The following is a 57671-nucleotide window of genomic DNA, read 5'->3' as shown; positions in this document are numbered from 1 at the left end:
TCGCCGATGGTCTCGATCGACCGCTCGCGCACCGGCCGGGTGATCATGCCGGCCTGGCAGAACCGGCAGCCGCGGGTGCAGCCGCGGAAGATCTCGACCGAGTAGCGCTCGTGCACGGTCTCGGCGAGCGGCACCAGCGGCTTGGCCGGGTAAGGCCAGGCGTCGAGGTCCATCAGCGTGTGCTTGCGGACCCGGAAGGGGATGCCGGGCCGGTTGGGCACGACGGCCTCGATCGTGCCGTCGGCGGCGTAGGCGACGTCGTAGAAGCGCGGCACGTAGATGTTGCCGCTGACCGCCAGCCGGCGCAGCAGCTCGTCACGGCCGCCGGGGCGCCCCTCCCCCTTCCAGTCGCGCACGACCTCGGAGATCGCCACCACGACCTCCTCGCCGTCCCCGAGCACGGCCGCGTCGACGAAGTCGGCGATCGGCTCGGGGTTGAACGCCGCGTGGCCGCCGGCCAGCACGATCGGGTCGTCGTCGGTGCGGTCGGCCGCGTGCAGCGGGATGCCCGCGAGGTCGAGCGCGTTGAGCATGTTGGTGTAGCCGAGCTCGGTCGAGAAGCTCAGGCCGAAGACGTCGAACTCCCGGACCGGCCGGTGCGCGTCCACGGTGAACTGCGGGATGCCGTCCTCCCGCATCACCTGCTCCAGGTCGGGCCACACGGCATAGGTGCGCTCGGCGACGATCCAGTCGCGCTCGTTGAGCACCTCGTAGAGGATCTGCACGCCCTGGTTGGGCAGCCCGACCTCGTAGGCGTCGGGGTACATCAGCGCCCAGCGGACCGTGTCGCCCTCGGGCGCGCAGTCCCAGTCCTTCACCGTCGAGTTGAGCTCGCCACCGACGTACTGGATCGGCTTCGACACCGACGGGAGCCGAGGCTCGAGCCGGGAGAAGACCGACTCGGGGGCGCTCGAGGGTGCGGACATGCAGCTACCTCGCAGGATTCGACGCTGGGGAACGATCAAGGGTACGACGCCCCCGGCCGCGAGACCGAACCGTCAGTCGTCGCCCGCCGACAGCTCCTCGAGCGCGCTGCGGGCCACGACCAGCTCCTGCTGCGCGAGGTCGATCAGGTCCTCCAGGCCACCGACGCCGTAGCGGTTGGCGACCTGCTGCACGGCTTCGACGATCTCGGGCTCGTACTCGCGCTCGGTCATGAGCTCATCCAAACACGGGGCTGCGCCATCATGCGTGAGCGTCGGCGTCGGCCATGTCGTCAGGCGGATGGGCACTGATCCGGCCGATCGCGCCCCGTGTCGCGATCGCGGAGACCAGGGCGGCGACCAGGAAGCCCCAGGCCCCGCGGGCCTCGGGTTCGGCGGGCAAGCCGGCCAGCACCGCCCCGGCGCTCGCGGTCGCCAGCGCCCAGCAGGCCGTCAGGTGCCAGTAGCGCTTGAGGGCCACCAGCACGCCGGCCTGGAGCAGGGCGGCCGCCATCAGGACGGCGGCCGCGGCGACGAGCGCGCACATCGACCCCGCCGCGTCGTACTGCTCCCCCATCGCGATCCGGACCGCCCCCGGGCCGAACTCGTAGGCGAGCAGTGCGGCGAGCAGCGCACCGACCGCGCTGCCCAGAGCGACGAGGCTGGTGGCACGGCGTAGTTTGTCGACGCGGCCACGCCGGACCCAGCGGACGACGGTCGGGACGGTCAGCGCCTGCACAGGTGCGAGTAGGACCAGCGGGACGCGGGCGATCGTAACGGCAGCGAAGAGGTTGCCGAGCTCGTCGGCGGCACCGATGGCGACGGCCGCGACGGCCGGGTAGCCCGTCAGGACCAGGGCACTCAGGCCGTTGGCGAGGGCGAGGGCGGCCACCGTGCTGACCACCCGACGCCAGGCGAACCGCGGCCCCCGCCACTCGACCCGTGCGAACGCGTGCCGGGCGACCGGAAGCCAGGCGAAGCTGCCCAGTGTTGTGATCAGTACGGCCCACTCGACCGATGCCTCGACCCCCTGCAACACCACCACGGCCGCGACGACGGCCCGGATCAACGCCTCGCCCAGGATCACCACGACGTAGCGTAGGTAGGAGCTCTCGCCGAGCAGCAGGCCTCGGGTCGCGATCTGGACGGCGAACCCGCTCAGCGCGAGATAGGTGAACAGCACGACCACCGCGGACTCGGCCGTCGCGGTGCGGCCGGCCGGCGTAGCGACGAGCACGCCGAACACCAGGAACGAGCCCGCGGTGACAACGAGCACCATCTGTGCCGCGCCGCGTGGCACCCGACGCCCGTCCATGGTCGCCTCGGCGGACTGGCGGGCGACCTCCTGCTCGACCGAGCCGAGCACGCTGGCGAATGCGAACAGGAGCCCCCACCAGGCGAGAAACTGGGCGTTCTCCGCCGGAGTGAGCCACCTCGCGAGTACGGCGAGCAGCAGGAGACCGAGCGCGCTCGAGGCGAAGAAGGCACCAGCGAGGAGAACGATCTGGTGCCGGCCCGACGCGCGGCCGGCCTCAGTGCTCACGCGGCGTCGCCGCCATCCGCAGCCCGCGCAGGATCCCAGCACCGAAGAGGACGCCGAAGGCCGGGCTCAGCACACCGACCGAGGCGGCCTCACGCTGCGTACCGCCGGACCAGCGGGTGACTCCGCCCGCGGCGACACAACCGGTCGCGCAGAGTCCCGCGACCGTCCTCGGCCGCCGCACGGTCAGCGCCAGCCCGGCGACACCGACGACCACGGCGCCGGCGAGCAGGCCGCGCGCGCGGCCGCGGTCGCCGAGGTAGCCGTCCACGAAGGTCGTGCCGCGGTAGAGGCACTGCCGGGCCCACTGCCGCATCCCTGTCTTCGCAGTGTGGTGGCACATCACCTCGGGCGAGAGGTGGATCGGAGCCCGGGCAGCGACCTCACGCAGCAGACGCGTGTCGTCGGAGGCGAGGGCGGCATCGGCGAAGTGCGAGGAGAAGTCCCGCGACGCGGAGAGCAGTAGCCGCGTCGGTGCGAAGAATGCACCGGTCCCCTTCGGGTAGCGGTCGAAGTCCTCGGCTCCGAACGCGACCTCGCGACGGTCGCGGAAGTAGTCGCGCCACCAGACCTTGGTGATCCCGGTCCAGAACGCGGCATCCGGCGTGGTCACGGCCGGCAGGACGTCGAAGTTCCATACCTCGACCCCGCGCGTCTCGATCGCCTTGCGGATACGCCCGAGCGACTCCGGCTCGATCCGCACCCGGGCATCGAGCAGGAGCACGTGGTCGGTCTCGACCCGCGACAGCCCGTTGGAGCGGGCGGCGTACCGGCCTTTGTTGGGCTGGCGAACCAGCTCGACGTCGTCGGCGCGCCCGATCTCGTCGAGGACCGCGACGCTCTGCGGATCGGTGCTGCCGTCGTCGACGACGATGATCCGGAGCCGCCAGCCGGCCCGCTCGGCGGATGCGCGGACCGCAGCGACGGCTGACTCCACGACGGCGCCCTCGTTGTAGGCTGGCATCACGACGCTCAGAGCGTCGGCTCGCGGATTCCGTTCGGCCACGTCGCCCGGGTCGCGAGATGTCATCTGTCACCTTTGCAGGAACGAGGGCGCGGGAACGTGTCGGACTCTACTGCAGGGGTTCGCAAGCCGATCGAGGAGCCGCATTGGCCATCGTGATCGTCGCGGGCACCACCGCCGAGATCATCAAGCTCTCCCCTGTGATGCGCGCGCTGCGGGACAGCGGCACCCCGTACCAGCTCTGGAACACCGCCCAGCACGTGGACGGCCTGCGGGCAACCCTGGACGATCTGGGGCTGTCGCAGCCCGACGAGCACTTCATCAACCCGCGGACCCAGCGGCCGCTGGTCCGCTCCTCGCAGGTGCCCGGCTGGATGCTGCGGGTGGCGCTGCACGCGCTGCGCCACCGGCGTCGGCTTCGCCGCGCGCTGCACGGTCGCGGACGTCCGCTCCTGATCGTCCACGGCGACACGTTCACAACCGTGCTCGGCGCGCTGGTCGGGCGCTTCCTCGGCGCTCCGGTGGCCCACGTCGAGGCCGGCATGCGGTCGGGTGACATCCGCAACCCGATGCCCGAGGAGATCAACCGCCGGGTGGTGGCCCGCCTGGCTCGGCTGCACTTCGCGCCGACCCAGCGAGAGGTGGACAACCTGCGTCGGGAGCAGGCCAAGGGCCTCATCGTCGATACCGGCGCGAACACCGCGATCGACGCGCTCCGGACGATGCTCGGCGCACAGCAACCGCCGGTAGAGCTGCCCGACGAATTCGGTCTCGTGACGCTGCACCGGTTCGAAATGCTGCGCAACAGCGAGGTGTTCTCCGAGACGCTGCAGGTGCTCAAGGCCTCCAGCCGGCTGCCGCTCGTGATGCCGGCCGGCGACACCGAGCGCCGCCGCATCGAGGAGCTCGGGCTGACAGGGCTGTTCGACGACCGGTTCCGGCTGGTCCCGAAGCAGCCGTACGCCCGCTTCCTGCCGATTCTGGCCCGGTCCAGCTTCGTCGTCACCGACTCCGGCGGCCTGCAACAGGAGTGCGGCATCCTCGGGCGACCCGCGGCGATCCAGCGAGACGCGACGGAGTCCCACCAGGGCCTCGGCGAGAACCTGGTCCTCACCCGCCTCGATCCCGACCGGCTCCGGGGCTTCCTCGACGACTGGGAGAGCTACCGCCGACCCTCACAGCTCGACGAGTTCCACCCGACCGCGGTCGTCATGGACTGCCTCCGCCAGGAGCAGTATGTCGCCGTCAGCCAGATCCACTGACGGCGACGACGCGCTCAGATCAGAGCCGGATCGAGACACCCTCACGGGCAGAGCGCAGGAACGCGTCGACCACGCGCAGCGTCTCGACTCCCTCGGACATCGGGACGATCTTCGAGGTGTCTCCACGCAGTGCGTCGCGGAAGCTCGCGTGCTCGGCGGCGAGCGGCTCGACCTTGTGCAGCGCGAATCGGGTGACGTCGCCCTCTGCGACGCCGCGGAAGGACGCCAATGCGTCCCACTCGGCCTCGATCGTGCCGTTCTCGTAGTAGGTCAGGTCGCCGGTCAGCGTGTCCGCGACCAGCGCGCCCTTCTCCCCCGTCACCACGCAGTGCCGGTCCTTGCGCGGCGACAGCCAGTTGACGAGGTGGTTGACGATCACGCCGTTCTCGAGGCGACCAGAAGCAACCAGCATGTCCTCGTGCTCGCGGCCCGACCGGTACGTGACGTGCGCGGTGACGGACGCGTAGCGCGAACCGGCCAACCAAGGCGTGAGATCGACGTCGTGGGTGGCGAGGTCCTTGACGACGCCTACGTCGTTGATGCGCTCCGGGAAGGGGCCCTGCCGTGAGGTCGTGATCTGGTAGACCTCGCCCAGCACGCCGGAGGCGATCCGCTCGCGCATCGCGATCATCGCGGGGTTGCAGCGCTCGACGTAGCCGACCGCACCGACCAGACCGGCTTCCTCGAACGCCCGGGCGACCTTCTCGCCGGCCTCGACCGAGTGCGCGATGGGCTTCTCGACCATCGCGTGCACGCCTGCGTCGGCCAACGAGAGCGCGACCTCCTCGTGGAGCACCGTCGGCACGGCGACCATCACGGCGTCGACGCCGGTGTCGATGATCGCCTGGATATCGGGCAGCACCGGCAGGTCGCCGGCGACGCCGTACCGGTCACCGCCGGGATCCGCCACGGCCACCAGCCGAAGACCCGGCGTGCTGCGGATGACTCGCGCATGGTGGCGGCCCATCGCGCCGAGGCCGATCAGGCCGATGCGCAGCTCGGGGGTCTCGTCGGTCATCAGGCGCCTGCCTTCGCGAGGGCGTTGACAGCCTCGACGATCCGTTCGAGGTCACCAGCGGAGAGGGCGGGGTGCACCGGCAGAGAGAGCACCTCGCGCGCGGCGACCTCCGTCTGCGGCAAATCGAGCTGGGGGGCGAAGTGCCGAAGCGACTCCAGTCGGTGGTTCGGGATCGGGTAGTAGACGCCCGACCCGACCTGGAACTCCTCACGTAGCCGCCGCACCATCTCGTCGCGACCCTCGGCCACGCGGATCGTGTACTGGTGGAAGACATGCGTCGCGCCGTCGGCGATGGTCGGGACCGTGACACCCTCGAGGTGCTCGGAGAGGTACGCCGCGTTCTGGCGCCGGGTCTCTGTCCAGACGGCCAGCTTCCGCAGCTGGACGCGGCCGATCGCGGCGTGCAGGTCGGTCATCCGATTGTTGAGGCCGATCACCTCGTTGGCGTACTGGCGCTCCATGCCCTGATTGCGCAGCAGCCGCACCTGGCGGGCGACCTCGTCGTCGACGCAGGACACCATGCCGCCCTCGCCGGACGTCATGTTCTTGGTCGGGTAGAGCGAGAACATGCCGAACGCGCCGAACGCACCGACGGGGGTGCCTTGCCAGGTCGCGCCGTGGGCCTGAGCGGCGTCCTCGTACAGCGCCACGTCGTGCCGCTCGGCGACGCCGGCGAGCTCGGTCATGTCGGCCGGGTGGCCGAAGAGGTGCACGGGCATGATGCCCTTGGTGCGCTCGGTGATCGCTGCCTCGACGGCCTGCGGGTCGAGGCAGAAGTACGTCGGCTCGATGTCGACGAACACCGGCGTGGCCCCGGTCAGCGCGACGGAGTTCGCGGTCGCTGCGAACGTGAACGACGGCACGATGACCTCGTCGCCGGGACCGACGCCGGCGGCGAGCAAGCCCAGATGAAGACCGGAGGTGCCGGAGTTGACCGCAACGGTCGTCCGACCGCCGACCAACTGGTCGGCGAACTCATTCTCGAAGGCGGCGACCTCGGGACCGGAGGCGACCTGCCCCGACGCGAGCACCGCGTCGACCGCGGCACGCTCCTCATCGCCGACGATCGGTTTGGCAGGGGGGATGAACTCTCTCGTCATGCCTCGACCTTCTTCAGGGTGTCCTCGACCAGGGTGTAGCGGTTGCCCGAGACCGGGCAGATGAAGGAGCCGTCCGCCTGCTCGAGCAGGCGGCGGCCGTGCTCGCCGACCCAGCCGATCTGGCGGGCCGGGACACCGGCGACCAGGGCGTGGGCCGGGATGTCGCGGGTGACGACGGAGCCGGCCGCGACGATCGCCCAAGCGCCGATCGTGACCGGAGCGACGCAGACGGAGCGAGCGCCGATCGCGGCGCCGGTGCCGATCTCCACGCCGACGGCCACCCAGTCGTCGGCCGACTTCAAGCCGCCCTCGGGGGTGATCGCGCGCGGGTAGGTGTCGTTGGTCAGCACCACCGCCGGACCGATGAAGACGCCCTCGGCCAAGCGGGCCGGCTCGTAGACCAACGCGTAGTTCTGGATCTTGCTCCGGGCACCCACGTGGACGCCGGTACCGATGTAGGCGCCGCGGCCGACGATCACCTGCTCGCCGAGCACCGCACCCTCGCGGACCTGCGCGAGATGCCAGATACTGCTGCCGTCGCCGATCATCGCGTCGTCTGCGACGTCGGCCGAATCGACCTTGCGGTAGCTCATCGCGGCGCCTCCTCGGCGGATCGGTGCTCAGGTTCGTTCTCCACGCCAAGCTTTCGCTCGGCGGGCAGCCACGACTCCCGCACCTCCTCCTCGCCCTCGGCAGCCGCAGGTTCCAGCGGCGGTGCGGCAGCGAGCGCGGCCGAGTCATCCTCCGATGCGACCAGTCGGACCGATTCGTTGTCCTTCGCCGGACGCGAGAGCAGCCACACCGGCGAACTGAGCATCGCGAAGCCAACTCCGCCTAGCGCAATGATGACGAACGGGCTCGGCGCCCAGGGCCACCACCACTCAAGATTGTCGATGAGCAAGGTGCCGTCGGTGCCGGTGACGTAACGACGGATGTTGGCGTAGAGCGCCGCGGAGGTGGCCAGGCTGAGGGCGCCTGAGAAGACTGCGCCCTGGACGCGGGTAAATCGGATCGAAGTCCCGGGGACACGGCCGGCCAGCGCCAACCCGACCAGAACTGGAATCAGCGGCAGGATGTAACGCGGTTGGATCGTCTCGCCGACGATCATGCGAAGGCGGTAGTAGGTCAGAGATGGAAGCGCGATGAGCGGGATGCCAACGGCCAGGCAGGCGAGGACTTTCGACCATCGCCCTTGCGAGAAGCCGCTCAAGAACACGAAGCCGAGAATCATCGCGACGGGGTACGCCGTGAGCGTCGGCACCGCTGTGTCGAGCCATCCGAGTCCGAATGAATAACCGAACGAGCCGCTGATGAGCGCGGGCCATTCGAGGAAGACGTTCGTCAGCACCTCGCTGAGCGGACGATCGGTCTCGGCTGAGGCGCCCGCGATGCTGCCTACCTGGCCAGCGGTCAGCGAAACGAACGCGGCGATCAGGAAGGCAGCGGCTGGAATCGCGGCGAGCCATTTGCGGGTCCACAGCGTGCGCCAGTGCAGAATGCACACGGCCACCCCGGTGACGACGACGTAGACCGCGGCATCGCCGCGAGCACCGATCGCCATCAGCGCACCGACGAGTCCGAGCGCGCCAAGCGCGATCCCGCGGCGCCTCGAGGGCGCGGTGAACAGGCCGTTGAGCGCGAAGCCCCACGCCGTCACGCCGACGATTGCCCAGCTACTCGGGTTGACCGACCCGATGATGAACCAGCCGAGCGGAATGAGTGTCACTGTCACGGCGTACGCAAGCATCCGTCTCGCAGCAGGGGCGCACGCAAGGCCGATCGCGGTCAGGAGCAGCGCCGTAATCAGGACGTTCACCATGCGCATCGTCACGACAGACTTCACGACGCTCGAGCCGACGAAAGTGTGCATGAACGTATAGAAGCCACCCGGATAGTCGCCGGAATTCACTGCGGTAGTGACGGCCCTCTTGCCTCGCAGCGGCTCCTGGCAGACGGCTGATGCCGTCGGGTCGAACGCATAGCACTGCGGACCAGCGACCATCGCAGGCACTTTGTACGACTGAACAGCACCCTCCGCAGGCTCGGGCAGTTTGCGGCACGGCAGGGAGTTGTCGGTCGCACCAATGCACCAGATCGACGAGAGGTGGTAGCTGTCGTCAGGTGAGGAGCCGACGGGGGACGAAAGCGCCCATGCCCCGCCGCACAGAAGTACGCCTAAGGCGACCACGGCCGCAGCGATCCACTCGGTCAGCTTCACGGTGTCCTCATTCATTCGTCACGTGGCGGTGCCGGGAGACCCGTGCGATCATCTGGCGCGCCGCGGTCTCAGGCTCCAACACCAACCGCGGCGGGCGGGAGGATCAGCGTGTACGCGTGCGGTTCGAGGCCATGCACGTCAACGTGGCTGACGACGGCGTGCGAGGCAGCCTGGTACCACTGCCCCGATCCGTACAGACCGAACAGCTTGTCCAGGGTCGCCTGCCAGCGGTCGTAGCGGTCAGCGCTCCACGCCGCCGGGTTGACCTCAAGCATCAGCAGCGGCTTTCGCCGCGAGAGCATCCCCCACGCTCCGTCGAGGAACTCCGGCTCGTGGCCCTCGATGTCGACCTTGACCACGTCCGGGTCGGGCAGCCCCTGGCGGGCCTGGAAGGCGTCAGCCGACGTCGTCTCGACCTCCAGCGCCGCGACACCGGGCTCGACCGGTCCACCGATCTGGTCGCAACCGTGCGCGTCTGCATGCACCGCCATCACGGCGACGCCGTCCTTGTCCGACAACGCGACCTGATTGACGGTCACGTTGCGGACGCCGTTCCGCTCGAGGTTCCCGACGAGGCGGGCATGGCTGTCTGGCACGGGCTCAAAGGCCACCACGTGACCATCGCGCGCAGCATCGGCAAGCAGCACGGCGTAGATGCCGATATTGCCGCCGACGTCCCACACCTGGGCATCCACCGGGACGCGCGGCAGCAGGGCATCGAGCTCCTGCTCCTCGAAGCCGCCGTTGGCGACCGCTGGGTAGAGAGAGAGGTCACGACCGATCTGGAACCTGTGACCGCGGAACACGACGTCCGAGTCCCACTTGTTGCGGTAGCGGAAGCTCACGAACGCGCGGTACGCCGTGACCACAGGGGGGAACTTCTGGAGCCCGACCTGGTGCGCCCAGGCGCGGACAGTGCTCTCAAGTCCCAACTTCTCCACCCTCACGGTCGACGATCCGCAGCATCCTAACCGTGCGCGGTGTCGGAACCTGTCTCGGCCTGCGCCCGAGCGGCGACGCTGGCCGAGGTCGCCCGCAGCTCGACGGGTGGGAGCAGCAGCAGGATCAGGAAGCCGACGACGCCCACCGACCCGGCGATCAGGAAGACCCGGGCCATCGAGTCCGCGAATCCCTGCTTGAAGGGGTGCGCGAGCACGGGGTCCATCCGGTCGATGATCGAGGAGTCGTCCTGGACCCGCGCGAGGACGCCGCCACCCGGCGTCGGGTGCTCGAGCTCGCGGATGACCTGACCGTCGATCGGGTCCGCCAGCACGTCGGGGTCGCGCACCGTCTGCGCCCAGGCGTCGGTCCGGGCGTCCTCCTGGAGCGCGTCGGCGATGTTGGCACCGACGCTCGAGAACAGCACCGAGAGGAAGACCGCGACGCCGATGGTGCCACCGATCTGCCGGAAGAAGGTGGCCGAGCTGGTCGCGACGCCGATCTCGGTCGGCGGCACCGCGCTCTGCACGATGAGCAGCAGCGGCTGCATGCAGTTGCCGAGCCCGAGGCCGAGCACCAGCATCGCCAGGTCGACCAGCAGCAGCGGGGTGTCGGCGGTCGTGAAGGACAGCAGGAAGAGCCCGATCGACATCACCGCCGACCCGAAGATCGGGAACAGCCGGATGTGGCCGGTGCGGGAGATCACCACGCCGGAGCCGATCGACCCGGCCATCATGCCGGCCACCATCGGCAGCATCAGCAGGCCGGACTCGGTGGGCGTCGCGCCGTGCACGATCTGCATGTAGAGCGGCAGCAGCATGATCCCGCCGAACATCGCCACGCCCACGATCACACTCGCGGCGATCGTGACCGCGGCAGCCCGGATCCGGAAGATCCGCAGCGGAATCAGCGCCGAGTCGCCCATCGCGCGCTCGACCAGGAAGAACGCGACCAGCCCGAGGCCGCCCACGACGTACGCCGCCATCGCCCGCGGCGAGTCCCAGCCCCACGCGCGGCCCTGCTCGGCGACGATCAGCAGCGGCACCAGGCCGACGACCAGCGCGGCCGCGCCCCACCAGTCGATGCGGATGCCCGTGCGCTGATCGTGGTGCACGTGCAGCGTGCGGTAGACGACGGCCAGCGCGACGATGCCGATCGGCACATTGACGAGGAAGACCCAGCGCCAGCCGTCGATGCCGAGGATCGTGTCGGCGCCGGCGAAGAAGCCGCCGATCAGCGGCCCGAGCACGCTCGCCGTACCGAACATCGCCATGAAGTAGCCCGTGTAGCGGGCCCGCTCGCGCGGCGACACGATGTCGCCGATGATCGCGAGCACCAGCGTGAAGAGGCCGCCGGCGCCGAGCCCCTGGAACGCCCGGGCCGCCGCCAGTTCGTACATCGTCGACGCGAACGAACACAGCGCCGAGCCGGCGATGAAGACCGTGATCGCGAACATGAAGAGCTTCTTGCGACCGTAGAGGTCGCCCAGCTTGCCGTAGATCGGCGTGGTGATCGTGGCCGTGATCAGGTACGCCGTGGTGACCCATGCCTGGACCGAGAGCCCGTGGAGGTCGTCGGCGATGGTGCGGATCGACGTGCTCACGATGGTCTGGTCGAGGGCGCCCAGGAACATGCCGAGCATCAGGCCGGAGAGGATGGTGAGCACCTGGCGGTGGGTGTACTCGCCGGAGTGGCCCTCGACCGTGGGCGCGCTCGGCCGCGCGTTCTCGCTCATCGGTAGTCAGACTAGTGTCGTGCGTCGGACGTTGTTGCCCGGTTGGCGTGCTCACGGTGCGTGCGCTGCCAGGCGCCGGAGCGCAGCCGTACCCGCTCGTCTCGCAAGCGACGGCCACGCCGCAGCGCGTGTGCCATGGGTGCGCGAAGCGCACCAGAGCTTCTGACGCACGGCACCAGTGCCGAGTTCGGGGCCGATCAGGACACTTCGCCGGAGTCCTCGAAACGGGGCGAGAGCGCGTAGCGCAGCAGCACGACCTCGCCGATCCGGCGCACGTCGACCAGCGTGGCCGGGTGTCCCGGGCGGGCCGGGAACCGGCCGTCGTCGACGAGCCGGCGGGCTCGCGAGTCGCCGACGAAGAACGGCGCGACGACCAGCTGGAGCTCGTCGGCCAGGTCGTCGGCGAGGAACTGGGTGTGGATGGTGCCGCCGCCCTCGACCATGAGCCGGCCGACGCCGCGGTCCGCGAGGTCCTCACTGAGGGCGCGCATCGACACCCGCTCCCCTCCGTCGACGACGGTCGCGACCGCTCCGAGCCGCGACCGGGCCGCGGTGATGCTGGCGGCCGGGCAGTAGACGAGCTTCTCCGACTCCCCCGTGGCGAAGAAGCGCGCCGCCGGGTCGAGGTCGCTGCGACAGGTGACGGTGACCTTGACCGGCGAGGGCTTCAGCCCGCGGGCGACCCGCTCCTCGCGGCGCTCGGCACGCCGCACCAGCAGCCTGGGGTTGTCCTTGCGCACCGTGGTGGCCCCGACCAGGATCGCGTCGCAGCCCGCCCGCACCTCGTCGACCCGGTCGAGGTCGGCCTCATTGGAGAGGATCAGCCGCTCGCCCTCGGCGCTGTCGAGGTAGCCGTCGATCGACATCGAGCAGCTGAGCAGGGTGTAGGGGCGCTCAGCCACGGGCCGCTCCCCGCGCCAGGCGCCCGGTCAGCAGCACCGCGCCGGGCAACGTCGCGACCAGGGCGAGCACGCCGTACAGCACGGCCACGGTCGCGCCCTGGGCCGCGCCGAGCCCGGCCGCGGCGAAGGCCCAGGCGGCGATGCCCTCGCGCGGGCCCCAACCCGCGACGTTGAGCGGGATCGCGGCCGCGACCATCACCAGCAGGGCGAGCGGGAGCAGCTCCGACAGCGGCGCCGCGGTGCCGGCCGCGCGCGCCGCGACGAGGAACACCACCACGTGTCCGGCCGCCGCGACGAGCGAGGTAGCGACCACCGCGGGCCAGCGCACCAGCGCGGCCACGACCACGGCGGCGAGCAGCACCGAGGCCCAGGGCGCCGGCCCGACGAGCAGCACCGCGCCCGCGGCCGCCACCTGGACGGCCTGGCCGGCGCCACGGTCGGCGACCACCGGGAGCGCGCCGTGTCGCACCGCCCGGTGCACGTCACCCACCACGCCGCCGGGCAGCGTGGCGTTGAGGAACTGCGAGCGGTAGTACGCCGCCACCGCCTCCCGCAGCGGCACCTCGACGCCGAGCCCGTGCGCCAGGGCGCGCCAGCGGCACGCGCAGGCCACCGTCGTCACGGCGGTGATCGCGAGCGCGGCCAGCAGCGGCGCCGGCCCGGCGGCGCGGACCGCGTCCGCGAACGGCTGGGGACCGACCCGCCACCCCACGACCGCGAGGATCGTGGCGCCGCCGAGGACCTCGAGCCACCTCATCGGAGCGCCTCCAGCGCCGCGCCGACGAGCCCGACGGTGCGGTCCCAGCCGGTGAGCGTCGTCCGCCGCCGGCGGGCCGCCACCCGCAGGGAGGACCGGTGCCGCTCGTCGGTCAGCCAGCGGCGCAGGGCCGCCGCGAGCGCGTCCGCGTCACCGGGCGGCAGCAGCACCCCGCCGTCGCCGAGCGCCTCCCGCACCCCGCCGACGTCGCTCGCGACCACCGGCAGCCCGCGGGCGAGCGCCTCGGTGACGACCATCCCGTAGGTCTCGGCCCGCGAGGCGAGCACGAGCAGGTCGGCCGCGGCGTACGTCGCGTCGAGGTCGGCGCGGTCCAGCGGACCGGTGAGCCGGACGGTGTCTCCCAGCCCGGCCGCGAACTCGGGCTCGATCACGGTGGACCCGACCCCGCGGCAGGTCCAGGCGAGGTCGCCGAGGCGACCGAGCGCGGCCGCGAGCACGTCGTACCCCTTCGCCGGCGTGACCGCCCCCACGGTCAGCAGGGCGGAGCCGGCGACCGAGCCGGGAGCCAGCGGCGCCGGATCGACGCCCGGCTCCGCGACGACGACCCGGTCGAGGTCGTACCGAGCCACCAGCTGGTCGCGGGTCCACCGGCTGGTGGTGATCACCCCGGCGGCGGCCGCGAGCAGGGCGCGTTCCCACGGCTCCCACCGCGGCAGGTGCACGAGCACGACCAGCCGCAGGCGGGTCGCCTCGGCGAGCAGGCCGGGCCCGGAGAGCAGCCCGTCGACGACGGTCAGGGCACCGTCCGGGACGGTGGCCGTGGTGGTGTGTTCGGCGGCGCCGAGCCCGTCGATCACCCGGCGGTCGTAGACGTTGCCGCCGCTGGGCCACGTCGGGTCGTCGACGTTCGCGGGTCGCACCACGTGGACGCTCACAGCTGCCTCTCGTAGCTCGCCCACGCGACGTGCGACTCGTGCAGCGTGACGAGGAGGCGCCGGACCCCGGTGCCGAGCTCGTCGATCCGCGCGGCCAGCCGGTGGGCGATCACGCGGGCGAGCACCTCGGTCGTCGTCGTGGTGCCGGCCAGGTCGGGATCGTCGTCGAGGTTGCGGTAGGTCAGCCCGCCGAGCACCTCGTGCACCAGGGCGGCGGCCCGTCCGATGTCGACGAGGATGCCGTCGCGGGTCAGCTCGGGGCCCGAGAAGGCCACGTCGACGACGTACGTCGCGCCGTGCAGACGCTGCGCCGGGCCGAACACCTCGCGGGGGAGGCTGTGCGCGATCATCATGTGGTCGCGGACGGTCACCGTGAACACTCAGGCCCCCTCGTCGTACCGGATCGTGTGGCAGAGGGCGGGCAGCCGGCCGGCGGCCAGCGCGCGCATCACCTCCGGCAGCTCGGCGAACGGCGAGTCGCCGGTCAGCAGGGTGTCGAAGGCGGGGTCCGCGAGCAGCCGCAGGGCGAGCGTGAGCCGGTCCGCATGGGTGTGCCGGGCCCGCCGCGACGCCGCCACGGCGCCGACCTGGCTGGCCCGGATGCCCAGCCGGGCGGCATGGAAGGCGCCGCCGAGCGACAGCTGGACGGGCCGGTCGCCGTACCAGCTGAGGTCGAGCACGGTGCCCTCGGGCGCGAGCAGCTCGAGCGAGCGCTGGAGGCCGGCGGCCGTGGCGCTCGTGTGCACGACGGCGTCGCGGTCGCCGCTCGCCCGTTCCGGGGTCGCGAAGCCGACGCCGAGCCTGCTCGCGACCTCCGCGCGGTCGCGGTCGACGTCGACCAGGGTCACCTCGACCTCGGGCAGGCGCGCCAGCAGCCGCGCCACGCTGCACCCGACCATGCCCGCGCCGACCACCGCGATCCGGTCGCCGACCAGCGGCCCGAGGTCCCACAGGGCGTTCAGCGCGGTCTCGACGGTGCCGGCGAGCACCGCCCTGCGGGCCGGGACGTCGGCGGGGACCACGCTCACCGCCGCGGCCGGGACGACGTACGCCGACTGGTGCGGGTGCAGGCAGAAGACCGTGCGCCCCAGCAGGTCGGCGTCGCCCTCGGTCACGACGCCGACCGCGAGGTAGCCGTACTTCACCGGCCCCGGGAACCGCCCCGCCTGGAACGGCGCCCGCATCGCGTCGTGCTGGCCGGCCGGGACGGCGCCGCGATGCACGAGCAGCTCGGTGCCGCGACTGATGCCCGAGTGCAGCGAGCGCACCAGCACCTCACCGGGCCGGGGTTCGGGCAGCGGCTCCTCGCGCAGCTGACCCCGGCCCGGCTCGCACAGCCAGTAGGCCGTGGCGACCCGGGTCCCGGCCGGGACCCGCGGGGGCACCTGCGCGTGGCTGGTCACACCCCTGACACGCAGGTGCTCCGTGGGTGGTTCAGTCGCCGGTGCGGCGGCGGCGAGCCACCCGCGGTCAGCCCGCTCAGCCGGTCAGCTCGAACGCCGGCCGACCGTCGGCCGTCCGCACCTCGACCGCCGCGATCTCGGCGCGGTCGAGCGAGGTCGCGCCGGTGACCCGCATCGTCCTGCCCGGCAGCGCCCGCCAGGTCGCGACCTGCTGCACCTCGCCCGCGGTGGAGCGGACGACGAGCGCGTAGCTGCCGGCCCCGGCGTGGTCGTAGCCCGGCTCCGCGGCCCGGTCGCTCCCCCAGCGGCACTCCAGGTCGAGGCGGGTGCCCCACGCGACCGGGGTCAGCGCCACGGTGGCCGTGTCGTTGCCCTCGGCGAGGGGCGTCATCTCCTGAGCGGGTGCGGTGCTGACCGCGGACGACGGGACCGCCTGCGGCCCGGCGCCGTCGTGGTCGAGCGCGCCGACGGCCACCACCGAGGCCCCGGCGATCGCGGCGACGGCGGCCGCCGCGGCGAGACCGACCAGGCGCCGGCGACGCCGCTCGCCCCGGCGCACCTCGTCGAGGAGCGCCGGCAGCAGCGTGGCGGGCAGCGGCTCGGGTGCCGGCGCCGACTCGAGCACGTCGAGCGGCACCCGCGAGAGCAGCCCGGGCAGGCCGGCCAGCCGGCCGACCGACCGCGCGCACTCCGGGCAGGTCGCCAGGTGGCGCTCGAAGGCCAGCCGGTCGGCCGGCGGCAGCGCCCCGAGCACGTAGGCGCCGTCGTCGTGCGCGAACTCGCAGCCGGTGGCCGGTCGGGTGTTCATGCCACCACCCCCATCTCCTCGAGGGCGAGCCTCAGGGCGCGCAGCGCGTAGTGGGTGCGGGACTTCACGGTCCCGGCCGGCACCCCCAGCCGCTCGGCGGCCTCGGCGACCGGCAGCCCGCGGTAGTAGCACTCGAGCAGCACCGCGCGATGCTCGGCCGACAGCCGGGTCAGCGCCTCGGCGACCACCCACGACAGCAGCACCTGGTCGGTGCGGTCCGCCTCACCGGCGCCGTCCGGTACGTCGGCGACGCTCACCTCGCTCTGCGAGCGCTTGGTCCGCCAGTCGTCGATCACGATGTTCCGTGCCACCTTGAACAGCCATGCCCGGACCGACCCCTGCGACTCGTCGAGGCTCGCGAGGTTGCGCCACGCGCGCAGCAGGGTCTCCTGGACCACGTCCTCCGCCCGGGACCGGTCGTTGCCGGTCAGGCGCAGACAGTAGCCCCACAACGCGGCAGCGTGCTCGTCGTGCAGCTGCTGCATCAGGACGACCGGGCTATCGGCCATCACCACCTCCCACACCTCACACGAGCCGTGGCGGGGTCCGGTTCAGTGCCCGTCCATTGTCGGGCCACTTCTCATCCAGGGCCGCTCAGGACGCGGCCGACTTCTCCTCGAGAGCGTCGGTGAGCAGCGTGATCAGCGCCTCGAGCTGGACGTCGACCGAGGTCGCGACCGTCTCGCCGGCGCCGTCGAGGGCCCGGGCGGCCAGGCCGGCCTTGCTGTCGATCAGCTCGGCGATCCGGGTGTCGATGGTCTGCGCGGCGATGATCCGCCAGGCCGTCACCGGCATCGACTGGCCGATGCGGTGCACCCGGTCGATGGCCTGGGTCTGCTCGGCGTCGGTCCAGGAGAGCTCGGCGAGCACGAGGTTCGAGGCGACCTGGAGGTTGATGCCGACGCCGGCCGCGGTGAGCGAGCAGACGATGACCTCGACCTCGGGGTCGGTGACGAAGTCGCTGATGTTCTTCTCGCGGGCCTTGGTCGTCTGGTCGCCGCGGATCGTGGCGTAGCGGATCCCTCGCCGGGCGAAGGTCTCCTCGGCGGTGTCCATGACGTCGATGTGCTTGGCGAAGAAGACGACCTTGCCGACGTTGCGGGCCAGCTGGGCGGCGTAGTCGGCCGCCAGGCCGGCCTTCGCCTTGCCGATGTGGCGCATCATCGTGAAGACGTTCTCGCCGGTCGAGCTGTCGGTGTCCTCGCGCTCCCAGGTCGCGACCTGACGCACCAGCCCGTGGTCGATCCCGTCGACGACGCTGCCGGACTTGCGGGTCGCGAGCGCCATCTCGTAGCGCTCGACGAGCCGGCGGGCGAGCTCGCGCTCGGCGTCGCGGATCGAGCGGCCGACCTCGTCGTCGAGCTCGACCGGGAGGTCGGCGACCCGGCGGGCCGGGATGTCGGCGGCGACGTCGACCTTGCGGCGCCGGACGATGCCCATGTCGACGACACAGCGGCGGGCGGCCGGGTAGAAGGCGTGGTCGGCGGGCGTCAGGCCGGTGTCCTCGAGGGCGGCCATCAGCTCGGCGAGCGGCTTCTTCTCGTCGATCCAGCCGAGGAACTGCCAGATCGCCCGGAAGTCCTCGATGTCGTTGATCAGCGGCGTGCCGGTGAGCGCCATCAGCAGCGGCCGCGCGATGCGCTCGCGGATCCGGTCCGAGAGCTGCAGCACGTGCTGCGAGCGCTGGGAGGTCTTGTTCTTGATGAAGTGCGCCTCGTCGACCACCATCCCACGGAAGCCGTGGCTGGCCATCCACCCGACGTGGCGGTCGAGCACCTCGTAGTTGACGATCACGATGTCGGCGAAGCCGTCGATCTCCTCGCCGTCCCCGTGGATGACGGTCGCGGTGCGGTGCGGCGTCCAGATGCCGGCCTCGCGGGCCCAGTTCATCTTGACGACGTTGGGGACGACGACCAGCAGCGGGAACGCGTCGGCTGCCTGGGCGGCCAGCAGCGACTGGGCCGTCTTGCCGAGGCCCGGCTCGTCGGCGAGCAGGAAGGTGCGGTGACCCTGGCGGGCGGCCTCGACGAGCTCGGCCTGGTGGCGCATCAGCACGTGCCCACCGGGCGCCTGGAGCGACGCCGGCTCGGGCAGCTCCATGCAGGAGGTGGCGCCGGCGGCCGCCGACTCGAACGAGCGGAAGAGCGGGCCGAGGAGCTCCCAGGTCGCGAGCCGGTGGGTCAGCGGCCTGCGGTGCTCGACGGCGGTGAAGTCGGGCACCTGGAACGGGTTGGCGAGCTGCCGGGAGAGCACCGACTGGGGCACCACCCGGCGCTCGGCTCCGGGGTCGACCTCGGGCTCGGGCTCCGGCTCGGGCTCCTCCTCGACCTCGAGCCCGGCGGCGGCGATCATCTCCTTGCGCAGCGCCTTGGCGGAGTCGGAGACGGTCGCGTCCTCGGCGAGCAGCGCGAAGAGCGACGGCTCCTGGGCGGCGGTCTTGGCGAGGATCGTGGCGATGCCGTCGAGCCGCTTGAGCTGCTCGTTGCGCTGGGCGTCGGTCATCGCCGCGTCGGCCTTCACCCGGGCCCGCTCCTCGCGCGCCAGTAGCGCGACGACCTGGAACTTGCTGCGGACGCCGGGGACGTTCGAGCGCCGCGCGACGGCGTTCTCGACCTCGCGTACGGCGCGGGCGAGGATCGGGATGATCCCGTCGTTGTCGAGCGGGCGCCGCCGCCCGTTGCGCTGACCGGTGCGCTGCGACGACCGGTTGGACGTACGGCGGCTCGCCGTCTGCTGCTGGCCCTGTCGAGCCAAGGACCCCTCCTCCGAGTGGCGGTCGCGTCGACGCGAGCGGGCGGCGGATGCACCCCCTCGACGCCCCGGACCCGGGACGAACACACGTCGTCGGACCTGGCCGAGAGGCCATTCCCCTGACGCGATGGCGGCCCGCGTGACCCGGCACGCGACCGACGAGAACGCGGCCCGCCCGGGCCGACGTCGTGTCTACTGTAGCGCGCGAACCCCCCGGCGCGTGAGTCAGACCGTGAAGTCGACTCCCTGGGCCAGCGGCAGCTCCCCGGAGAAGTTGATCGTGTTCGTCGCCCGCCGCATGTAGGCCCGCCATGCGTCCGAGCCGGACTCGCGGCCGCCACCGGTCTGCTTCTCGCCGCCGAAGGCACCGCCGATCTCGGCACCGGAGGTGCCGATGTTGACGTTCGCGATCCCGCAGTCGGACCCCTCGGCGGAGAGGAACAGCTCGGCCTCGGCGAGGTCGGAGGTGAACACGCTCGACGACAGCCCCTGCGGCACGGCGTTGTTGAGCTCGATCGCCGCCTCGAAGTCGTCGTAGGGCAGCACGTAGAGCAGCGGTGCGAAGGTCTCCCGGGCGACCACCGCGGTCTGCCGGTCCGTCCGCACGATCGCCGGGCGGACGTAGAAGGCCTCGGGCGCCAGCTCCTCGTGAACGCGGCCGCCACCGGCCACGAGCACGCCGCCGTCGCCGACCGCCGCCGCAACGGCACCCGTCATCGCGTCGTACGCCGCCCCGCCGATCAGCGGCCCGACCAGCGTGCCGGCGGCCAGCGGGTTGCCGACCGGGAGCCGGTCGTACGCCGCGGCGAGGCGATCGGTCAGCTCATCGACGACGCTCGTGTGTGCGATGACCCGGCGCATGGTCGTGCAGCGCTGACCGGCGGTGCCGGCGGCGGCGAAGACGATGCCCCGCACCGCGAGGTCGAGGTCGGCGCTGCCGGTGACCACGGCCGCGTTGTTGCCGCCGAGCTCGAGCAGCGAGCGGCCGAAGCGCTCGGCGACCCGGGGCCCGACCGCCCGGCCCATCCGGGTGGAGCCGGTCGCGCTCAGCAGCGCGACGCCGTCGTGGTCGACCAGGGCCCGGCCGACCTCGGGGCCGCCGAGGATCACCTGGGAGAGCGCCTCTGGCGCACCGTGCTCGGCGATCGCCTGCGCGAGGACGGCGTGGCACGCGAGCGAGGTCAGCGGGGTCAGCTCCGAGGGCTTCCACACGACCGGGTCGCCGCAGACGAGCGCGATCGCGGTGTTCCACGACCAGACCGCCGCCGGGAAGTTGAAGGCCGAGATCACGCCGACGACGCCGAGCGGGTGCCACGTCTCCATCAGGCGGTGGCCGGGACGCTCCGAGGGCATCGTGCGGCCGTAGAGCTGGCGCGACAGACCGACCGCGAAGTCGCAGATGTCGATCATCTCCTGGATCTCGCCGCGCGCCTCCGACGTGATCTTCCCGGCCTCGATGCTGACCAGCGTCGCGAGGTCGTCCCGGTGTTCCGTGAGGAGCTCGGCCCAGCGCTTCACCAGCGCGCCGCGCTGCGGTGCCGGCACCCGCTGCCACGCCCGGAATGCCTCCCCCGCCCGCGTGACCGCCTCGTCGACGTACGCCGGGTCGCGCCACGTCAGCGAGGCGACCGGCAGGCCGTTGACCGGCGAGGAGGCGGTGACGTCGCCGGTCAGCGACCCGACGTCGACGCCGCAGCGGCGCGCGGTGTCGAGGGCCAGCTCGGACAGCTCGGACCGGGACGGGATCGTGCTCATGGCACTGTCCTACCGGATCATCGGCCGCCGGAACACCGCACTCAGGCCGATCTCGGGGCGTACATGATGACGGCGACGCCGACCAGGCACACGATCGCGCCGGCGATGTCGTAGCGGTCCGGGCGGAAGCCGTCCATGACGACGCCCCAGATCAGCGACCCGGCCACGAAGACGCCGCCATAGGCGGCGAGGATCCGGCCGAAGTGGGCGTCGGGCTGCAGCGTGGCCACGAACCCGTACAGGCCGAGGGCGATCACACCTGCGCCGACCCAGACCCAGCCGCGGTGCTCGCGCACCCCCTGCCAGACCAGCCAGGCGCCGCCGATCTCGGCCACGGCGGCCAGCGCGAACAGGACCAGGGACCGTGCGACCGTCATGCGCCAGAGTGTCCCGTACCACCCCTCCGGAACCCCTCCGGCACCCGTCCGGACGGTCGGGCGGAAGCGGCCTGCAACACGTTCTGACACAGATTTGTCATTTTCCGTCACAATGGTGAGATGCGCGACGATCTTCTCGAACTCAGCCGCACCATCGACCTGGCCACCTTGGGCGGCCGGCTCCGCTCCGCACGCCTGCGGGCGGGCCTCACCCAGGCCCAGGTCGCGGGCGACGCGGTGTCCATCGGCTACGTCTCCCGGATCGAGAGCGGCCAGCGCCGCCCCGACCCCGAGCTCCTGGAGGCCCTGGCCGGCTCGCTCGGCGTCACCGTCGACGAGATACTCGTCGGCGTCTCCCCCGACCGAGTCACCGAGCTGCGGGTCGAGCTCGACCACGCCCAGCTCGCGCTGGCCACCGGATCGGGCGGCCAGGCCCTCGAGATCGTCGACCGCATCCTCGCGGATCCCGCCGTCGAGGAGCTCCCCGACGTCAAGCGCGAGGCGTCGTACCTACGCGCGAGCACGCTCGAGCTCACCGGGGACGTCCCAGCGGCGATCATCGCGCTCGAGGACCTCGCGGAGACGAGCCCCCACGACCTCACCTGGCTCGCGGGCCTGACCGCGCTGTGTCGCTGCTACCGCGAGTCCGGCGAACTCGGCCGGGCCATCGAGGTCGGCAACGAGGCGTCGCGGTTCATCGAGGAGCACGGCATGACCGGGCTCGACGAGGCCGTGCGCCTCACGCTCTCCCTGGCGGCGGCGTACGTCGAGCAGGGCGACGTCGGCTACGCGTCGCGGATGTGCCAGCGGGTCATCGACCGCGCCGAGGAGGCCAGCTCTCCGGTGGCCAAGGCGTCGGCGTACTGGAACCTCTCGATCATCGAGACGATGCGCGGCAACACCCACCTCGCCCTGCCGATGACCCGGCGGGCGCTCGCCGTGCTCGAGGCGAGCGGCGACGCACGCAACGTCGCCCGGCTGCGCACCGAGCTGGGCATCCAGCAGCTGCTCGTGGACCCGCCGGAGCCCATCGAGGCACTCGACCACCTGACCAGCGCCGCCCACGACCTGGAGATCGCCGGCGCCCTCCCGGGAGACCTGGCCGACAACCATCTCGCCCAGGCGCGCGCCCAGTGGCTGCTCGGGAACGTCCACTCCGCCCGCATGCAGGCAGCAGAGACCGCCACGACAGCCCGCACCACCACGCCGATCGTGGCCGCGGACTCCTACGCCCTGCTCGGCCAGATCGCCATCGCCGATGGCGATCCCGCGGTCGCTCGAGACCACTTCCAGGAGGCCGTGCTGCTGCTCACCGGTCTCGGTGCCGACCGGTCCGCGGCCCAGCTCTGGTTCGAGCTGGCGGGTCTCCTCGAGAGCGTCGGAGATGCCACAGCGGCACTCGACGCCTACCGACGTGCCGCAGCGGCCACCGGTCTGGTGGCACCCGTCACACGCCGTCCGCAGCCACAGGTCACGAGCCGACTCGCGGCCGAGACCTCAGGCTGACAACGTCAGGCTGACGACCTCAGCAGGAGGTCAGCAGCACCAGCGGTGAGCCGACACCTGCGTGGACGAGTCGGCCGAGGCGGCCTGCACGGCACCTCCGAACCCGACCAGCGACAGGACAGCGACGACACCGACGAGCAGCTTGCGCGTGCGAACCATGATCTTTTTCTCCCTCTCCAAGGCGTCCCGGGCGGAACGCGATGTGACAAGTATTTGTCATATCTTGGCAAGGAGTGTGGCAGAATGGCCATACACCACGCACCGAGACCTCCCATCGGCCCCGGCCCCCCAACCCCGGCCGGTCGGTTATCTCGGGGGTGCGTGGCGGTAAGTGCGACGACCCCGCCGGCGACACCCCCTGGGCCGGCGGGGTCGAACGCTGTCTGGACCAGCTGGGCCGGATCCGTGGCTCGAACGGGTCCGCCGCGGCGTGCGCGGCCGCCGGATCAGCGCCAGAACAGCGCCAGATCAGCGCCAGCCGAGCTCCGGCGCGACGTGGCGGAGGACGCTCTCGATCACGTGGCCGTTGTAGTCCACACCGAGCTGGTTGGGCACGGTGAGCAGCAGCGTGTCGGCGGCGGCGATCGCCTCGTCCTCGGCGAGCGCCTCGACGAGGCGGTCCGGCTCGTCGGCGTACGACTTGCCGAAGCGCGCGAGCCCGCCCTCGAGGTGGCCGACCTGGTCCTGACTGCGCGACTCGTGACCGAAGTACATCCGGTCGGTGTCGCTGACGATCGGGAAGATGCTCCGGCTGACCGAGACCCGCGGCTCGCGGTCGTGTCCCGCGGCCCGCCAGGCGTCACGGAACCGCTGGATCTGCTCGGCCTGGAGCTGGTGGAAGGGCACGCCGGTGTCCTCGGTGAGCAGCGTCGAGCTCATCAGGTTCAGGCCCTGCTCGGCGGTCCACTCGGCGGTCGCCCGGGAGCCGGCACCCCACCAGATCCGGTCACGCAGCCCGGGCGAGTGCGGCTCGACGCGCAGCAGGCCGGGCGGGTTCGGGAACATCGGCCGCGGGTTGGGCTGGGCGAACCCGGCACCCTCGAGCACCTCGAGGAAGACACGGGCGTGCTCGCGCGCCATGTCGGCGTGGTCGGTTCCCTCCGCCGGCGCGTACCCGAAGTAGCGGAAGCCGTCGACCACCTGCTCCGGTGACCCCCGGCTGATGCCGAGCTGGAGCCGGCCGCCGGCGATCAGGTCGGCGGAGCCGGCGTCCTCGGCCATGTACAGCGGGTTCTCGTAGCGCATGTCGATCACGCCGGTGCCGATCTCGATCCGGCCGGTGCGGGCGCCGACGGCGGCCAGCAGCGGGAACGGCGAGGCCAGCTGGCGCGCGAAGTGGTGGACCCGGAAGTACGCCCCGTCGGCGCCGAGCTCCTCGGCGGCGACGGCCAGGTCGATGGACTGGAGCAGGGCGTCCGAGGCCGACCGCGTCTGCGACTGCGGCGAGGGCGTCCAGTGCCCGAAGGACAGAAACCCGATCTTCTTCATGCCGTCTCAAACGGAACCTGGATCATCGGTCTTCCCCGGGTCACGGGGCGTTCCACCGGTGCAGCACCGGGTGCTCGCGCTCGTAGCCCAGGATCGACAGGGTCGCGGTGTCGAGCTGGAGGTACTGGCCGGTTCCGACGGGGCGGCCCAGCCAGCGCGCCGCAAGCGCGCGCAGGGCGTGGCCGTGCCCGAAGACCAGGCTCCGGCCGTCGACCACCCGGACCCGCGCGACCACCCGGTCGAGCCGCGCCCGCACCTGCTCGGCGCTCTCGCCGCCGGGCACCGGGTGGGTCCAGATCGTCCAGCCCGGGTCGTGCTCGCGGATCTCCTCGGTGGTGGTGCCCTCGTAGTCGCCGTACGCCCATTCGGCCAGGTCGTCGTCGACCTCGGCCTCCGCGAATCCCGCGAGCTCCGCCGTACGCCGGGCGCGCAGCCGGGGGCTGGTCAGCACCTGGGCGAAGTCCACCTCGGCGAGGCGGGGAGCCAGCTCTCGCGCCACCTCCTCGCCCTCCGGGAGCAGCGGGACGTCGGTCGTCGACGTGTGCCGCCCCGCGGCGCTCCACTCGGTCCGCCCGTGCCGCACCATCCACAGCTCGTTCACCTCGCCATTGACTCGCCATCGAGGCGTGCCTGTCCAGACCGGAGCGGCGCGGCGAGCGACAGGCCCCCGCACGAGGTGCGGGGGCCTGTCGTGGGGTGCCGCTCAGTCGATCGACGAGGGATGGTGTGCGAGGGGGGTCACGTCGATCCTCATGAAGGGGAAGAGCGGCAGGTTCCACAGCAGGTCGTGGAGCGCGTCGTTGTCCGCCACGTCGAAGACGCTCAGGTTGGAGTACTGCCCGGCGATCCGCCACAGGTGGCGCCAGGCGCCGGAGCGCTGCAGGTCCTGGCTGTAGGCCAGCTCCCGGGCGAGCAGCTCCTCCCGCCCGGGCAGGTCGGCCGGCAGGTCGACGTCCATGCGGACGGCGTACAACGGCATCAGTCGTGGGCGGGGTCGTGGGCGGGGTCGAGGACGAAGTCGTAGGTGACCTCGTTGCCCTGGCCGTCGGCGCGCGGCGTCGGGGCCAGCATCAGCTCGGGCTTCACGGCGTCGGCGATGTCGGTCTCGACGTACTCGCCGCCCTCGAAGTAGAGCTGCGACGTGACGGTCTGGTGGCCGTCGGCGGAGACCTTGAGGTGGATGTGGGCGGGCCGCCAGGCGTGCCAGCCCGCCGCGTCGATGAGCCGGCCGCAGGAGCCGTCCGTCGGGATCTGGTACGGCGCGGGCTGCTTCGTGCCGATCGCGAAGCAGCCCTCCTCGTCGGTCACGACCCGGCCCCGGAAGAGCCACTCGGGCAGGCTGGGGGCGAACTGCGAGTAGAAGCCGTAGTCGTCCGCGTGCCAGATGTCGACGACGGCACCGCCGAGCGGCGCACCGTCGACCGAACGGACCTGGCCCTGGAAGACGAGGTCGGTGCCCGGCTCGTCGTCGCGCATCGGCAGGGTCGCGACCGCGGGCAGCTCCGGCGACTCCGGCACGTAGTACGGGCCCTCGATGGTGCCCTTGCTGCCCTGGCGGTCGGCGTTCGCGACCTCCTCGACGACGTGCTCGAGCCACACGTCGAGGAACAGCGGCCACTCGCCGTCGAGGCCGACCTGGATCAGCCAGCTCTTCAGGTGGTCGTACTCCGTGTAGGTCACCTGCTTCTCGCGGATCACGTCGTGCAGCGCGCGGATCGCCGCCGTGGCGACCTCGTCGACGCGCTCCTTGCTGATCGCGGGGCCGGCGGCGGCCGCCTTGGAGCGGAAGACCGCGGTGGCGTTGGCGCCCGAGGCGGCGGCGGTGGCGTCCTGCTCGGTGAGCTCCGGGTGGTCGAGCTGCTGGGTCATGGTCGTGCTCCGTTCCTTGCTGGGCTGGTGGTGATCGCGGTCCTGGCGGTAGCGCGCGAGCTTGTCGTCGTCGATCTCGATCCCGAGACCGGGTCCCTGTCGCACGCGCAGCTCGCCGTCCTCGATCACGAGCGGCTCGGCGAGCAGGTCGTCGGTCATGTCGAGGAAGTTCGAGAGCTCGGCCGGGCGCCGGGCGGTGAGCGGGTACGCCGCGCCGAAGGCGGCCGCGCAGAGCGAGCCCACCTGGCTGTCGATCTGGTTGCCGATCACGACCTCGACGCCGAGGCCCTCGCACAGTCCGACGAGGCGCTGACTGGTGGTGAAGCCGGTGCGCGACGTCTTGATGCTGATGCCGGTCGCCGCACCCGACAGCAGCTCGCGCGTCACCTCTCCGGGGCGCGCGACGCTCTCGTCGGCGAACATCGGGACGGTCGCCTGCTGCACGAGCCACCGGCGGCCGAGCACGTCGTCGGCCGGGCACAGCTCCTCGGCGAAGGAGAGGCCGAGGTCGGCCATCTCCTCCAGGGCCCGGGCGGCCTCGCTGGCGGTCCAGCCCCGGTTGCCGTCGACGTACAGCTCGACGTCGGGGCCGAGCGCCTCGCGCAGCGCCCGGCAGGCGTCGACGTCGAGGCGGTAGGGCCGGCGGCCCACCTTGACCTTGAACGTCGTCACGCCGTGCTCGTCGCGCATCCGCTCGGCCTCGGCGACCATCTCGGCGGCCGGGGCGAAGCCGACCATGTGCGAGACCCGCAACCGGTCGGTCCAGCCGCCGAGCAGCTCGGTGACCGACGCGCCGAGGGTCTGGCCGATCGCGTCCCAGATCGCCATGTCGACGGCGGCCTTGGCGACCGGGTTGCCGACGGTGCGGTTGAGCCGGGCCAGCACGACCTCGCGGTCGAGGATGCTGGTCCCGACGATCGCCGGACCGAAGGCGTCGGCCACGATCGAGCGCACCGAGGTCTGGGTCTCGCCGTAGGTGAACGGCCGGGGCGGCGCGTCGGCGGTGCCGACGACGCCGTCGTCGGTGTGCACCCGCACCAGGACATGCTCGGCGGTCAGGACCTCGCCGCTCGCGAACCGCAGGGGCTTGCGGTACGGGATCGCGTAGGGGATCGCCTCGACCCGGCTGATCTTCATGCGACGAGCGTCACACGCCGACCAGGTCAAGTGAAGGACACAGTTCGTCTCGACTGAGACCTCAGGCGTCTTGATCGAGCGCGGCGCGCACCGCGTCGACGACGCGCGCGACCACCGGCGACGGATCGCCACGGCGGGTCGCGAGCGCCAGCGCCACCGTCGGCGCCCGCCCCGCCAGCGGACGGTACGTCGCGCCGGTGATCCGCAGGTGCCGCACCGATGCGGGCACGAGCGCCACGCCCAGCCCGGCGGCGACGAAGGACACGAGGGTCGAGGTCTCGGCGACCTCGGTCGGGCGCGGGGCGAAGCCAGCACCGCGGCACGCGGCCGCGACCGCGTCGTGCACGACCGACCGGTGCTGGGACGGATAGCCCACGAACGGCTCGTCGCGCAGGTCCGAGATCGCGACGGCCTGGGCCGCCGCGAGCGGGTGGCTCTCGGGCAGCACGGCGACCAGCGGCTCGTCGCGCAGGTGCCGCACCTCGACGTCGGCGTCGCCGACCGGCGGGCGCAGCAGCCCCACGTCCAGCGAGCCGTCGAGGAGGCCGGCGACCTGGCCTGGGGTCAGCAGCTCACCGCGCAGGTCGAGCCGCACCCCGGGGAGCTCAGCGCGCAGCGCCCGGCTCAGCGTCGGCAGCAGCTCGTACGTCGCGGAGCCGGTGAACCCGATCGTCACCCGGCCGATCTCGCCGGCGGCCACCCGCACCGCCTCGTCGGCGGCGTCGTCGACGCCGGCGAGGATCTCCCGGGCCCGCTGCAGATAGCGCTCCCCCGCCGGGGTGAGCTCGACGCGGCGGGTCGACCGGGTCAGCAGCTGGACGCCGAGCTCGGACTCGAGCTGCTTGATCTGCTGCGAGAGCGGCGGCTGGGCGATGTGCAGCCGTTCGGCCGCGCGTCCGAAGTGGCACTCCTCCGCGACGGCGACGTAGTAGCGCAGGTGGCGGAGCTCCATGCCGGGACGCTACCGGGTGGTGGTGCCGCTAGCCGCGCAGCGTGTGCGACGGCGGCACGCCGTACCGCTCGCGGTAGGCGGCGGCGAAGCGGCCGAGGTGGTTGAAGCCCCAGCGGTACGCCACGTCCGCGACCGTGCCGGGGTGGCCGGCCAGCAGGTCGGCGTGCACGCGCTCGAGCCGGATCTCCTGCAGCGCGACGGTCGGAGTCGTACCGCGGTACTCCCGGAAGCCCTGCTGGAGACGGCGGATCCCGACGCCGGCGATCGTGGCGAGCTCGGAGGCGGTCCACGGCCGGGCGGGGTCGGCCTCGATCGCGTCCAGCACGCGCGAGACGATGCGCGGCTGCAGCGACCCGCACTCCGACGAGTCGGGGTAGCACGCGAGCACCAGGGCGGCGGTGAGCGTCGCGCCCAGCCGTCGGGCGACCTGGTCGTCACCGCTCAGCGCGGGGTTGTGCAGCACCTCGCTGCCGATCGACGACAACAGGCTCAGCCAGGTGCTCCCGGACGCGGTGCGCAGGTCGAGCTGGCGCGGCATCGCGCGCGTCGACCCGCCGACCAGGGTCGCGACCTCCTGGCCGAGGTAGTCCTTGTCGACCCGCATGCCGACGATCGCGCAGTCGGCCGACCAGCGCGTCATCCGGGTGCGGACATCGGGCGGGCAGATCGTCGCCTGGCCGTCCACCGACAGCACGTGCCGCTCCCCGATCCGCGCCTCGAGCACCCCGCTGCGCGGCACGTTGACCGCCCACGCGCCGGGGTGATCGGACTCGACCGAGACGTCGGAGCCCCAGCCGATCCGGGCCAGCCGGACCGGCCCGAGGGCCACCGAGCGGAGCACCGGCTGCGGCTGGTCGGGGGCGCGCCGGACGACGAGCTCGTGCGGGAAGTAGGCGTCGGCGACGGCGCCCGAGAACGAGTCCCAGTCCGGGTCCACGGTCATGACCATGGGCGCACCTCCAAGGTGTTCGCGGCACACGGTAGCCCTGGGAGCGAGATCCGTCACACCCCCGGATCGTGATCCGGATAGGTGCTTCGCGAAGCGGATCGACCCGCCACCGAGGCGCGCCTAGCGTCCCCGGGCCATGGACACGAGAACGCTCCGGGACACCTTCGGCCGGTTCGCCACGGGCGTCACGGTCATCACCTGCGAGACCGCCGACGGCACGCCGCACGGCGCCACCGTCACGGCGTTCACGCCGATCTCGCTCGACCCGCCGCTGGTGCAGGTCGCCCTCACCCGGGCCTCGAAGGCCTGCGGCCTGCTCGACGGCGCGGCGTACGCCGTCAACGTGCTGGCGGCCGACCAGGTCGACGTCGCGATGCGGTTCGCCGGACGTCCGGGCACCGACCCGGTGCGCTGGCGAGACGGCCCGACCGCCCCGCTGCTCTGTGGGACGGCCGCGACCGTCTCGTGCCGGCCGTGGCGCACCGACGACGGCGGCGACCACCTGCTGTTCCTCGGCGAGGTCGTCGAGGTCGAGGTCCACGACCGCAGGCCGCTGCTCTTCCACGGCAGCGCCTTCCACCACCTGGGTGGCCGCAGCGCGGACGCCACCTGGCTGCACTGCGCCGACGACCCGCACAGCGGGTGGTTCGACGCCGCCACCCGCTTCACCCCGATCCCGTCCGCCAGCCACTTCTGACACCGATACCGACACCGAGGAGCACCGCCATGACCACGCTGACCGAGCGCCCCAGCGACATCCCGGCCGACGACGCGCCGCCGACCGCCAACCCGGCCGCCGACGCCCCCGCCAACAAGCGGACCAACTTCGCCTCCCGCCCGATGACGGGCGACGAGTACATCGAGAGCCTCCGCGACGGCCGCGAGATCTACCTGCACGGCGAGCGGGTGCCGGACGTCACCACCCACCCGGCGTTCCGCAACCCGGTGCGGATGACCGCGCGCCTCTACGACGCCCTGCACACCGGTCCGCACGTCGACGAGCTCACGGTGCCGACCGACACCGGCAACGGCGGCGTCACCATGCCGTTCTTCAAGACCCCGACGTCGTCGGCCGACCTGCTCAAGGAGCGCGACGCGATCGCCCGCTGGGCCAGGATGACGTGGGGCTGGATGGGCCGCTCCCCCGACTACAAGGCCAGCTTCCTCGGCACCCTGCACGCCAACAAGGAGCTCTACGCGCCGTTCGAGGCGAACGCCGAGCGCTGGTACCGCGAGTCGCAGGAGAAGGTCCTCTACTGGAACCACGCGATCATCAACCCGCCGGTCGACCGCCAGCTGCCGCCCGACGAGGTCGGCGACGTCTACATGAAGGTCGAGAAGGAGACCGACGCCGGGCTGATCGTCTCGGGCGCCAAGGTCGTGGCGACCGGCTCGGCGATCACCAACTACAACTTCATCGCCCACTACGGCCTGCCGATCCGCAAGAAGCAGTTCGCGCTGATCTGCACCGTGCCCATGGACGCGCCGGGCATCAAGCTGATCTGCCGCACGTCGTACACGGAGCAGGCCGCGCGCAACGGCTCGCCGTTCGACTACCCGCTGTCGAGCCGGATGGACGAGAACGACACGATCTTCGTCTTCGACAAGGTGCTGGTGCCCTGGGAGAACGTCTTCATGTACGGCGACGTCGACCGGATCAACGCGTTCTTCCCGCAGTCGGGCTTCCTGCCGCGCTTCACCTTCCAGGGCTGCACGCGGCTCGCGGTGAAGCTCGACTTCCTCGCCGGCCTGCTGCTCAAGGCGCTCGACTCGACCGGGTCGGGCGGCTTCCGCGGCGTGCAGACCCGCGTCGGCGAGGTGATCGGGTGGCGCAACCTCTTCTGGTCGCTCACCGAGTCGATGGCCCGCGACCCCGAGCCGTGGGTGGGCGACGCCGTGATCCCGAAGCTCGAGTACGGCCTGACCTACCGGATGTTCATGATCCACGGCTACCCGCGCGTCAAGGAGATCATCGAGCAGGACGTGGCCTCCGGCCTGATCTACCTGCCGTCGGGCGCCGCCGACTTCAAGAGCCCGGAGGTGCGGCCCTACCTCGACCGGTACGTCCGCGGCTCCGACGGCATCACCGCGGTCGAGCGGGTCAAGGTGATGAAGGCGCTCTGGGACTCGATCGGCTCCGAGTTCGGCGGCCGCCACGAGCTCTACGAGCGCAACTACTCCGGCAACCACGAGAACGTGAAGGCCGAGCTGCTCTTCGCCGCCCAGGCCCGCGGTGGCGTCGACGCGATGAAGGGCTTCGCCGACGACTTCCTCGCCGAGTACGACCTCGACGGCTGGACCGTGCCGGACCTCTTCTGACCGATACCTCGCGATACCCAGTGACGGTGTGGTCGTTCCGAGACCCCGGGAACCACCACATCGTCACTGGCTATCCCCCACCCCCACCCCTTCCCGACCACGACAACGACCCCACCCCCCACGACCCACCACCAGACACCTCGCGATACCCAGTGACGAATTGGCTGTTCCCAGACGCCGGGAACGACCATTCCGTCACTGGCTATCCCCCAGGTCGGGCCTGCCGGGCCGCCTGGGCGATCGTCTCCTCGACGATCTGGTTGACCCGGGAGCCGGTCGGCCAGCCGGCGTAATGGCACAGCAGGATCACGATCTCGCGCAACTGCTGCTCGTCGAGCTCGCCGGCTGCGTACGCCGCGGGGATCTGGATGGTCAGCACGTCGTGCTGGTGGCTGCCGGCCAGCAGTCCGATCAGCAGCAGCCGGCGGTCGCGGTCGGTCAGGCCGGGCCGGTTCCAGATGTCGGCGAAGAGGTGGTCGGCGGTGTAGGCGAAGAAGTCGCCGGTGCCGTCGGTCATCTCGAAGCCGTAGACCTGCTCCATCCGCTCCAGGCCCCGGCGACGCGTCTCCGGGAGGTCGTCGAACTTACCCAAGGCCAAGCCCCTTCCTCAGTCGCTCGAGAGACAGCCTCGCGAGCGGTACGTCGACGTCGAGCCCCTCGGCGAGCTCGACCGCGAGCCCGAGATCCTTCTCCCCCAGCGCGGCGACGTGCTCGAACACGCCGCGCCAGAAGTCGCCCTCCACGATCGGCGCGGTCGTGTCGCGGTGCATGATCGCGCCCGGGCCACCGGTGATCGCGTCGGTGTGGCGGACCACCCTGCCCAGCTCGACGAGGTCGAGCCCGCAGGCCTCGGCGAGCCGCTGCGCCTCGGTCGCGGCCGTGAACGCCACGAAGTGCATCAGGTTGCGGGCCAGCTTCATCCGCGTGCCGGCACCGAGCGGACCCGCGTGCACGACGTACGACGACATCGCGTCGAGCGCCGGGCGGGCCAGGACGAACGCCTCGTCGGAGCCACCGACCATGACCGCGAGCGTGCCCTCGGCCGCGCCCATCGGGCCACCGCTGACGGGTGCGTCGAGCACGGTCGACCCGCCGGCCTCCAGCTCGGCGGGCGTGCCCGGCGCGACGGTCGAGTGGACCACCAGCACGGCGCCGTCGCCGACGTCGGCGGCCACCGTCCGGACCTGGTCGTCGTCGCGCACCATCACGCAGACGACGTCGGAGCTGTCGGCGAGCGCGCCGACGGAGGCCGCCGACCTCGCACCGGCCGCCACCAGCTCCGCGACCGGCTCCGGCACCACGTCGTACACGGTCAGCTCGATGCCCTCGGCGGCCGCGAGCCGCAGTGCCATCGGCCTCCCGATGTTGCCGAGGCCCACGAAGCCCACCCGTGTCGTCATGGCCGGAAGGTCTGTCCGCCGTCGACGGCCAGGATCTGGCCGGTCACCCACGCCGACTCGTCGGAGAGCAGGAAGAGGCAGGCGCCGACCAGGTCCTCGGGCTGGCCCATCCGCTTGAGGGCGAGGTTCTTCACCAGCTCCTGGGCCGCGTCGCCGGCCTGCGTGCGGGTGGCGGCCGTGTCGGTCGGGCCGGGGGCGACCGCGTTCACACGGATCCTCATGCCGCCGAGCTCGTGCGCGAGCTGCTGGGTCAGTCCGTTGATGCCGACCTTGGCTAGGCCGTAGAAGCCGGAGTAGAGGTACGCCGCGGTGCTGGACTGGTTGACGATCGACCCGCCCCCGCGCCTCTGCATCTCGGGGTAGACCGCGCGGGTCATCACCAGCGCGCCGTCCATGTTCACCGACATGAACCTGCGGTAGTAGTCCCAGTCGACGCTGATCAGCAGGTCGAAGGCCATCTCGCCGTAGATCGCGGCGTTGTTGACCAGCCCGTCGATGCCGCCGTAGGCCGCCACCGTCGCCTCGACCAGCGCGGCGGCCGACTCGTGGGACGACACGTCGGTGCGCACGAACAGCCCGCCGATGTCGGCGGCGACCTTCTCGCCCGCCTGGGTGTTGAGGTCGGCGACCACGACCGAAGCGCCCTCGGCCGCCAGCGCTCGCGCGTACGCCTCGCCGATGCCCTGCGCCGCCCCGGTGACGACGACGACCTTGCCCTCGAACCTGCTCACTTGCTGTCTCCTCTTGGCTCACTGGGTTTCGAGACGGTTGCTAGCGCAACCTCCTCAACCACCGTCGCGGTGGTTGAGGAAGGCGCGCTGGCGCCTGTCTCGAAACACCGCTACGTCCCTCATGCGGGCTCAGCGATCGTCTTGGTCTCGAGGTACTCCTCGAAGCCCGCGACCCCCATCTCCCGGCCGATGCCGGACTGCTTGTAGCCGCCGAACGGCGCATCGGGGCTGAACCACACCCCGCCGTTGACGGCGATCGTGCCGGTGCGGATCCGGGCGGCCACCGCGCGGGCCCGCTCCAGCGAGCCGGACTCCACCGAGCCCGAGAGGCCGTACGCCGAGTCGTTGGCGATCCGCACCGCGTCGTCGTCGCCGTCGTGCGCGATCACCACGAGCACCGGGCCGAAGATCTCCTCCTGCGCCAGCCGGCTGGAGTTGTCGAGGCCGGCGATGACCGTGGGCTCGACCCAGAAGCCCGCCTGGTCGATGACGCGGCCGCCGGTGGCGAACCTGCCGCCCTCCTCCACAGCCAGCCGCAGGTAGGCCTCGACCCGGTCGCGCTGCGCCCGGGAGATCAGCGGCCCGCAGATCGCGCCGGGGTCGGCGGGGTCCTTGGCGCCGATCGTCTCCATGGTCGCGGCCGCGACCCGCACGGCCTCGTCGTACCTCTCCCGCGGTACGACGAGCCGCGTGGTGATCGCGCAGCCCTGGCCCGCGTGGATGCAGGCGGTGAACGCCGTCGCCCCAGCGGCGGAGGCGAGGTCGGCGTCGTCGAGCACGATCGCTGCGGACTTGCCGCCGAGCTCGAGGAAGACCCTCTTCAGCGTCGGAGCGGCCGCCGCCATGATCGACCGGCCGGTCGCGGTCGAGCCCGTGAAGGAGACCATGTCGACGCGCGGATCGGTGGCCAGCAACCCCGCGACCTCGTTGGACCGCGGGGTGACCACGTTGAAGACGCCCGGGGGGAGGTCGGTGTGCTCGGCGACCAGCCGGCCCAGCTCGCAGGCCAGCCACGGCGTGTCCGGCGCGGGCTTGAGCACCACTGTGCAGCCCGCCGCGAGCGCCGGGCCGACCTTGGCGAGGTTGATCTGGGTCGGCACGTTCCACGGCGTGATCGCGGCGACGACGCCGACCGGCTCACGACGCACGGTCCGGCGCGACGGGATCCCCATCGGCGCCGCGACCCCGAGGTCGGTCTCGAACTCGTAGGACTCCACCAGGTCGGTGACCCACCCCAGTCCGTCGACCGGCACGTCGAACCCGGCCGCCCCCATCATGAAGCCGGGCATGCCGACCTCGGCCGTCGTCAGCGCCCGGAACGCATCCGCGTGGTCGAGCAGCGCCCGGTGCAGCTGACGCAGGCAGCGCACCCGCAGCTCCACGTCCGTCGACCAGCCGCTCTCGTCGAAGGCCCGGCGCGCGGCAGCGATCGCCCCCTCGACGTCCGCTGCCGTGGCGTCCGGGGCGCGACCGATCTCCGCGCCCGTGGCCGGGTTGAGGATCGGGTACGTCGTGCCGTCGCCGGCCCCGACCAGCTCGCCGTCAACGAGCTGCTGGGCCGTGGGCGGCAGCGCCGTCATCGAGCGGCCTGCTGGGTGATGAAGTCCCCACGCTCCACCGGCGGCGGCCACACCGTCGACGGCAGGTCACGCAGCCGGTAGTGCCCCGGCTGGCTCCTGCCGTCCACGGCCATCCGGTCCAGCAGGCCCTGCGGCGCCTTGCCGGAGGACGCGATCGCGAGGAACGTGTGGGCGGTGGAGCCGAGGTCGAACCAGTCGCGCTGCCACGCGAACTTGAGCGCCCCGTCGTCCTGCCGCTCCACACCGAACCAGGACCCGCCGATGCCGAGGATCTCGTACTCCTCACCGGTCTCGTCGTCGGTGATCCCGGACTTCTGCTTCCAGAAGCCCGCGATCATCCGGCTCCTCTCGTCGATCATCGTCGCCTGGTAGTCGTAGTGCCAGCCGTCGAGCCCGGCCATCTCCTGGCCGATCGCCAGCTCGCGGATCTCCTCGCGTCCGATCGCCATGAAGTGCTCGTCGGGCGTGTACATCCAGCCGTACGTCGCGTCCTCGGCGTACCAGTCGGCCATGATCTTCCAGTCGCCGATCCGCTCGGCCTCCCGGTTGATCGCCAGCCAGGACTCCCAGAACTCCTCGATCTCTGCTCGCGTCAGCGGCATGGTCACTCCTCCTCGATGGCCAACGCCATGGCCGGGCAGTACTTCACGGCCGACCGCACGTCGGACCGCAGGGACTCGTCCGGGTGCTCCTGGAGCACCGTCACGCGATCGGCCTCCGCGTCGAAGCCGAACACCTGGGGGGCCTCGCCCTGACACACCTGATGCGCCTGGCACAGGTCGAGGTCGGCGACCACCCGGAAGCTCATCGCCCTTGCTCCGTGGGGGTTTTGAGGCTCGTCGCTGGCGCTCCTCGTACCTCAACCGCCGTTGCGGTGGTTGAGGTGCGAAGGCGCGCTGGCGCCTGAGCCTCGAAACCACCCCCCGCCACCGACATCACCGCTGCCTCCGGCGGTACCGCACCCGGCAGGGTTGCTCGAGCTGGATCACCATCTTCGACACGTCGTCGCGGTAGGACTCCGGCGGCTGGGCCATCTCGAACTCGTAGTCGCGCAGGATCACCGAGAAGATCGCCTTCATCTGCATCATCGCGAACGCGTTGCCGACGCACCGGTGCTTGCCGGCGCCGAACGGGATCCAGGTCCAGCGGTTCTGCAGGTCCTCCTGGCGCGGGTCGACGTAGCGGCCCGGGTCGAAGGTCTCCGGGTCGGGGAAGTCCGTGCCGATCCGGTTCGAGACCCGCGGCGACGCCGCGACCACCGTGCCCGGCGGGATCCGGTGCCCGGCCAGCTCGATCTCCTCCCGGACGACCCGCATCAGGATGACCAGCGGCGGATGCAGGCGCAGTGTCTCCTTGAGCGCCGCCTCGAGCTGCGGGATCGAGCGCAGCGCCTGGAAGGAGACCTCCGAGCCGTCGGCGTACAGGTCGTCCAGCTCCGTGACGACGGCGGCCATGGTCTCGGGGTTGCGCATCAGCTCGATGAGCGCCCAGGACGCCGTACCGGACGAGGTGTGGTGGCCGGCGAACATCATCGAGATGAAGATGCCGGTGATGTGGTCGGCGCTCATGTCGATCGAGATCAGCACGTCGAGCAGGTCGCGCTCCTCCCTTGGCACCGTGCCCCGCGCCTTCCGCCGGTCGATGATCCCCCGCACCAGCTCGACGAGCTGCTCCCGCGCGGCGTCGCGGCGCCGGAACGACTCGATGTCGAGGTAGGGGTCGACGTACGCGAGCGCGTCGGTGCCGCGCTCCAGCTCGTGGTAGTGGTGGGCGAACGACGAGTCGAGCTCCTCGCGGAAGGGCCTGCCGATCAGGCAGGCCGACGTCGTGTAGATCGTCAGCTCCGCGAACCAGTCGAGCAGGTCGATCTCGCCCGCGTCGCCCCAGTCGGCGACCATCCGGCGGATCTCGGCCTCGATGGTCGAGGCGTGCCCACGCATCATGTCGCCGCGCAGCGCCTGGTTCTTGAGCATCTGCTGGCGCTCCTCCGGCGAGGCGTCGAAGACCACGCCCTTGCCGAAGATCGGCGTCATGAAGGGGTACGCCGCGGCCTGGTCGAGCGTCGAGTCGGGCGCCCGGAAGAACTGCTCGTTGGCCTCGGCGCCCGAGACCAGCACGACGTCCTTGTCGGCGAGCCGGAAGCGGCCGATGTCGCCGCACTCGGCGCGCACCCGCTCGAACAGGCCGATCGGGTCGACCCGCATCTCGGCCAGGTGGCCCCAGTTCCGCCCGGGGTCGTCCGGCACGACGTACGAGACCTCCGGGATGGACATAAGACTGGACACCTGTCCAATCTAGAACACGTTCTCTCGGACGACAAGAGCCGGATCAGCCTCCGAACCGCTCGGCGGCCACACCGTGGCGCAGGCCGCGGTCGCTGACGGTGATCGCTTGCTGCCCGGTCAGCGTGAGGATCGTGCGCACGATGCACGCACCCGCGAGGATCACTTCGGCCCGGGCGGGCTGGAGCCCGGCGATCGTGCGGCGCTCGTCGGCGGCACGCCGCCGGTACTCCTCGATCTGCCGGTCCACCTCGGCGACGTCGACGACGGTGCCGTGCACCACGTCGGGGTCGTACGTCGTCAGGCCGTGGCTGACCGCGGCGAGGTTGGTCGAGGTGCCGCCGATCGCGATCACGGCGTCCGGCCGCGACCGCCCGGCGACCCGACCCAGCTCGGCCGAGATCGCCTCGAGGGCCGCGTCGACGGTCTCCCGAGGCACGGCGCCCGCCAACCCGAACCGCTCGGTCAGGCGCACCGCACCGACGTCGAGGCTGAACTGCTCCGCGATCCGATCGCGACTGCCGAAGGTGAACTGGCTGCTGCCGCCGCCCGAGTCGAAGACCAGCAGGCCGTCGCCGCCGGAGGTCAGGGAGGAGACCGCCGCCCGGTAGGCGAGCCGGGCCTCCTCAGGACCCGAGATCACCTCGACCGCCACCCCGCAGCGGTCGAGGACGGCGCCGAGGAAGTCGTCCCGGTTGGGCGCCTGCCGCAGCCCCGCCGTCCCGACGGCCACGATCTCGACCGGGCCCCGGCCGCGGATGTCGTCGAGCAGACCCGCGATCGCGGCGACGGTGCGATCCATCGACGCGGGGGTCAGCCCGCCGGACTCCGCCAGACCCTCCCCGAGCCGGGTCACCACGGCAGTGTCGAGCTCGGTCCGGCCCGCCCGGTCGCCGACGACCAGCTTGACCGAGTTGGTGCCGACGTCGAGGACGGCGTACCGCGTCGGGCGCCAGCCGAGCAGCGCCTTGAGCCCGTCGGCGACGCAGGTGTTGCGACGCCCCGCGAGGCCGAGCCTGCGGACGGTCGCGGACACGAGCTCGGGGTCCGGCGACTCCGCCGCGACGGTCCAGGTGGACGAGCCCTCGGCGCTGATCTCGGTGTACTCGACCAGGCAGCCCTCCAGCACCGAGCGGTGCCGCACCTTGTGCACGTCGACGAGCCGGAGCTCGTCGTGGGCGCCGATCACGTCGAGCAGCAGCTCGGAGCGGGTGTGCCGGGGTCGCCCGGTCACCGGCTCCGGCAGGCCGAGGGCCTCGAACGCCGCGGCCACGTACGCCTCGTCGACGGGGAAGGCCGCCTTCATGGTCGGCGTCCACAGCTGGAGCCCGGCCCCGTCGACCCGGCGCAGCACCTTGACGTCGAGCAGGTCGTCGCGCACCTTGACCGAGGCGTTCGTCCACATCGAGAGCACGTAGGTCTCGTCGCTGACCGCCGGGGCCACGGTCCGCAGCGACGCGAGCGCCTCGTCGGCGAGGTCGCCGAAGGCGCGCCACTCCCACCGCGGTACGACGGCGGGCGGGTCGGTCCGGCTCGGGAGATCGGTCGTCATCAGGTCGGCTCCTCGCGATGGTGGGCCGGCGGCTCGGCGGTCGTCAGTGCGACCACGGCCCGGTGGACGTTGCCGTGCACGCGGTCGGCGCCGAGCCGGCCGATCACGCCGTCGCGCTCCAGCAGCCGGCGCACCGCCGGCCGGACCGCGGCGAAGCGCAGGTCGACGCCGGCCTCGTCGGCCATCCGGATGACCTCCGAGAGCGTCGCCGCGCCCTGGGAGTCGGCGAAGTTGACGCCCGCGAAGTGCAGCACGACGCCGTGCACGTCGGGATCGATCAGCACGGCGCGGACCCGGTCCTCGAGCGTGTCGGCGGTCGCGAAGAAGACGCCGCCGTCCATCCGCAGCACCACGACGCCGGGAATCGTCTCGTCGTCCGGGTGCTCGTCGAGGTCGCGGAAGACCTGGGTGCCGGCCTCGCGGCCGAGCGTCGAGAGTCGCGGATGGGTGGCGACGTAGACCAGCCACAGCAGCGAGAGCGCGATCCCGATCGCCACCCCGGCGAGGACCCCGAACACCAGCGTCGCGAGGATCGCCGCCACCGCGACCCAGAAGTCGACCCGCGAGACCCGGCGCAGGCGGCGCATCTCGCCGACGTCCATCATCCCCATCACGACGGCCTCGATGATCAGGGCCGCCAGCACCGGCTTGGGCAACGACGAGAAGAGCGGCGCCAGCACGATCAGCGCGAGCACCACCGTGAGCCCCGAGGTCAGGCTCGCCAGGTTGCTCCGCGCGCCGGTGCGGTCGTTGAGCGAGCTCGCGGAGAGGCTGGTCGAGACCGGCATCCCCTTCAGCAGCCCGGCGCCGATGTTCGCCGCGGCTGGGCGACCGACTCCTGGTCGATGTCGACCTGGTAGCGGTGCTTGGCCGCGAACGACCGCGCGTCGCCCGCGGTCTGGGAGAACCCGATCATCACCAGCGCGAACGCCGCGAGCAGCACCGTGCTCGCGTGGTCGACCAGCAGGCCGAGGTCCGGTACGTCGAAGGACGGCAGCCCCCGTGGGATCTCGCCGACCAGCGCGACGCCGTGGTCGCCCAGATCGAGCAGGGCGGACGCGACCAGTCCGCCCACCAGCAGCACCAGCGAGCCCGGCAGCCGCGGGGCGAACCGGCGGACGCCGAAGACCACCACCAGCGCGACCGTGCCCACGAGCACCGTGTCGAGGTGGGCGTCGTCGAGGCCCGACAGCCACGACCACAACTCCTGGAAGGAGCTGTCGCCCTCGGCGTCGGTGCCGGTCAGTTTGGGCAGCTCGCCGACGACCACGTCGATCGCCGCGCCGAAGAGGAAGCCGGTCACCACCGCGCGCGAGAGGAACTGCGAGAGCCAGCCCATCCGGAAGACGGCCAGCGCCAGGAAGATCAGGCCGCTGACCAGGGTGATCCCGGCGACCAGAGTGGCCACGTCCGCGGTGTCGGTGATCCCGGTGACGAGCACGGCGCCGCCCGCGACGGCCGCGAGTCCGGAGCTCGGGCCCATCGAGATCTGCCGGCAGGTGCCGAACACGGCGTACAGGAGGGCGCCGACGGCCGCGGCGTACAGCCCGTGCTCGAGGGGTACGCCGGCGATCCCGGCGTACCCGAGGTTCTTGGGGATGATCAGCGCGGCGACCACAACGCCGGCCAGCAGGTCCCCGCGGAGCCAGGCGCGCCGGTAGTCCCGCAGCTGACCGACGATCGGCAGCAGTCGCGGTGCTGGCGTCCGGGCGGAGCCGGCGGTGTCTGGGTCCACGCACGCTCCCTTCGCGGATCACCGTCCGTCGAGCGTCGCGCCTGGACAGGTGGCCCCGCACCACCCCTCAGCGGGTGACATCACCCCGATCGTCGAGCGGCGCCTCGGGGTTCACCTCGATCAGGCTGAGGTGCACGCCGCGGGGCGCGCTGACCACCGTGGTGATCGCGTCGGCGAGTGCGGCGGGCTTGAGGAAGTGCGGATGCCGGGCCAACCCGAAGCGGACCCACTGGTTGAGCACGAACGCCGCCTCTGCGTCGTCCCAGTCGGTGCCCATCTCGCTCCAGGTGGGACCGGGACGCACGATCGAGGCGCGCACGCCGGTGCCCTCGAGCTCCATCTGCATCGCGTGCGCGAGGCCCTCCAGGCCCCACTTGCCGGCGGCGTACGACGACATGAACGGGCGGGCCCGCGCCGCGACGTCGGAGGAGACGAAGACCAGGTCGCCGCGGCGCCGCTCGACCATGCCGGGCACGAAGGCCCGCACCAGTCGGTGCGCCCCGACGACGTTGAGGTCGAGCTCGCGGGCGAAGCGGTCGGTGTCGACCTCGTGGATGGTGCCTGGTGCGACCGCGCCGGCGTTGGAGATCACGACCTCGACGTCGCCGAGATCGGCGCTCACCCGCGCGGCGAACGCCTCGACCGAGGAGTCGTCGGTGAGGTCGAGCGCGTGCGCGACCGCCTCGCCGCCAGCCGCGCGGATCTGGGCGGCGACCTCCTCGCACCGATCGGTACGCCGCGCACCGAGCGCGACCGGGAACCCGGACGCCGCCAGCGCCAGCGCCGTCGCCGCGCCGATGCCCGACGAGGCGCCGGTGACGACCGCGGGCCGGCGGGTCGGCTGCGCGTACTTGCTCATGCCGCCTCCGGGCCGCGCCGCCGGGTGGCGGTGAGCAGGCAACCGATCGCCCCACCGGAACGGTTGCTCACACACCGCCGCACGCCGACACCGGGGCGCGGTGAGCAGGCAACCGATCGCCCGGCCAGAACGGTTGCTGACACACCGCCGCACGCCGACACCGCGCTCATCGCGCCTCCATCCACGGCCGGCTCCCGGCGGCGGTGGGCAATCCACCCAACGCGGGACCAGGTACGTGGAGCACCCACCGCCCGATCGCCCGACCGCCCCACCAAAACGGTTGCTCACACACCGCCGCACGACACCCACCGGGGCGCGGTGAGCTGGCAACCGATCGCCCGGCCAGAACGGTTGCTGACACACCGCCGCACGCCGGCACCGCGCTCATGCCGCCTCCACCGACGGCCGGCTCCCGGCGGCGGTGGACAATCCACCCAGCGCGGGACCAGGAACGTGGAGCACCCACCGCCCGATCGCCCGACCGGAACGGTTGCTCACACACCGCCGCACGGCACCGCCACCGGGGCGCGGTGAGCAGGCAACCGATCGCCCGGCCAGAACGGTTGCTGACACACCGCCGCGCGCCGACACCGCCGCACGCCGACACCGCGCTCATCGCGCCTCCATCCGCACCGGCACCGACGCGAAGCCGCGCACGTTGACCGAGTGCACCCGCACGCAGTCGTCGTGGGCGACCTCGACCGCGCGGACCCGGCGTACCAGCGCGGCCAGGGCGATCCGGGCCTCGAGGCGGGCCAGGTTGGCGCCGAGGCAGAAGTGCCGGCCCCCGCCAAAACTCAGCAACTGCGCCAGTTCGTCCCGCTCGCGGAAGACGTCGAACCGGTCCGGATCGTCGAAGACCCGGTCGTCGCGGTTGGCCGAGCCGAGCACCAGCACCGCCTTCGAGCCCGCCGGCGCGACCCGGCTGTGCAGCTCGACGTCGGCGAGCAGGTGCCGCGCGAGCATCTGGCTGGAGGTGTCGTAGCGCAGCGTCTCCTCGATCCACGGCACCACGAGGTCGCCCCGGTCGTCGGGGTCGGCGAAGACCTTCTCGAGCTGCGCGGGGTGCCGGGTCAGGTGGAAGAGCGCGTGCCCGAGCAGCTTGGTGGTGGTCTCGTTGCCCGCGACGACCATCAGGAAGAGGAAGGCGATGATCTCGTCCTCGCCGAGCCGGTCGCCGTCCATCTCCGCCGAGAGCAGGGCGCTGGTCAGGTCGGACGTCGGCCGCCTCTTGCGCTGCGCGACCATCTCGGCGTAGTAGCCGACCAGCACCAGCGACGCCTCCATGCCGGCGGGCGGGACGTCGCGCATGCCCGGCTCGCGGTGCACGACGAGGTCGGCGAGCCGGCGCACCTCCGCCCGGTCGGACTCGGGCACACCCATCATCTCGGAGATGACATCCATCGGGAGCAGGCCCGCGAAGTCGTGGATCCAGTCGAAGCCCTGCCCGTCCCGGGCCCGCTCCAGGCACCGGTCCAGGTAGTGGTCGGTCAGTCGCTGGATCTGCGGGGCCAGCTCGGTCACCCGTCGCGGCGTGAATCCCTTGGAGACCAGCGACCGCAGCCGCTGCTGGCGGGGCGGGTCCATGCCGAGGAAGGACATCACTCGATGAGCGTCGGGGCCCCACGCGCTCCGGTCGATGGAGACCCCCATCGCGTTGGAGTAGACGCCCTCGGTGCGCAGCGCGTGCTGGATGTCGGCGTGCCGGGTGAGGAACCAGACGTCGAGCTCCTCGTTGTGGTGCAGCGGGTCCTCGTCGCGGCACCGACGGTACGTCGGGTAGGGGTCCTCCTGGAACGCGTAGTCGTACGGGTCGAAGACGATGGCGTCCGTCGTCATGCTCACGCATTGCCCCTCATGATCACGGCGACGACCGCGTCGAGCCGCTCGCCCATCTCGGTGTAGGTCATCAGCCCCATCCCGCCCTGCAGCAGCGCCCCCGAGAACGCCAGCGCCACCGTCTCGACCACGACCGGGTCGGCGTCCGCGCCGAGGGCCGTGCGGAAGCGCGCGACGAGCTCGCCGCCGATCCGCAGCCGCAGCCGCTCCACGTCGGGGTCGCTGCCGAGCAGCGCGGAGGTCACCGCCGCGGCCAGCTCCGGCTCCTCGGCGAGCCGCCGCGTCAGGTGGCGGGTCACCGACTGCAGGCGCTCGATGACGTCCGCGCCGGTCGGCTCGTGGGCGTCCTCGGCGAGGAACCGCCAGAAGAGCTCAGCGAACAGGTGGTTCTTCGAGGCCAGGTAGGTGTACGCCGTCGCCGGCGAGACGCCCGCGCGGTGGGCGACGGTGCGCACGGTCAGCGCCTCGTGGCCGACCGCGCCGAGCTCTTCGTGCCCGGCGGCCAGCAGCCGCTCGACGGTCTCGGCCTGGCGGCGGTTGAGCCCCTGGCGCGGCGAAGCGGACAACTGACTGGACATGTGTCCAATCTAGGGCCGACCGCCGCGGCGCCGCAAGGGCCGGGCCCCCGACGGCGGCCCGGGAGTCCCTCAGGCCCGTTGCCCGGTGCCCGGCGGGCTCGGCGCGTCGATGCCGAAGCGGACGCCGATCATCCGGATGACGAAGCAGACGACGGCCCCGGTGATCGCAGCCGGCAGGTCGGCGACCCCGAGCTGGTCGCCGGCGACCAGGACGAACGCGCCCACCAGCGCCGGGATCGCGTACAGGCCGCTGCTCAGCACCGCCGGGATCTCGCGGATCAGCACGTCGCGCAGGGTGCCGCCGCCGACGGCGGTGATCGCCCCCAGGATCACCGCCTGGGCGGAGCCGACCCCGAGGTCCAGCCCCTTGAGCGCGCCGCTGACCGCGAACAGGCTCAGGCCGGCGGCGTCCAGCACCAGGATCGGCTTGGCCAGCCGGTCGAGGTGGCGGCCGGCCACGAAGGCCACCAGGCCGCCGATCGCGGCCACCGCGAGGTAGCGCCAGTCGCTGAACGTCGCCGGTGGCAGCGCCCCGAGCATCACGTCGCGGATCATCCCGCCGCCCAGCGCGGTGAACATGCCGAGCGTGATCACCCCGACGATGTCGAGCCGGGCGACCCGGATCGCCGTCAGCGCGCCGTTCAGTGCGAAGGCGAACGTGCCGGTGAGGTCCAGGACCAGGAACATCGGCGAGGTGGTGTCCACCGGACCTGTCTATCGTGCGCACCGCCCCGCCACCCAGACGGCGCGAGCGCGCTCAGTCCACGGCCTCGACGTCGAAGGCCGGGTCGTAGCCGACCGTCCCCTGCGGGATCTCGCGGGCCGCCAGTCGCAGCACCTGGAAGTACTCGGCGGGCACCCCTGGGAGCACGAGCCGCGGATCGGGACGGAAGCCGAACCGGCCGTAGTAGCCGGGGTCCCCGAGGACCACGCACCCCATCGCGGTGTCGATCGCCGCCAGCGCCTGGGTGACCAGCGCGGTGCCGATACCGGTCCCCTGGTGGTCGGGACGCACCGAGACCGGCCCGAGTCCGTACCACCCCTGCGCGCCCGGCGTACGGCGCCCGTCGACCGGGATGATGGTGACCGGGGAGATCGCCACGTGGCCGACCACGGAGCCCTCCAGCTCCGCGACCTCCGACACGGCCAGGGCTCCCCGACCCCGCAGCGCGTCGACGATCAGCTGCTCGGTGCCGCTGGAGTGCTCGGCGCCGGCGAAGGCGTCGCGGGTCACGGCGAAGATCGCCGCCTCGTCACCGGGTCGCTCGGGACGGACGAGAAGGGGCATGGCGACGACGCTACCGACCGCCGGATCGCAGCGTCGTCGCCCCCACGGGATCACCGGCTACCGAGCGTCATCGGATCCGGAACCGCAGGGCGCGCTGGGCCGCGGCCGTGCTCGGGTCGCCGGCGTAGGCCACCGTCAGCCGCTGCCCGCCCGGCTTCAGCCTCCGCAGCGTGATCCGTGCGGTTCCGTCGGAGCGCACGGCGGCTCGCGCCAGGGTCTTGCCCTTGCGACGCACCGTGACACGGCCCGTCGGAGCGAGGCCGGAGGCGCTGACCCGCACCGTGACGGTGGCCGTGCGGGTGGCGTCGCGCGGGGTGCGCACCTTGGTGCGGAGCACGGCCCGCGCCTTGGCGACGGCCGTCGTCGGCTCGGTCGTGCCGTGCCACGGCAGCCGGTCGGGCGCGGTGACGCTCGCTCGCAGCGAGACGCGTCGACCGACCTCGCCGCGCCCCAGCAGCAGCGTGGGTCCGGTGCCGGTGGCGATCGGCGCACCGTCGGCGAGCCACTGGTAGCTCGCCGTGACACCGGCCGGAAGTGGCGGCAGCTGGGCCGTCAGTCGCTGGCCGGCCACCGCGGTGCCCGAGATCGTGGGGGTGCCGACGACGGCGGGGTCGTTCGCACCGCCCGGGTTCGGCCCGGCGTCCGGAGCGGCCGCGACCGGACCGACCGGTGCGCTGGTGGTGCGCCACGGCACGTGGCCGAGCCGGTCCACGGTCACCTCGACCGTGATCGAGGTGCCCTGTTGGGCAGCGGTCAGGAGATGGCTCGTGCCGGTGGCTTCCGAGATCGGAGCGCCGTCGGCGTACCACTGCAACGCGGTCTGGACGCCGGAGGGAACGCCCGACAGGACGGCGGTGAGCTGCTGGCCGACCGCCGGGTGTCCGTCCACCGTGGCCACGACCTGGAGGTCCTGGGTCGCGGGCCGGATCGGCTCGCTGGGCTCGGTGTGCGGCCAGATCGAGACGTAGCCGGGACGCCACAGCTCCGCCTGCAGCACGACCCGCTTGCCCACGTCCTCGGGCCGGACCTCGTAGCTGCTCTCGTCGCCGACCTTCGTGCCGTCGACCCGCCAGGTCCAGAAGACGGCCGTGGGGGCGGGGGTGGCCTCGATCGAGCCGGCCAGGGTGCCGCCCACGACGAGGTCGCCGGAGATGACCGGGCCGGACGTGCTGAACGACGCCTGCCCGACGAGTATCCGGCTCGACTCGCTGACCAGGTCGTCGTAGCCCGGCCGCGAAGCGGTGACCCGCACCGAGATCCGCTTGTTGGAGTCCGTGGGCCTGACGGCGTAGGTGGCCTCGGTCGCGCCCGGCACGTCGACGCCGTCCATCAGCCACTGGTAGGAGTACGACGACGCCGCCGGCGTCGTGCGCGGCGGGACGGCGGTCACGGTCTCCCCGACCCGGAAGCCGCCGAGCATGGACGACTTGACGCCGAGCACGAACGTGCCGCGTACGACCTCGTAGGCGACGGTCTTGGTCGTCGTGTTCCCGGCCCGGTCGACGGCCATCGCCTGGGCGGTGTGGGTGCCGAGCGTCGAGGTGTCGAGGGCGCTGCCGCTCGGAGTCGTGTCACTGCACGACGCGATCCCCGAGAGCGCGTCCGCGCAGTCGTACGACAGCGCCACGGTCGAGTGCTGGATCACGCGGGCACCGTCGGCCGGAGCGGTGACGCCGACCGTCGGGTAGTCGCGGTCGATGCCGAACCAGACCGTGCTCCGGGCGGTGTTCTCCGACCGGTCGGTCGCGGTCACGACGACCTCGGTGACCCCGCCGTTCGTGAGGGCGATCGTCCCGCCGCTGCGACCCAGCAGCCCCCCGGAGTCATGGGCGCCGGTGAGTTGGTACTCCACGCTGTCGACCGAGCCGCCGCCGACGTCGGCGACCGCGACCGTGACCGGCGTACTGCCGGGGAACCACCGGTCCCCGGCCGGAGTGAAGGTGATGGTGGGTGGTTCGATGTCGATCGCGTGGGCCGGCGCCATGCCGAGCAGCAGGGCGAGCGTGGCCAGGCCGCTGGCCCGGGCAAGGAAGGTTCGTGACACGGTCTTCTCCTGGAGACGAGCAGAGGTGCTCAGCGCACGCGCAGCGCGGCCGAGGTGACGGAGCGGTTGCTGTAGCCGGCTCGGATCGCGGTCACCCGGACCGAGATCCGGCGGCCGCGGTCGGCCGCTGTGAGCCGATAGCGGGGCTTGGTCGCCCGCTTGATCGCCGCGCCGTTGCGCAGCCACTGGATCCGGGTCCGCTGCGGGCTGGGCGCGAACCGCGCCGGGCGGAGGGTGAGCGTCCTGCCGACGCGAGCCGAGCCCTGCACCGCCGCCTTCGCCAACACCTCGAAGCGGTCCTGCTCGGCGCCGGGGGCGCCGCCGCCACCCGGGCCGGGTGCGGGCTTGGAGCCGGGCCTGGGCGCCGGAGGCGGAGCCGGCAGGGCCGGCGGCGCCAGCGGGGCCGCGGACCAGTCCGGGTTGGTCCCGCCGGGGACGAGGAGCCGGATGGACGTGGCCGCGTCGCAGCTGTCGAAGGACGTCACCACCCACAGGTCGCCGAGCTCCTCGTAGGCCACGGACCGGCCGTCGGGACCCAGGCTCGGCGAGTCGAACACCGGTCCGGGCGTGGTGGTGTCGTCCGAGGCGAGGAAGCAGGCCGGCGTCGTCGGCGGCGCCGGGATGCTCGTCCGCGGATCGCCGGTCACGCTGCCGATGCCGACGAAGTCGTCACCGACGAGATACGTCACCCGGCTCAGGTCCGCCGACACCTCGGGGTGGTTGATCCCGTGCCACTGCAGCGGATAGCCGTCCTCGTCGCTGATCACCTGGTCCTGGTAGAACCAGGTGGTGGCCTCGTCGTGGCCCAGGTCCTGCAGGTCGGCGATGCCGCTGGAGGAGAGCACGACGCGCGTGGGGGACAGCCACGCCGGCTCGCGGCCCGAGACGATGCCGTACGTCGTCGTGGGGCTGAGGCCGGTCGCGTCGGTGAACGACGTGAGCTCCTCGATGCGGATCCGGCCGCTGTAGTCCTTCGACCGCAGCTGGCTGTAGGCGATCCGGGAGCCGTCGGGTGAGATCACCGGCTCGTGGATCGGGGTGATCAGCAGCGTGCCGGGCGAGGGCAGGAAGAGGCTGGGCGGGGCCAGCACGCCCAGGACGACGCCGTTCTGCAGCATTCGGATGATCTGACCGCCCCGGGCCACGGCGATGACGCCGGTGTCCGACATCGTCGGGTCCTCGTAGGGCGAGTCGGCCGTCCCGTCGCTGGTCACCTGGTGCAGGCCGGTGCCGTCGGGGCGGATCAGCCAGACGTTGGCGTTGCGGATGAAGACGATGCTGCCGTCCAGCGCGGCCGACTGGATGGTGCGCTGGGTCGCGCGCTGGGTCGCGCGCTGGGTGGCGCCCTGCGTCACGCGCCGGCCCGGCGCGGCCGGGGACCCGGGGTGCAGCGTGTGCCGGGCCTTCTGGGCCTTCTGGGCTTTCTGGGTGTGCTGGAGATCGTCGGCCTGCTGCGGGCTCTCCGCGGCCGTGGCCACCCCCGGGAGGGTGGTCACCGGGAGGGCGAACAACGGCAGGGCGAGGGCGGCCAGGAGGGCCGCGACCCGGGAGGGTCGGGCGGGCATAGTGAGGCTCCGGAGGTCGGGAACACGGGCCTCAGCAGCGTGGCCCGTCCGGTGCCCCCGCCGCATCGCTCGCGGGGACGACCCCGGTCGCCCGCAAGGACGATCGTGGGTCGTCCCGGGGAGGGTCAGGCGCCGGGGCGCACCAGCCCGGTCTCGTAGGCCAGCACCACCGCCTGCACCCGGTCCCGCAGGTTGAGCTTGGCGAGGATGCGTGCCACGTGGGTCTTCACCGTGGTCTCGGCGAGGTAGAGCTCGGCGCCGATCTCCGCGTTCGACAGGCCACGAGCGATCGCCCGCAGCACCTCGACCTCGCGCTCGGTGAGGCTGGAGAGGACACCCGAGGCGGTGGGCGTGGGTGGCTGACGCACGAACGTCTCGACCAGGCGTCGTACGACGGAGCGCGCGAACAGCATCTCCCCGGCGTGCACCGCCCGGATGCCGGCGGAGAGCTCGGCGGGCGGCGTGGTCTTGAGCAGGAACCCGCTCGCGCCGGCGCGCAGCGCCTCGAAGACGTACTCGTCGAGATCGAACGTGGTGAGCATCAGGGCGCGCGCCTCGGGACGCGCCTGCGCCAGCGCCCGGATCCCCTGCAGGCCGTCGCTCCCGGGCATCTCGATGTCGAGCAGCACCACGTCGGCGGCCCGCTCTCGGGCCAGCCCGACCGCCTGCTGCCCGTCGGTGGCCTCTCCCACGACCGTGATGTCCGGCTCACAGGCGAGCAGGGCGCTGAGTCCGCCGCGGACCAGGTCCTGGTCGTCGGCGATCACCACCTTGATCACGGTCGAGTCACCTCTCTTGTCTGGCCCGCCTGGCCGGTCCGGTCGGACGCCGGCGGCGGCGCGGTCATCATCGGGGTCGCCTCGATGGGCCCCGACACCGGGGGTACCGGCGACGTGGGCAGCACGGCGGAGACCCGGAAGCCCCGGCCCTCGGGCCCCGCGCTCAGCTGGCCGCCCTGGAGCCGGACCCGCTCAACGAGGCCGTCGAGTCCGAAGCCGGTGCCGCTCGGCGCCGCGGCGTGGTGCCGACCGCCCCCGTCCTGCACGAGGACGCTGACCCGGTCCGGCTCCTCGACCAGCCGGACCCGCACCCGGGCCCCCGGGGCGTAGCGGGCGGCGTTGGCCAGGGCCTCCTGCACGATGCGGTGCACCGTGAACGCGATCTCGGGATCCTCGGGGAGGTCGCCCTCGAGGTCGATCTCCAGCCCGGTGGTGCCCAGCCGGTCGACGAGCCCCTGAAGGTCCTCGGAGTCGGACCGGTGGAGGTCGTCGCGCAGCATCTCGGCGAGCTCGCCGAGATCCTTCATCGCCTGATCTCCCGCCATCAGGGCGTTGTCGACCGCCCGGTGGGCGGCGACCGGGTCACGCCCGGCGAGTGCCCGCGCGGCACGCGCCTGCAGCACCATCGCCCCGACCGCATGGCTGGTGATGTCGTGCAGCTCGCGGGCGATCCGGAGCCGTTCGGCCGCCATCGCGTCGTCGACACTCGACCGCAGCCGGGCCTGCGCGCGGCTGATCCGGCTGTCGGCCTCGCTCTCCGCGTGCTGGGTCCGGCGCCGGGTCCACACCGCGACCGCCGCGACCGCGGCGACCACGACCGGGACCAGGCTCAGCGTGGGCGAGCGCCAGGTCCCGACGGCGGAGAGGACCACCACCACCCCGGCGGGGAGGATCACGAGTGCCCGCGGACCGAGCCCAGAAAGCTCGGTCGCGGCGCCGGCGGCCGCCCAGGCCAGCATCGCGATGGTGGTCATCTCGACGACCCCGTGGGGAACCGGCACGTCGATCGCCAACGCCACGGCCATCGGCACCGCGCAGACCATGGCCGCGAGCGCGGGCGCGGTGCGCCACAGGGCGAGCCCGAGGGGCACCCCGGCGGCCAGCCCGGTGGCGGCGGGCTCGAGTGAGTGACCGACGGCCTCGGCCAGGCCCACCGCCGCGAGAGCCACCGCCAGGAGCGCGTCCGTCCGCCAGGCGCCTCGACGCTCGACGTCCGCGGGCAGGGGACCATCCGACGTCACGAAGCGCAGCAGCGCCTCGTCCAGGACCGGCTCCCGCGCGACGACCGGTGCCCGCAGCAGGCCCAGGATGCGGCGCAGATCGGCGATGGCGGCCTCGCCGCGACTGCCGACGCGGTCGAGCAGATGGGGGTCGAGCAACTGCGCGGCCGCTTCGGCGTCGGCGCGCATCGAGGCGACCGCCTGCTCGACGATGTCGAGGGAGCCCGACAGGATCCGGCCGCGCTCGCGATCCACGACCTCAGCGGCGGTGACCTCGTGGTCACGCAGCTCCAGGTCGCGGGCCACCGCCCGCCGGGCCTGGACCACGGCGGCGCCCTCCCCCACGACCTGACCGACCAGCCAGGTCCCGGTGAACAGCAGGACTCCGACGAGCGCCCGCGACACCCCGAACCCACTGGCCGCGATGACCGCGACGTACCCGACGAGGACGCACCCGCCCCAGGCGGGAGGCAGCCGGCGGCCGACGAAGAACAGGCAGCAGATCGCCGGCAGCAGCCCGGCCGCGTTCTCCACGGGGGCACCCAGCGCCAGGCCGGCCGCCTGGGTCATCGCCACGACGAGGGCACCGGCCACCACGTGCCGGACCAGCAGCCAGCCGCCCACGCCGAACCCGACGGGCAGGACGGCCAGCGCGGGGCTCAGCTGGGGCCACAGGAACGCGGTCGACCAGAGGGCGAACACTCCCGCGAGCACCGGGCCGGAAGGTCGCAGCGGCCACGGCATCACCCGATGGTACGGGCGGCCGAACGCCGTCGGTCGCGATCGCCGAAGACGCCCGCCGGCCACGGGTCAGCTCGGCCTGATGGTGAGCCGGGCCCGGGCGGTGTCGCCCTCGACGCCCGCGCTCCCGGCGTAGCGCACCACGTAGACGGTGCGGCCCGTGCTCTGCCGACGCAGCACCAGGCGGAGGTCGCCCGAGCGGTCCAGGCGACCCTGACCAACGGTCCGGCCGCCGCGGGTGACGACGACCCGACCGGAGGCGGTCGTCCCGGCAGCGGTCACGCTGATGTCGAGACGCGCCGTGCGGCCGGGCAGCGACCGGGCCCGCACCCGCAGCCGGCTCGAGGCCTTCTGCACGGCGGTCGTGGCAGCGCTGGTCTCGGCCCAGGGCTGGTACTCCGGCGCGGTCCCGGTGATCGTGACGGACAGGCGGCGGCCCACGTCGGTCGGCATGATCCGGTACGACGCAGCGGTCGCGCCCGGGATCGCGGCACCGTCGGCGAGCCACTGGTAGCCGAAGGTGGCGGCGGGCGTCAGCCGCGGCAGGTCGACCCGGAGCAGCTGCCCGACCTGCGGCTCGCCGGCGACGGCCACGGCACCGCTCACGGCGAACCGGGGCGGCACCACCTCGTAACTGATCGCCCGGGTCTGCTCGCGACCCACCCGGTCGCGCGCGGTCAGGATCGCGGCATGCCTGCCGAGCGTGGTGGTGTCCAGCACGCGCGGGCCCGCGCATCCGTTGATCCCGCTGTGGTCGTCGGTGCAGGAGAAGTGGATCGGCACCTCGCTGCCGCGCTCCACCTGGATCCCGTCCTGGGGCGAGGAGACGCTGATGATCGGCGGGGTGCGGTCGATGCCGACCTGGAGGACCCCGTCGGCCCGCTGGTCGGCGTCGTCGAACGCCGTGACGTACATCGTGGTGTGGCCCTCGGCGCTGATCTCCACCGGGCCGCCGTCGATCGGCAGCGTGCCGGCCCGCTCCGAGGCACCGGTGAGCAGGTACTCCACCGACCTCACCCCCGTGCCACCGGGATCGGAGACGTCGACCTGCACCGTGACGGTGTCGGTGTGCCACACGTCGTACGCCGCCGTCGGCACTCCGAACCCGATGATCGGCGGGTCCAGGTCGGCGTCGATCGCCGACGCAGCCGGTGCCAGCGGCGCGAGCAGGGCCACGGCGAGGGTCGGCGTGAGCAGGAACGAGCGGGAAGGCATGGTGACTCCAGGAGCGAGAGGACAGAAGACGTCTGCGACCCTCCCCCGAACCCGCCGACCGGATCGTCAGCACCAAGGAGGATCCACGTCGTCCTGGAGGACGACCCGCGTCGCGCGGGCCACGTCGCGGGCCCGCAGGGAGCCACGACGGATGACGGGCGCGGGACCCGACGTGTGGCATGGTGGGTCGCCACACGTCCGGGGTCAGGCCAGGAGTAGGTGTTCGGCATGTCGAGGTGGCTGACCCGGGTCAGCGTGCTGGGAGATCTCCAGGTCACCGTCGACGGGGCCGACCACACCCCGGCCGGGGCGATCCCGCGTCGCGTCGTCGCCGCGCTCGCCAGCACGCCGGGCCGGGCGGTGCCCCTCGACCGGCTGATCCACCTGGCCTGGGCCGGCCGACCGCCGTCGAGCGCCCGCAACAGCCTGCAGTCCCACGTGTCGCGGCTGCGCGGCCGACTCGGCGCCGACCGGATCGTCGGGGACCACCTCGGCTACCGGCTCGACGTCGGCGAGGACGGGCTCGACGTCGCCGAGTTCGAGCGCCTGCTGGACCGGGCCGCCGCCCAGGCCGGCCGGCCGGAGCAGGCCGCCCAGCACCTCGCCGCCGCACTCGCGCTGTGGCGCGCCACGCCGTACGCCGAGCTCGGCGACGACCCGGACGTCGCACTCCGCGTCGCCGAGCTGGAGCACCGGCGCCGCCTGGCCCGGCTCGACCTCGCCGAGGCCCGGCTGCTGGCCGGCCAGCACGCCGCGGCGAGCACCGACCTGGCACAGTTCCTGGTCGAGCAGCCACTCGACCACCGCGCGGCGGCCCTCCAGGCGAGGGCCCTCTACCTCGCCGGGCAGCAGGCCGAGGCGCTCGCCGTGCTCGCCGATCACCGCCGCGCGACCCGCGACGAGCTCGGGCTGGACCCGCCGGCCGAGCTCGACGAGCTGGAGCAGAGCCTGCTGCGCCGCGAGCTGCCCACGGCCTCGGTGTCGGCGCCCGGCCCCCGCCCGGCCGCACCCTCGGCCTTCGTCGGGCGGGCGGCCGAGCTGGCCGCCGCCGACGAGCTGCTTGCGGCGGCGGACGGAGGCGCCGGCGGCCTGCTGCTGGTCTCCGGGGAGCCCGGCATCGGCAAGACCCGCCTGGCCACCGAGATCACCGCGCACGCCACCGGGTTCGCCATCGCATGGGGACGCTGCTACGACGACGGGCAGGTCCGAGCGCTGGCCCCATGGCGCGAGGCCGTCGGCGACTGGCTCGCCGTTGCCTCCGCGGCGGACGCCGCCCGGCTCGGTCCGCAGTGGCCACGGGCCGCGGCGACGCTCGGCATCGCCCCGACCGCCGGCGAGCCGAGCCCCGACGACCTCGGCCTCGCCGCACTCGCCGAGGTGCTGCACCGGATGGCGGCGGTCCGGCCGCTGCTCGTCGTGCTCGACGACCTGCACTGGGGCGATCCGGCGTCGGCACGGCTGGTGGAGCTGGTCTCCCGCGACATCGCCGCGTCGCCGCTGGTGGTCCTGGCCCTGTTCCGCGACGGCGAGCTGGCCGGCGCCCACCCGTTCCGCGGGGTGGTCGGCCGGGTCCGCCGGCGGGACAGCACCCGCGCCCTCGGGCTGCGTGAGCTCGACGCCGACGCGGTGACCTCCTACGTCGAGACCCGCACCGGTGCGACGCCACCCGACTGGCTGGTGGCCCGGCTGATGGAGCGCACCGGAGGCAACCCGTTCTATCTCCGCGAGACCGTGGATCTCCTGACCGAGCGGGACCGGCTCGATCCCAGCGATCCCTGGCCGGTGCCCGAGGGCGCCTTCGCGCTGACCGAGCAGCGGTTGGCGGGGCTGGCGCCCCCGACCGCAGACCTGCTCCGCACCGCGGCCCTCGACGGGACCGTGCTGGACGTGCCGCTGCTCGCCGCCGCCCACGACACCACGCCGCTCGAGGTGCTCCGGCTCCTCGACGACGCGGTCCCGCGCCGACTGCTCGACGCGGATCCCGAGCACCCGGGCCGGCTGTGGTTCGCCCACGACCTGGTCCGCGAGGCGATCGTCGACTCGCTCACCCCGGCGACGCGGGCCGATCGGCACGGCCGCCTCGGAGCGGTGCTCGCCGAGCGGGCCGACCAGCGCGACGAGGCATCGCTCGGGCGCGCCGTACGCCACCTCCTGCCCGCCTCGATCGCGGCACCCGACCTGGCTGCGACGGCCGTGCGGCTGTCGGCGGCGGCGTCCCGGCTGGCGCTCGCCCGCGGCGACGTCGACGAGGCGCTGCGCCACCAACGGGCGGCCCTGCAGCCGGCCGGTTCGGCCTCGCTGCCGCCGGCCGAGCTGCTCGGCCTGCGGCTCGATCTCGCCGAGCTCACCCATCGCGCGGGCCGCCTCGACGAGGTCGACTACCGCCGGCTCGCCGACGCCGCCCACGGCGTGGCGCCGGAGGTGGAGGCGCGCGCGGCGCTCGGCCACGAGCACTGGAGCGTCGACGCCCGTCGGCCGCGCACGGGCGCCGACGACACCTCCGTCGTACTGCTGCGGCGAGCGCTGACGCACGACCATCCTCCGGACCTGCGGGCAGCGCTGCTCGGCGCCCTCGCCCAGGCGCTCGCCTTCGCCGGCGCACTGGACCAGGCCCGCCTGGTCGCCGGCCGGGCGGAGGCGGCGGCCGACGCCGCGTCGGACCGGGTGCGGGCGGAGACCCTCACCACGGTGGCGACGGTGCTCGACCGGCCCGCCGACCTGGCCACCCGGGTCCGGCTGCTGGAGACCGCAACCGCGCTGACCGAGCAGGGGGACGGCGAGTTCGTCGGCGCGGACCTGGTGGCTCGGCGGCGCCTGGTGCCCGACCTGATCCGGCTCGGCCGGCTCGCCGACGCCGACCTGGCCATCGACGACCTGCTGGTGCGCGCGGAGGCCGCCGGCAGCGAGATCGACCGCTGGCACGTCCCGCTGTGGCGGGCGGTGCTCAGCCTGGGTCGCGGCCGGCTCGCCGAGGCCGAGCTGCTGGTCGAGCGGTTCCGGGTCGTCGCGACGCACCACGGGTACGCCGACACCGACCGGGTGCACGGCGTGCTGTCCGCTCTGCTGCACCTCGAGCAGGGCGCACCACAGGCCGCCCGCGAGGTCGTCGAGCTGCGGGCCGCCGACGACCGGTTCGAGCCGTGGGACTGGACCCGGCTGCTCACCGACTGGGCGGCCGGTCACCGCGACCTGGCCGCGGCGCGCCTGGTCGATCTCTCCGCACGCCGGTTCCGCCCGTCCCCGCTGTTCGCCGGCATCGAGGTCTTCCTCGGCTGCCTGGTGGCCGCGCCGGTCGCCGACCTCGGGGAGGCGACGCACGCCGCGGAGCTGACCCGGATCATCGCCCCGGCCCGCGGGCAGAACGTCGTGCTCGGTGCGGGCGCGGCCCTGCTCGGCAGCGCCAGCCACCATCTCGGCGTCCTGGCCCTGCGGTCCGGCGACGCCGACACCGCCCGCGAACTGCTCGGCGAGGCACTGCGGCAACAGCGCGCGTGGGGACTGCGGCCGGCCGCCGAGCGCTCCGCCGCGCTGCTCCGAGCACCGGAGGCGCGATGACGCCGCGCGAGCACCTGCGGGTGGCAGCGGCGGAGTACGAGCGATTCGGCACGCTCGCCACGGGGCTCGACCCGGAGCGGCTGGGCCGGCCCACCGGGCTGCCCGGCTGGCGGGTGGCGGACCTGGTCGAGCACGTCCGCAGGGCGCAGCTGCTGGAGGCGGCCGCACTCGGCGAGCCGGCGCCCGCCGCAGCGGACGACCTGCGAGCTGCGCGGGCGGCGTTCGCGCGGGCGGTCGAGCGGCTCGGCGACCCCGACCCGACACGGCCGGTCGAGCTCGTCGGCGGCGTCGTCGTGATGGAGGTGGCGGCCCCGCTGATCGCCGCGGAGGCAGCGATCCACGTCGTCGACCTGGCCCGGGCCCTGGGTGGGCCGGGTGGACTCGGTGGGTCCGCCCTCGCCTCGTGCGCCGCCGCCCTCGGCCCGATGCTGACCTTCGTGGGCGGGCTCGGCGCACCGGAACCGGAGGAAACGAGCGTCGAACTCGCCGGTCGGCTGGTCGACGTCCGGCTGCGGCGTACGGCCGGACGCTGGCGGCCGGACCGTGCGCCGGGCCCCGCCAGTGTCCGCTTCGCCGGGGACGACGACCACCTGGTGCTGCTCGGCTTCGGACGCGGCGGCGCCGAGCGGCTCACGGTCACCGGCGACCGGCTGTTGGCCACCCGCTTCAAGACCGCGTTCCCCGGGCCGTGAGCCGGCCCGGGAGCCGTCGATCCCGCGGGGCGAGTGGGTCGTGAGGCGACCGAGCAGCGGTGCGCCAGCAACCGTTCCCGGGCCTCGGAAGGTTGCCTGCTCACCGCTGACCGGGATCGGCCCGGGGCGGCGGTGCGTCAGCAACGCTTCTCAGCCCCCGAAAGGGTTGCCTACTCACCGCTGACCGGGATCGGCCCGGGGCGGCGGTGCGTCAGCAACGCTTCTCAGCCCCCGAAAGGTTGCCCACTCACCGCTGACCGGGATCGGCCCCGGGCGGCGGTGCGTCAGCAACGCTTCTCAGCCCCCGAAAGGTTGCCCACTCACCGCTGACCGGGATCGGCCCCGGGCGGCGGTGCGTCAGCAACGCTTCTCAGCCCCCGAAAGGTTGCCCACTCACCGCTGACCGGGATCGGCCCGGGGCGGCTAGTGGTCGACGACGAGCCCGGCC

At 72.7% G+C, this 57671-nt stretch carries 53 protein-coding genes (1 of these 53 cut by a window edge); 6 read left to right on the top strand and 47 right to left on the bottom strand.

The features are described from left to right. From FHU40_RS16560 to FHU40_RS16545, 4 genes are all read right to left on the bottom strand, one after another. Positions 1–926 carry the start of a TIGR03960 family B12-binding radical SAM protein gene (locus tag FHU40_RS16560; protein WP_183593340.1) on the bottom strand. Its footprint begins 1039 nt before the window's first position, so 926 of the gene's 1965 nt are visible here — the first part of the coding sequence; its start codon is at positions 924–926; the stop codon falls past the left edge of the window. A 72-nt stretch (positions 927–998) separates the two neighbouring features. Beyond that, the gene (locus tag FHU40_RS16555) at positions 999–1157 is read right to left on the bottom strand and encodes a hypothetical protein (RefSeq protein ID WP_183593339.1); all 159 of its coding nucleotides are present in this window, start codon (positions 1155–1157) and stop codon (positions 999–1001) included. Positions 1158–1185: 28 nt separating this feature from the next. Beyond that, a complete protein-coding gene (locus FHU40_RS16550; RefSeq protein ID WP_183593338.1) occupies positions 1186–2466 on the bottom strand; it encodes a hypothetical protein in 1281 nt (426 codons plus the stop codon). Continuing rightward, positions 2456–3427, bottom strand: coding sequence for a glycosyltransferase (locus tag FHU40_RS16545; RefSeq protein ID WP_221199870.1), 972 nt, complete (start codon positions 3425–3427; stop codon positions 2456–2458). Before FHU40_RS16545 ends, FHU40_RS16550 begins: the two co-directional genes overlap by 11 nt. Positions 3428–3582: 155 nt before the next feature. On the opposite strand from FHU40_RS16545, the gene FHU40_RS16540 reads away from it, so the two are divergent. Further along, positions 3583–4689, top strand: a complete 1107-nt coding sequence (locus FHU40_RS16540; RefSeq protein ID WP_343057937.1) for a UDP-N-acetylglucosamine 2-epimerase — start codon at positions 3583–3585, stop codon at positions 4687–4689. Between the two features lie 19 nt (positions 4690–4708). On the opposite strand, the gene FHU40_RS16535 is transcribed toward FHU40_RS16540, so the two are convergent. The 16 genes from FHU40_RS16535 to FHU40_RS16460 form a co-directional block, all read right to left on the bottom strand. Beyond that, positions 4709–5707: a Gfo/Idh/MocA family protein gene (locus tag FHU40_RS16535; RefSeq protein WP_183593336.1), complete on the bottom strand. Its 999-nt coding sequence runs from the start codon at positions 5705–5707 to the stop codon at positions 4709–4711. Beyond that, entirely contained in the window at positions 5707–6807 is a 1101-nt protein-coding gene (locus FHU40_RS16530; protein ID WP_183593335.1) for a DegT/DnrJ/EryC1/StrS family aminotransferase, read from the bottom strand. The genes FHU40_RS16535 and FHU40_RS16530 overlap by 1 nt, the downstream gene beginning before the upstream one ends. Next, positions 6804–7400: an acyltransferase gene (locus FHU40_RS16525; RefSeq protein ID WP_183593334.1), complete on the bottom strand. Its 597-nt coding sequence runs from the start codon at positions 7398–7400 to the stop codon at positions 6804–6806. Before FHU40_RS16525 ends, FHU40_RS16530 begins: the two co-directional genes overlap by 4 nt. Then, the gene (locus FHU40_RS16520) at positions 7397–9025 is read right to left on the bottom strand and encodes a DUF2142 domain-containing protein (RefSeq protein ID WP_183593333.1); all 1629 of its coding nucleotides are present in this window, start codon (positions 9023–9025) and stop codon (positions 7397–7399) included. The genes FHU40_RS16525 and FHU40_RS16520 overlap by 4 nt, the downstream gene beginning before the upstream one ends. A gap of 68 nt (positions 9026–9093) precedes the next feature. Then, positions 9094–9870, bottom strand: a complete 777-nt coding sequence (locus FHU40_RS16515) for an FkbM family methyltransferase (protein ID WP_183593332.1) — start codon at positions 9868–9870, stop codon at positions 9094–9096. Positions 9871–9992: 122 nt separating this feature from the next. After that, entirely contained in the window at positions 9993–11699 is a 1707-nt protein-coding gene (locus FHU40_RS16510; protein WP_183593331.1) for an MDR family MFS transporter, read from the bottom strand. A 197-nt stretch (positions 11700–11896) separates the two neighbouring features. Further along, positions 11897–12601: a dihydrofolate reductase family protein gene (locus tag FHU40_RS16505; protein ID WP_183593330.1), complete on the bottom strand. Its 705-nt coding sequence runs from the start codon at positions 12599–12601 to the stop codon at positions 11897–11899. Next, the gene (locus FHU40_RS16500) at positions 12594–13358 is read right to left on the bottom strand and encodes a lysylphosphatidylglycerol synthase domain-containing protein (protein WP_183593329.1); all 765 of its coding nucleotides are present in this window, start codon (positions 13356–13358) and stop codon (positions 12594–12596) included. The genes FHU40_RS16505 and FHU40_RS16500 overlap by 8 nt, the downstream gene beginning before the upstream one ends. Next, complete coding sequence (locus tag FHU40_RS29570; RefSeq protein ID WP_183593328.1) at positions 13355–14254, bottom strand: glycosyltransferase; 900 nt, start codon at positions 14252–14254, stop codon at positions 13355–13357. Before FHU40_RS29570 ends, FHU40_RS16500 begins: the two co-directional genes overlap by 4 nt. Further along, entirely contained in the window at positions 14251–14634 is a 384-nt protein-coding gene (locus FHU40_RS16490; RefSeq protein ID WP_183593327.1) for a 6-carboxytetrahydropterin synthase, read from the bottom strand. Before FHU40_RS16490 ends, FHU40_RS29570 begins: the two co-directional genes overlap by 4 nt. After that, a complete protein-coding gene (locus FHU40_RS16485; RefSeq protein WP_343057894.1) occupies positions 14635–15657 on the bottom strand; it encodes a zinc-dependent alcohol dehydrogenase in 1023 nt (340 codons plus the stop codon). A 76-nt stretch (positions 15658–15733) separates the two neighbouring features. Further along, positions 15734–16465 (bottom strand): anti-sigma factor family protein, encoded by a 732-nt coding sequence (locus tag FHU40_RS16480; protein ID WP_183593326.1) that lies wholly within the window; start codon positions 16463–16465, stop codon positions 15734–15736. Next, positions 16462–16974: a sigma-70 family RNA polymerase sigma factor gene (locus tag FHU40_RS16475; protein ID WP_183593325.1), complete on the bottom strand. Its 513-nt coding sequence runs from the start codon at positions 16972–16974 to the stop codon at positions 16462–16464. The genes FHU40_RS16480 and FHU40_RS16475 overlap by 4 nt, the downstream gene beginning before the upstream one ends. An 85-nt stretch (positions 16975–17059) precedes the next feature. After that, complete coding sequence (locus FHU40_RS16470) at positions 17060–19219, bottom strand: DEAD/DEAH box helicase (protein ID WP_183593324.1); 2160 nt, start codon at positions 19217–19219, stop codon at positions 17060–17062. 222 nt (positions 19220–19441) lie between these two features. After that, positions 19442–20971, bottom strand: a complete 1530-nt coding sequence (amaB, locus tag FHU40_RS16465; RefSeq protein ID WP_183593323.1) for an L-piperidine-6-carboxylate dehydrogenase — start codon at positions 20969–20971, stop codon at positions 19442–19444. 41 nt (positions 20972–21012) lie between these two features. Next, positions 21013–21348, bottom strand: coding sequence for a YnfA family protein (locus FHU40_RS16460; RefSeq protein WP_183593322.1), 336 nt, complete (start codon positions 21346–21348; stop codon positions 21013–21015). A gap of 120 nt (positions 21349–21468) precedes the next feature. On the opposite strand from FHU40_RS16460, the gene FHU40_RS16455 reads away from it, so the two are divergent. Further along, positions 21469–22854 carry a helix-turn-helix domain-containing protein gene (locus tag FHU40_RS16455; RefSeq protein WP_183593321.1) on the top strand — a complete coding sequence of 462 codons (1386 nt, stop codon included), beginning with the start codon at positions 21469–21471 and terminating at the stop codon, positions 22852–22854. A gap of 30 nt (positions 22855–22884) precedes the next feature. Here the strand turns inward: FHU40_RS16455 and FHU40_RS29030 are convergent, their stop codons facing one another. The 7 genes from FHU40_RS29030 to FHU40_RS16420 form a co-directional block, all read right to left on the bottom strand. Beyond that, entirely contained in the window at positions 22885–23013 is a 129-nt protein-coding gene (locus FHU40_RS29030) for a hypothetical protein (protein ID WP_281374675.1), read from the bottom strand. Positions 23014–23322: 309 nt separating this feature from the next. Continuing rightward, on the bottom strand, positions 23323–24342 hold the full coding sequence (locus FHU40_RS16450; protein WP_183593320.1) for an LLM class flavin-dependent oxidoreductase: 1020 nt from the start codon (positions 24340–24342) through the stop codon (positions 23323–23325). Positions 24343–24382: 40 nt separating this feature from the next. Then, a complete protein-coding gene (locus FHU40_RS16445; protein ID WP_183593850.1) occupies positions 24383–24928 on the bottom strand; it encodes a histidine phosphatase family protein in 546 nt (181 codons plus the stop codon). Positions 24929–25045: 117 nt separating this feature from the next. Next, on the bottom strand, positions 25046–25321 hold the full coding sequence (catC, locus tag FHU40_RS16440; RefSeq protein WP_183593319.1) for a muconolactone Delta-isomerase: 276 nt from the start codon (positions 25319–25321) through the stop codon (positions 25046–25048). Then, positions 25321–27348, bottom strand: coding sequence for a catechol 1,2-dioxygenase (catA, locus tag FHU40_RS28365; protein WP_246390626.1), 2028 nt, complete (start codon positions 27346–27348; stop codon positions 25321–25323). The genes catC and catA overlap by 1 nt, the downstream gene beginning before the upstream one ends. Positions 27349–27409: 61 nt before the next feature. Further along, positions 27410–28300: a LysR substrate-binding domain-containing protein gene (locus FHU40_RS16425; protein WP_183593318.1), complete on the bottom strand. Its 891-nt coding sequence runs from the start codon at positions 28298–28300 to the stop codon at positions 27410–27412. Positions 28301–28328: 28 nt separating this feature from the next. Next, positions 28329–29249, bottom strand: a complete 921-nt coding sequence (locus tag FHU40_RS16420) for an AraC family transcriptional regulator (RefSeq protein ID WP_183593317.1) — start codon at positions 29247–29249, stop codon at positions 28329–28331. Between the two features lie 136 nt (positions 29250–29385). On the opposite strand from FHU40_RS16420, the gene FHU40_RS16415 reads away from it, so the two are divergent. Together FHU40_RS16415 and FHU40_RS16410 are read left to right on the top strand one after the other, a co-directional pair. Beyond that, positions 29386–29946: a flavin reductase family protein gene (locus tag FHU40_RS16415; protein WP_183593316.1), complete on the top strand. Its 561-nt coding sequence runs from the start codon at positions 29386–29388 to the stop codon at positions 29944–29946. A 29-nt stretch (positions 29947–29975) separates the two neighbouring features. Further along, positions 29976–31568, top strand: coding sequence for a 4-hydroxyphenylacetate 3-hydroxylase family protein (locus FHU40_RS16410; protein WP_183593315.1), 1593 nt, complete (start codon positions 29976–29978; stop codon positions 31566–31568). Positions 31569–31770: 202 nt separating this feature from the next. Here FHU40_RS16410 and FHU40_RS16405 read toward each other — a convergent pair whose 3' ends face one another. From FHU40_RS16405 to FHU40_RS16315, 20 genes are all read right to left on the bottom strand, one after another. Beyond that, a complete protein-coding gene (locus FHU40_RS16405; RefSeq protein ID WP_246390624.1) occupies positions 31771–32160 on the bottom strand; it encodes a carboxymuconolactone decarboxylase family protein in 390 nt (129 codons plus the stop codon). Further along, a complete protein-coding gene (locus FHU40_RS16400; protein ID WP_183593314.1) occupies positions 32153–32968 on the bottom strand; it encodes an NAD(P)-dependent oxidoreductase in 816 nt (271 codons plus the stop codon). Before FHU40_RS16400 ends, FHU40_RS16405 begins: the two co-directional genes overlap by 8 nt. Then, on the bottom strand, positions 32965–33699 hold the full coding sequence (locus FHU40_RS16395; protein ID WP_183593313.1) for an SDR family oxidoreductase: 735 nt from the start codon (positions 33697–33699) through the stop codon (positions 32965–32967). The genes FHU40_RS16400 and FHU40_RS16395 overlap by 4 nt, the downstream gene beginning before the upstream one ends. 119 nt (positions 33700–33818) lie before the next feature. Continuing rightward, positions 33819–35279 (bottom strand): aldehyde dehydrogenase, encoded by a 1461-nt coding sequence (locus FHU40_RS16390; protein WP_183593312.1) that lies wholly within the window; start codon positions 35277–35279, stop codon positions 33819–33821. Then, entirely contained in the window at positions 35276–35881 is a 606-nt protein-coding gene (locus FHU40_RS16385) for a nuclear transport factor 2 family protein (protein ID WP_183593311.1), read from the bottom strand. Before FHU40_RS16385 ends, FHU40_RS16390 begins: the two co-directional genes overlap by 4 nt. Before the next feature lie 2 nt (positions 35882–35883). Next, the gene (locus tag FHU40_RS16380) at positions 35884–36087 is read right to left on the bottom strand and encodes a 4Fe-4S domain-containing protein (RefSeq protein ID WP_183593310.1); all 204 of its coding nucleotides are present in this window, start codon (positions 36085–36087) and stop codon (positions 35884–35886) included. 127 nt (positions 36088–36214) lie between these two features. After that, positions 36215–37564, bottom strand: coding sequence for a cytochrome P450 (locus tag FHU40_RS16375; RefSeq protein ID WP_343057892.1), 1350 nt, complete (start codon positions 37562–37564; stop codon positions 36215–36217). Positions 37565–37607: 43 nt separating this feature from the next. Then, on the bottom strand, positions 37608–39113 hold the full coding sequence (locus tag FHU40_RS16370) for a Ppx/GppA phosphatase family protein (RefSeq protein WP_183593309.1): 1506 nt from the start codon (positions 39111–39113) through the stop codon (positions 37608–37610). Beyond that, positions 39113–39901: a SulP family inorganic anion transporter gene (locus tag FHU40_RS29025; protein ID WP_221199868.1), complete on the bottom strand. Its 789-nt coding sequence runs from the start codon at positions 39899–39901 to the stop codon at positions 39113–39115. The genes FHU40_RS16370 and FHU40_RS29025 overlap by 1 nt, the downstream gene beginning before the upstream one ends. 5 nt (positions 39902–39906) lie before the next feature. Next, on the bottom strand, positions 39907–40848 hold the full coding sequence (locus FHU40_RS27755) for a SulP family inorganic anion transporter (RefSeq protein WP_221199867.1): 942 nt from the start codon (positions 40846–40848) through the stop codon (positions 39907–39909). A 67-nt stretch (positions 40849–40915) separates the two neighbouring features. Continuing rightward, a complete protein-coding gene (locus FHU40_RS16360; protein WP_183593308.1) occupies positions 40916–41707 on the bottom strand; it encodes an SDR family oxidoreductase in 792 nt (263 codons plus the stop codon). A gap of 612 nt (positions 41708–42319) precedes the next feature. Next, entirely contained in the window at positions 42320–43546 is a 1227-nt protein-coding gene (locus FHU40_RS16355; protein ID WP_183593846.1) for a cytochrome P450, read from the bottom strand. Positions 43547–43548: 2 nt separating this feature from the next. After that, positions 43549–44124 carry a TetR/AcrR family transcriptional regulator gene (locus FHU40_RS16350; RefSeq protein WP_183593307.1) on the bottom strand — a complete coding sequence of 192 codons (576 nt, stop codon included), beginning with the start codon at positions 44122–44124 and terminating at the stop codon, positions 43549–43551. Positions 44125–44193: 69 nt separating this feature from the next. Beyond that, positions 44194–44829 carry a trimeric intracellular cation channel family protein gene (locus FHU40_RS16345; RefSeq protein ID WP_183593306.1) on the bottom strand — a complete coding sequence of 212 codons (636 nt, stop codon included), beginning with the start codon at positions 44827–44829 and terminating at the stop codon, positions 44194–44196. A 52-nt stretch (positions 44830–44881) separates the two neighbouring features. After that, positions 44882–45412, bottom strand: coding sequence for a GNAT family N-acetyltransferase (locus FHU40_RS16340; protein WP_183593305.1), 531 nt, complete (start codon positions 45410–45412; stop codon positions 44882–44884). Positions 45413–45479: 67 nt separating this feature from the next. Next, positions 45480–47456, bottom strand: coding sequence for an Ig-like domain repeat protein (locus tag FHU40_RS29565; protein ID WP_183593304.1), 1977 nt, complete (start codon positions 47454–47456; stop codon positions 45480–45482). A 29-nt stretch (positions 47457–47485) separates the two neighbouring features. Beyond that, positions 47486–49021 carry a TolB-like translocation protein gene (locus tag FHU40_RS16330; protein ID WP_183593303.1) on the bottom strand — a complete coding sequence of 512 codons (1536 nt, stop codon included), beginning with the start codon at positions 49019–49021 and terminating at the stop codon, positions 47486–47488. 125 nt (positions 49022–49146) lie between these two features. Then, positions 49147–49800 carry a response regulator gene (locus FHU40_RS16325; protein WP_183593302.1) on the bottom strand — a complete coding sequence of 218 codons (654 nt, stop codon included), beginning with the start codon at positions 49798–49800 and terminating at the stop codon, positions 49147–49149. Beyond that, positions 49797–51764, bottom strand: coding sequence for a histidine kinase (locus tag FHU40_RS16320; RefSeq protein ID WP_183593301.1), 1968 nt, complete (start codon positions 51762–51764; stop codon positions 49797–49799). Before FHU40_RS16320 ends, FHU40_RS16325 begins: the two co-directional genes overlap by 4 nt. A 66-nt stretch (positions 51765–51830) precedes the next feature. Next, entirely contained in the window at positions 51831–52976 is a 1146-nt protein-coding gene (locus FHU40_RS16315; RefSeq protein WP_183593300.1) for a hypothetical protein, read from the bottom strand. A 228-nt stretch (positions 52977–53204) separates the two neighbouring features. Between FHU40_RS16315 and FHU40_RS16310 the strand changes: the two genes are divergently transcribed. Next, complete coding sequence (locus FHU40_RS16310; RefSeq protein ID WP_183593299.1) at positions 53205–56531, top strand: ATP-binding protein; 3327 nt, start codon at positions 53205–53207, stop codon at positions 56529–56531. Next, complete coding sequence (locus FHU40_RS16305; RefSeq protein ID WP_183593298.1) at positions 56528–57223, top strand: maleylpyruvate isomerase family mycothiol-dependent enzyme; 696 nt, start codon at positions 56528–56530, stop codon at positions 57221–57223. The genes FHU40_RS16310 and FHU40_RS16305 overlap by 4 nt, the downstream gene beginning before the upstream one ends. Positions 57224–57671 lie beyond the last annotated feature (448 nt).

It is taken from the genome of Nocardioides soli (assembly GCF_014191495.1).
Lineage (GTDB): Bacteria > Actinomycetota > Actinomycetes > Propionibacteriales > Nocardioidaceae > Nocardioides > Nocardioides soli.
Note: the sequence above shows the minus strand (reverse complement) of the source record. Positions and strands in the feature narration are given on the sequence as shown.

Coding starts and splice junctions, on each gene's coding strand:
- amaB (WP_183593323.1), bottom strand. CDS start 20,971: ATGAGCACGATCCCGTCCCGGTCCGAGCTGTCCGAGCTGGCCCTCGAC.
- FHU40_RS16530 (WP_183593335.1), bottom strand. CDS start 6,807: ATGACGAGAGAGTTCATCCCCCCTGCCAAACCGATCGTCGGCGATGAG.
- FHU40_RS16545 (WP_221199870.1), bottom strand. CDS start 3,427: ATGCCAGCCTACAACGAGGGCGCCGTCGTGGAGTCAGCCGTCGCTGCG.
- FHU40_RS16310 (WP_183593299.1), top strand. CDS start 53,205: ATGTCGAGGTGGCTGACCCGGGTCAGCGTGCTGGGAGATCTCCAGGTC.
- FHU40_RS16350 (WP_183593307.1), bottom strand. CDS start 44,124: ATGTCCAGTCAGTTGTCCGCTTCGCCGCGCCAGGGGCTCAACCGCCGC.
- FHU40_RS16415 (WP_183593316.1), top strand. CDS start 29,386: ATGGACACGAGAACGCTCCGGGACACCTTCGGCCGGTTCGCCACGGGC.
- FHU40_RS16450 (WP_183593320.1), bottom strand. CDS start 24,342: ATGAAGAAGATCGGGTTTCTGTCCTTCGGGCACTGGACGCCCTCGCCG.
- FHU40_RS16315 (WP_183593300.1), bottom strand. CDS start 52,976: ATGCCTTCCCGCTCGTTCCTGCTCACGCCGACCCTCGCCGTGGCCCTG.
- FHU40_RS16320 (WP_183593301.1), bottom strand. CDS start 51,764: ATGCCGTGGCCGCTGCGACCTTCCGGCCCGGTGCTCGCGGGAGTGTTC.
- FHU40_RS29025 (WP_221199868.1), bottom strand. CDS start 39,901: ATGCCGGTCTCGACCAGCCTCTCCGCGAGCTCGCTCAACGACCGCACC.
- FHU40_RS16420 (WP_183593317.1), bottom strand. CDS start 29,249: ATGGTCATGACCGTGGACCCGGACTGGGACTCGTTCTCGGGCGCCGTC.
- catC (WP_183593319.1), bottom strand. CDS start 25,321: ATGCCGTTGTACGCCGTCCGCATGGACGTCGACCTGCCGGCCGACCTG.
- FHU40_RS16460 (WP_183593322.1), bottom strand. CDS start 21,348: ATGACGGTCGCACGGTCCCTGGTCCTGTTCGCGCTGGCCGCCGTGGCC.
- FHU40_RS16525 (WP_183593334.1), bottom strand. CDS start 7,400: ATGAGCTACCGCAAGGTCGATTCGGCCGACGTCGCAGACGACGCGATG.
- FHU40_RS16370 (WP_183593309.1), bottom strand. CDS start 39,113: ATGACGACCGATCTCCCGAGCCGGACCGACCCGCCCGCCGTCGTACCG.
- FHU40_RS16340 (WP_183593305.1), bottom strand. CDS start 45,412: ATGCCCCTTCTCGTCCGTCCCGAGCGACCCGGTGACGAGGCGGCGATC.
- FHU40_RS16475 (WP_183593325.1), bottom strand. CDS start 16,974: ATGGCCGATAGCCCGGTCGTCCTGATGCAGCAGCTGCACGACGAGCAC.
- FHU40_RS16305 (WP_183593298.1), top strand. CDS start 56,528: ATGACGCCGCGCGAGCACCTGCGGGTGGCAGCGGCGGAGTACGAGCGA.
- FHU40_RS16385 (WP_183593311.1), bottom strand. CDS start 35,881: ATGCCGCTGACGCGAGCAGAGATCGAGGAGTTCTGGGAGTCCTGGCTG.
- FHU40_RS16355 (WP_183593846.1), bottom strand. CDS start 43,546: ATGACGACGGACGCCATCGTCTTCGACCCGTACGACTACGCGTTCCAG.
- FHU40_RS16445 (WP_183593850.1), bottom strand. CDS start 24,928: ATGGTGCGGCACGGGCGGACCGAGTGGAGCGCCGCGGGGCGGCACACG.
- FHU40_RS16390 (WP_183593312.1), bottom strand. CDS start 35,279: ATGACGGCGCTGCCGCCCACGGCCCAGCAGCTCGTTGACGGCGAGCTG.
- FHU40_RS16360 (WP_183593308.1), bottom strand. CDS start 41,707: ATGAGCAAGTACGCGCAGCCGACCCGCCGGCCCGCGGTCGTCACCGGC.
- catA (WP_246390626.1), bottom strand. CDS start 27,348: ATGAAGATCAGCCGGGTCGAGGCGATCCCCTACGCGATCCCGTACCGC.
- FHU40_RS16410 (WP_183593315.1), top strand. CDS start 29,976: ATGACCACGCTGACCGAGCGCCCCAGCGACATCCCGGCCGACGACGCG.
- FHU40_RS16425 (WP_183593318.1), bottom strand. CDS start 28,300: ATGGAGCTCCGCCACCTGCGCTACTACGTCGCCGTCGCGGAGGAGTGC.
- FHU40_RS29030 (WP_281374675.1), bottom strand. CDS start 23,013: ATGGTTCGCACGCGCAAGCTGCTCGTCGGTGTCGTCGCTGTCCTGTCG.
- FHU40_RS16480 (WP_183593326.1), bottom strand. CDS start 16,465: ATGAACACCCGACCGGCCACCGGCTGCGAGTTCGCGCACGACGACGGC.
- FHU40_RS16500 (WP_183593329.1), bottom strand. CDS start 13,358: ATGAGGTGGCTCGAGGTCCTCGGCGGCGCCACGATCCTCGCGGTCGTG.
- FHU40_RS16510 (WP_183593331.1), bottom strand. CDS start 11,699: ATGAGCGAGAACGCGCGGCCGAGCGCGCCCACGGTCGAGGGCCACTCC.
- FHU40_RS16400 (WP_183593314.1), bottom strand. CDS start 32,968: ATGACGACACGGGTGGGCTTCGTGGGCCTCGGCAACATCGGGAGGCCG.
- FHU40_RS16380 (WP_183593310.1), bottom strand. CDS start 36,087: ATGAGCTTCCGGGTGGTCGCCGACCTCGACCTGTGCCAGGCGCATCAG.
- FHU40_RS16555 (WP_183593339.1), bottom strand. CDS start 1,157: ATGACCGAGCGCGAGTACGAGCCCGAGATCGTCGAAGCCGTGCAGCAG.
- FHU40_RS16455 (WP_183593321.1), top strand. CDS start 21,469: ATGCGCGACGATCTTCTCGAACTCAGCCGCACCATCGACCTGGCCACC.
- FHU40_RS16535 (WP_183593336.1), bottom strand. CDS start 5,707: ATGACCGACGAGACCCCCGAGCTGCGCATCGGCCTGATCGGCCTCGGC.
- FHU40_RS16330 (WP_183593303.1), bottom strand. CDS start 49,021: ATGCCCGCCCGACCCTCCCGGGTCGCGGCCCTCCTGGCCGCCCTCGCC.